Annotated in this window: 49 protein-coding genes and 1 pseudogene (1 of these 50 running past the window's edge); 36 read left to right on the top strand and 14 right to left on the bottom strand. The window is 32.5% G+C overall.

Going from position 1 to position 57,671, the window contains the following annotated elements:
• Nucleotides 1–2,653 carry the 5' portion of a UvrD-helicase domain-containing protein gene (locus BQ5367_RS02135; RefSeq protein WP_071440928.1) on the bottom strand. The gene continues 530 nt to the left of window position 1, outside the view, so 2,653 of the gene's 3,183 nt are visible here — the first part of the coding sequence; the start codon lies at nucleotides 2,651–2,653; its stop codon lies off the left edge, out of view.
• Nucleotides 2,634–5,273 carry a PD-(D/E)XK nuclease family protein gene (locus BQ5367_RS02130; protein WP_071440927.1) on the bottom strand — a complete coding sequence of 880 codons (2,640 nt, stop codon included), beginning with the start codon at nucleotides 5,271–5,273 and terminating at the stop codon, nucleotides 2,634–2,636. Before BQ5367_RS02130 ends, BQ5367_RS02135 begins: the two co-directional genes overlap by 20 nt.
• Before the next feature lie 137 nt (nucleotides 5,274–5,410).
• Here BQ5367_RS02130 and BQ5367_RS12980 point away from each other — a divergent pair, with 137 nt between their 5' ends.
• A complete protein-coding gene (locus BQ5367_RS12980; RefSeq protein ID WP_083383132.1) occupies nucleotides 5,411–5,530 on the top strand; it encodes an IS3 family transposase in 120 nt (39 codons plus the stop codon).
• A gap of 453 nt (nucleotides 5,531–5,983) precedes the next feature.
• On the opposite strand, the gene BQ5367_RS02125 is transcribed toward BQ5367_RS12980, so the two are convergent.
• Nucleotides 5,984–7,168, bottom strand: coding sequence for an IS110 family RNA-guided transposase (locus BQ5367_RS02125; RefSeq protein WP_071440703.1), 1,185 nt, complete (start codon nucleotides 7,166–7,168; stop codon nucleotides 5,984–5,986).
• A gap of 301 nt (nucleotides 7,169–7,469) precedes the next feature.
• Between BQ5367_RS02125 and BQ5367_RS02120 the strand changes: the two genes are divergently transcribed.
• The 12 genes from BQ5367_RS02120 to BQ5367_RS02065 all read left to right on the top strand — a co-directional run bounded on the left by BQ5367_RS02120 (nucleotide 7,470) and on the right by BQ5367_RS02065 (nucleotide 16,775).
• Nucleotides 7,470–8,198 carry a sugar isomerase domain-containing protein gene (locus BQ5367_RS02120; RefSeq protein WP_071440926.1) on the top strand — a complete coding sequence of 243 codons (729 nt, stop codon included), beginning with the start codon at nucleotides 7,470–7,472 and terminating at the stop codon, nucleotides 8,196–8,198.
• Between the two features lie 12 nt (nucleotides 8,199–8,210).
• On the top strand, nucleotides 8,211–9,038 hold the full coding sequence (locus BQ5367_RS02115) for an IS1096 element passenger TnpR family protein (protein WP_071440925.1): 828 nt from the start codon (nucleotides 8,211–8,213) through the stop codon (nucleotides 9,036–9,038).
• Nucleotides 9,028–10,047: a hypothetical protein gene (locus tag BQ5367_RS02110; RefSeq protein ID WP_071440924.1), complete on the top strand. Its 1,020-nt coding sequence runs from the start codon at nucleotides 9,028–9,030 to the stop codon at nucleotides 10,045–10,047. Before BQ5367_RS02115 ends, BQ5367_RS02110 begins: the two co-directional genes overlap by 11 nt.
• Entirely contained in the window at nucleotides 10,047–10,277 is a 231-nt protein-coding gene (locus tag BQ5367_RS02105; protein ID WP_071440923.1) for a hypothetical protein, read from the top strand. Before BQ5367_RS02110 ends, BQ5367_RS02105 begins: the two co-directional genes overlap by 1 nt.
• 22 nt (nucleotides 10,278–10,299) lie before the next feature.
• Nucleotides 10,300–10,947 (top strand): HAD family hydrolase, encoded by a 648-nt coding sequence (locus tag BQ5367_RS02100; RefSeq protein ID WP_071440922.1) that lies wholly within the window; start codon nucleotides 10,300–10,302, stop codon nucleotides 10,945–10,947.
• Between the two features lie 380 nt (nucleotides 10,948–11,327).
• Nucleotides 11,328–11,774, top strand: a complete 447-nt coding sequence (locus BQ5367_RS02095; protein ID WP_071440921.1) for a very short patch repair endonuclease — start codon at nucleotides 11,328–11,330, stop codon at nucleotides 11,772–11,774.
• Between the two features lie 289 nt (nucleotides 11,775–12,063).
• The gene (locus tag BQ5367_RS02090; protein WP_071440920.1) at nucleotides 12,064–12,369 is read left to right on the top strand and encodes a hypothetical protein; all 306 of its coding nucleotides are present in this window, start codon (nucleotides 12,064–12,066) and stop codon (nucleotides 12,367–12,369) included.
• A complete protein-coding gene (locus BQ5367_RS02085) occupies nucleotides 12,366–14,267 on the top strand; it encodes a BglG family transcription antiterminator (protein ID WP_071440919.1) in 1,902 nt (633 codons plus the stop codon). The genes BQ5367_RS02090 and BQ5367_RS02085 overlap by 4 nt, the downstream gene beginning before the upstream one ends.
• A gap of 13 nt (nucleotides 14,268–14,280) precedes the next feature.
• The gene (locus tag BQ5367_RS02080; protein WP_071440918.1) at nucleotides 14,281–14,745 is read left to right on the top strand and encodes a PTS sugar transporter subunit IIA; all 465 of its coding nucleotides are present in this window, start codon (nucleotides 14,281–14,283) and stop codon (nucleotides 14,743–14,745) included.
• Nucleotides 14,742–15,056: a PTS fructose transporter subunit IIB gene (locus tag BQ5367_RS02075; protein ID WP_071440917.1), complete on the top strand. Its 315-nt coding sequence runs from the start codon at nucleotides 14,742–14,744 to the stop codon at nucleotides 15,054–15,056. The genes BQ5367_RS02080 and BQ5367_RS02075 overlap by 4 nt, the downstream gene beginning before the upstream one ends.
• A gap of 1 nt (nucleotide 15,057) precedes the next feature.
• On the top strand, nucleotides 15,058–16,113 hold the full coding sequence (locus BQ5367_RS02070) for a PTS fructose transporter subunit IIC (protein ID WP_071440916.1): 1,056 nt from the start codon (nucleotides 15,058–15,060) through the stop codon (nucleotides 16,111–16,113).
• Nucleotides 16,110–16,775 (top strand): bifunctional 4-hydroxy-2-oxoglutarate aldolase/2-dehydro-3-deoxy-phosphogluconate aldolase, encoded by a 666-nt coding sequence (locus BQ5367_RS02065; protein ID WP_071440915.1) that lies wholly within the window; start codon nucleotides 16,110–16,112, stop codon nucleotides 16,773–16,775. The genes BQ5367_RS02070 and BQ5367_RS02065 overlap by 4 nt, the downstream gene beginning before the upstream one ends.
• 54 nt (nucleotides 16,776–16,829) lie before the next feature.
• Here BQ5367_RS02065 and BQ5367_RS02060 read toward each other — a convergent pair whose 3' ends face one another.
• The 3 genes from BQ5367_RS02060 to BQ5367_RS02050 form a co-directional block, all read right to left on the bottom strand.
• Nucleotides 16,830–20,102, bottom strand: coding sequence for a UvrD-helicase domain-containing protein (locus tag BQ5367_RS02060; RefSeq protein WP_071440914.1), 3,273 nt, complete (start codon nucleotides 20,100–20,102; stop codon nucleotides 16,830–16,832).
• Nucleotides 20,103–20,117: 15 nt separating this feature from the next.
• Nucleotides 20,118–21,332: an ATP-binding protein gene (locus BQ5367_RS02055; RefSeq protein WP_071440913.1), complete on the bottom strand. Its 1,215-nt coding sequence runs from the start codon at nucleotides 21,330–21,332 to the stop codon at nucleotides 20,118–20,120.
• 168 nt (nucleotides 21,333–21,500) lie between these two features.
• The gene (locus BQ5367_RS02050; RefSeq protein ID WP_071440912.1) at nucleotides 21,501–23,477 is read right to left on the bottom strand and encodes a DUF4910 domain-containing protein; all 1,977 of its coding nucleotides are present in this window, start codon (nucleotides 23,475–23,477) and stop codon (nucleotides 21,501–21,503) included.
• A 147-nt stretch (nucleotides 23,478–23,624) separates the two neighbouring features.
• On the opposite strand from BQ5367_RS02050, the gene BQ5367_RS02045 reads away from it, so the two are divergent.
• The 9 genes from BQ5367_RS02045 (at nucleotide 23,625) to BQ5367_RS02005 (ending at nucleotide 34,351) form a co-directional block, all read left to right on the top strand.
• Entirely contained in the window at nucleotides 23,625–25,226 is a 1,602-nt protein-coding gene (locus tag BQ5367_RS02045; protein WP_071440911.1) for a hypothetical protein, read from the top strand.
• A 69-nt stretch (nucleotides 25,227–25,295) separates the two neighbouring features.
• Nucleotides 25,296–28,058 (top strand): TOTE conflict system archaeo-eukaryotic primase domain-containing protein, encoded by a 2,763-nt coding sequence (locus BQ5367_RS02040; protein WP_071440910.1) that lies wholly within the window; start codon nucleotides 25,296–25,298, stop codon nucleotides 28,056–28,058.
• Nucleotides 28,048–28,767, top strand: coding sequence for a hypothetical protein (locus tag BQ5367_RS02035; RefSeq protein ID WP_071440909.1), 720 nt, complete (start codon nucleotides 28,048–28,050; stop codon nucleotides 28,765–28,767). Before BQ5367_RS02040 ends, BQ5367_RS02035 begins: the two co-directional genes overlap by 11 nt.
• A gap of 49 nt (nucleotides 28,768–28,816) precedes the next feature.
• Nucleotides 28,817–29,791 (top strand): choloylglycine hydrolase, encoded by a 975-nt coding sequence (gene bsh, locus BQ5367_RS02030; RefSeq protein WP_071440908.1) that lies wholly within the window; start codon nucleotides 28,817–28,819, stop codon nucleotides 29,789–29,791.
• 60 nt (nucleotides 29,792–29,851) lie between these two features.
• Entirely contained in the window at nucleotides 29,852–31,270 is a 1,419-nt protein-coding gene (locus BQ5367_RS02025) for a deoxyguanosinetriphosphate triphosphohydrolase (protein ID WP_235858719.1), read from the top strand.
• Between the two features lie 285 nt (nucleotides 31,271–31,555).
• Entirely contained in the window at nucleotides 31,556–31,879 is a 324-nt protein-coding gene (locus tag BQ5367_RS02020; protein WP_071440907.1) for a hypothetical protein, read from the top strand.
• A gap of 4 nt (nucleotides 31,880–31,883) precedes the next feature.
• Complete coding sequence (locus BQ5367_RS02015) at nucleotides 31,884–32,909, top strand: helix-turn-helix transcriptional regulator (RefSeq protein ID WP_071440906.1); 1,026 nt, start codon at nucleotides 31,884–31,886, stop codon at nucleotides 32,907–32,909.
• Between the two features lie 11 nt (nucleotides 32,910–32,920).
• The gene (locus tag BQ5367_RS02010; RefSeq protein WP_202615249.1) at nucleotides 32,921–33,664 is read left to right on the top strand and encodes a metallophosphoesterase family protein; all 744 of its coding nucleotides are present in this window, start codon (nucleotides 32,921–32,923) and stop codon (nucleotides 33,662–33,664) included.
• Between the two features lie 9 nt (nucleotides 33,665–33,673).
• Complete coding sequence (locus BQ5367_RS02005) at nucleotides 33,674–34,351, top strand: hypothetical protein (protein WP_071440904.1); 678 nt, start codon at nucleotides 33,674–33,676, stop codon at nucleotides 34,349–34,351.
• On the opposite strand, the gene BQ5367_RS02000 is transcribed toward BQ5367_RS02005, so the two are convergent.
• Complete coding sequence (locus tag BQ5367_RS02000; RefSeq protein ID WP_071440903.1) at nucleotides 34,341–35,306, bottom strand: helix-turn-helix transcriptional regulator; 966 nt, start codon at nucleotides 35,304–35,306, stop codon at nucleotides 34,341–34,343. The two genes, BQ5367_RS02005 and BQ5367_RS02000, sit on opposite strands and share 11 nt — an antisense overlap.
• Nucleotides 35,307–35,396: 90 nt before the next feature.
• Between BQ5367_RS02000 and BQ5367_RS01995 the strand changes: the two genes are divergently transcribed.
• From BQ5367_RS01995 to BQ5367_RS01975, 5 genes and pseudogenes are all read left to right on the top strand, one after another.
• Entirely contained in the window at nucleotides 35,397–35,693 is a 297-nt protein-coding gene (locus BQ5367_RS01995; protein WP_071440902.1) for an HIRAN domain-containing protein, read from the top strand.
• A gap of 58 nt (nucleotides 35,694–35,751) precedes the next feature.
• Nucleotides 35,752–37,245 (top strand): annotated as a pseudogene (locus BQ5367_RS01990) (TIGR02677 family protein).
• Entirely contained in the window at nucleotides 37,232–38,353 is a 1,122-nt protein-coding gene (locus BQ5367_RS01985; RefSeq protein ID WP_071440901.1) for a TIGR02678 family protein, read from the top strand. Before BQ5367_RS01990 ends, BQ5367_RS01985 begins: the two are co-directional and overlap by 14 nt.
• Nucleotides 38,350–42,336 (top strand): TIGR02680 family protein, encoded by a 3,987-nt coding sequence (locus BQ5367_RS01980; RefSeq protein WP_071440900.1) that lies wholly within the window; start codon nucleotides 38,350–38,352, stop codon nucleotides 42,334–42,336. The genes BQ5367_RS01985 and BQ5367_RS01980 overlap by 4 nt, the downstream gene beginning before the upstream one ends.
• On the top strand, nucleotides 42,333–43,658 hold the full coding sequence (locus BQ5367_RS01975; protein WP_071440899.1) for a TIGR02679 domain-containing protein: 1,326 nt from the start codon (nucleotides 42,333–42,335) through the stop codon (nucleotides 43,656–43,658). The genes BQ5367_RS01980 and BQ5367_RS01975 overlap by 4 nt, the downstream gene beginning before the upstream one ends.
• A 271-nt stretch (nucleotides 43,659–43,929) precedes the next feature.
• Here the strand turns inward: BQ5367_RS01975 and BQ5367_RS01970 are convergent, their stop codons facing one another.
• Nucleotides 43,930–44,307: a metal-dependent transcriptional regulator gene (locus tag BQ5367_RS01970; protein ID WP_071440898.1), complete on the bottom strand. Its 378-nt coding sequence runs from the start codon at nucleotides 44,305–44,307 to the stop codon at nucleotides 43,930–43,932.
• The gene (locus BQ5367_RS01965) at nucleotides 44,291–44,656 is read right to left on the bottom strand and encodes a Spx/MgsR family RNA polymerase-binding regulatory protein (protein ID WP_071440897.1); all 366 of its coding nucleotides are present in this window, start codon (nucleotides 44,654–44,656) and stop codon (nucleotides 44,291–44,293) included. Before BQ5367_RS01965 ends, BQ5367_RS01970 begins: the two co-directional genes overlap by 17 nt.
• An 84-nt stretch (nucleotides 44,657–44,740) precedes the next feature.
• Here BQ5367_RS01965 and BQ5367_RS01960 point away from each other — a divergent pair, with 84 nt between their 5' ends.
• Both BQ5367_RS01960 and BQ5367_RS01955 read left to right on the top strand, forming a co-directional pair.
• A complete protein-coding gene (locus BQ5367_RS01960) occupies nucleotides 44,741–46,144 on the top strand; it encodes a DEAD/DEAH box helicase (RefSeq protein WP_071440896.1) in 1,404 nt (467 codons plus the stop codon).
• An 84-nt stretch (nucleotides 46,145–46,228) separates the two neighbouring features.
• Entirely contained in the window at nucleotides 46,229–47,599 is a 1,371-nt protein-coding gene (locus tag BQ5367_RS01955) for an MATE family efflux transporter (RefSeq protein WP_071440895.1), read from the top strand.
• 9 nt (nucleotides 47,600–47,608) lie between these two features.
• Here BQ5367_RS01955 and BQ5367_RS01950 read toward each other — a convergent pair whose 3' ends face one another.
• From BQ5367_RS01950 to BQ5367_RS01935, 4 genes are all read right to left on the bottom strand, one after another.
• Nucleotides 47,609–48,061 carry a YbhB/YbcL family Raf kinase inhibitor-like protein gene (locus BQ5367_RS01950; RefSeq protein ID WP_071440894.1) on the bottom strand — a complete coding sequence of 151 codons (453 nt, stop codon included), beginning with the start codon at nucleotides 48,059–48,061 and terminating at the stop codon, nucleotides 47,609–47,611.
• Entirely contained in the window at nucleotides 48,058–49,224 is a 1,167-nt protein-coding gene (locus BQ5367_RS01945; protein ID WP_071440893.1) for an aminotransferase class I/II-fold pyridoxal phosphate-dependent enzyme, read from the bottom strand. The genes BQ5367_RS01950 and BQ5367_RS01945 overlap by 4 nt, the downstream gene beginning before the upstream one ends.
• Nucleotides 49,221–49,712, bottom strand: coding sequence for an Lrp/AsnC family transcriptional regulator (locus BQ5367_RS01940; protein WP_071440892.1), 492 nt, complete (start codon nucleotides 49,710–49,712; stop codon nucleotides 49,221–49,223). The genes BQ5367_RS01945 and BQ5367_RS01940 overlap by 4 nt, the downstream gene beginning before the upstream one ends.
• A 72-nt stretch (nucleotides 49,713–49,784) precedes the next feature.
• Complete coding sequence (locus BQ5367_RS01935; RefSeq protein WP_071440891.1) at nucleotides 49,785–51,269, bottom strand: DUF1846 domain-containing protein; 1,485 nt, start codon at nucleotides 51,267–51,269, stop codon at nucleotides 49,785–49,787.
• A 288-nt stretch (nucleotides 51,270–51,557) separates the two neighbouring features.
• Between BQ5367_RS01935 and BQ5367_RS01930 the strand changes: the two genes are divergently transcribed.
• The 6 genes from BQ5367_RS01930 (at nucleotide 51,558) to BQ5367_RS13610 (ending at nucleotide 55,507) form a co-directional block, all read left to right on the top strand.
• Nucleotides 51,558–52,820 (top strand): UDP-N-acetylglucosamine 1-carboxyvinyltransferase, encoded by a 1,263-nt coding sequence (locus tag BQ5367_RS01930; RefSeq protein WP_071440890.1) that lies wholly within the window; start codon nucleotides 51,558–51,560, stop codon nucleotides 52,818–52,820.
• A complete protein-coding gene (locus BQ5367_RS01925) occupies nucleotides 52,802–53,020 on the top strand; it encodes a DUF4177 domain-containing protein (RefSeq protein ID WP_202615248.1) in 219 nt (72 codons plus the stop codon). The genes BQ5367_RS01930 and BQ5367_RS01925 overlap by 19 nt, the downstream gene beginning before the upstream one ends.
• A gap of 102 nt (nucleotides 53,021–53,122) precedes the next feature.
• Nucleotides 53,123–53,740, top strand: coding sequence for an L-threonylcarbamoyladenylate synthase (locus BQ5367_RS01920; protein ID WP_071440889.1), 618 nt, complete (start codon nucleotides 53,123–53,125; stop codon nucleotides 53,738–53,740).
• The gene (gene glyA / locus BQ5367_RS01915) at nucleotides 53,737–54,963 is read left to right on the top strand and encodes a serine hydroxymethyltransferase (RefSeq protein WP_071440888.1); all 1,227 of its coding nucleotides are present in this window, start codon (nucleotides 53,737–53,739) and stop codon (nucleotides 54,961–54,963) included. The genes BQ5367_RS01920 and glyA overlap by 4 nt, the downstream gene beginning before the upstream one ends.
• A gap of 57 nt (nucleotides 54,964–55,020) precedes the next feature.
• Nucleotides 55,021–55,338 carry a nucleotidyltransferase family protein gene (locus BQ5367_RS13325; RefSeq protein ID WP_202615247.1) on the top strand — a complete coding sequence of 106 codons (318 nt, stop codon included), beginning with the start codon at nucleotides 55,021–55,023 and terminating at the stop codon, nucleotides 55,336–55,338.
• The gene (locus BQ5367_RS13610) at nucleotides 55,319–55,507 is read left to right on the top strand and encodes a hypothetical protein (protein ID WP_202615246.1); all 189 of its coding nucleotides are present in this window, start codon (nucleotides 55,319–55,321) and stop codon (nucleotides 55,505–55,507) included. The genes BQ5367_RS13325 and BQ5367_RS13610 overlap by 20 nt, the downstream gene beginning before the upstream one ends.
• A gap of 45 nt (nucleotides 55,508–55,552) precedes the next feature.
• Here BQ5367_RS13610 and BQ5367_RS01905 read toward each other — a convergent pair whose 3' ends face one another.
• A complete protein-coding gene (locus BQ5367_RS01905; RefSeq protein ID WP_071440887.1) occupies nucleotides 55,553–55,753 on the bottom strand; it encodes a cold-shock protein in 201 nt (66 codons plus the stop codon).
• A 374-nt stretch (nucleotides 55,754–56,127) separates the two neighbouring features.
• Here BQ5367_RS01905 and BQ5367_RS01900 point away from each other — a divergent pair.
• A partial coding sequence (locus BQ5367_RS01900) for an IS1634 family transposase (RefSeq protein WP_071440694.1) occupies nucleotides 56,128–57,671 on the top strand: 1,544 nt, incomplete at its 3' end.

Here is a 57,671-nt window from a genome sequence, read left to right as displayed (position 1 = left end):
GTTCATCTTTATATATAGGAAGTGTTTTTGCTTCTTTTCTTGTTTTTTCTAAAGGTTTTGTCTCCCATAGATGATCCACATAATGAATCTTAAAAAGATGATCCTGATGTAAATGATTCATAGACTGAAGTATCCAGCTGGTCGTACCTTTACGGGCATTGATTTTAGAATAAGTGATGCCATGATTGATATCTAGCTTTGGATCAAGGAAATCTACGATATGCAGCTGTTTTTTTGCACGAGTAGTCGCAACATAAAGAATACGTAATTCTTCTTCAATTTCATCACGATTTTTCTTATGCTCGATTGCAATACGCTGATAAGATTTAAAAATATTACGATAAGGAAATTGCATGATGTTGATACCGATACCTAATTCATTGTCGCAGAGTACCATATCACTTAATTCCATTTTTTTCATATTACTTGTTGCCCATAAGTAGATGATTGGAAATTCAAGTCCCTTAGAGTTATGAATGCTCATGAAACGAACGACATTATCGTTTTTTCCGATCGTGCTGGTTTGAGCTGTCTGTTGATCTTTTAATGAATCTATATAAGTCAAAAAGTTGATACATTCACAGCTAGTATTTTGTTCATAATCACAGGCTAGTTCATAGAAATAATCACAGTTAGTTTGATCTTGAAAAGAGCAGGTATCATAAAACTGATTCCATTTGAAACATTCCTGGATCATTTCGTGGATCGTAAGAGAAGAATTTCGAATACGTTCAAATTCATCTAATAACTGAGGCATTTGTTCTTTTATACATTGATAATAAGATTTATTTTTCTTTTGAGATAGTTTTGCCAGGGAATCACTATCAAATTGGAAAAAGATACTTGTGAGGATAGCTGCAAAATGAAAGTCATTCTCCGGATCACAAAGAGCAGAGAGCATGGAAAGAAGAAGCTGTATGCTTCGAGATTCATAAAACCCGCTTTTCTGATTCATATAGTAAGGAATATGATACTTTTCAAAAACCTTCTTTAAGACTTCCATTTTAGCGTTGCTACGTACGAGTACCGCAAAATCTTTAAATTCATGATCTTTGCTCTGCCTTAAAATTTCATGAGCAATATATTCAGCTTTATAAATATCTTTATTGATTCTTTCATCTTCATAAGTTTTTAAATTTGGATCAAGGGCATGGAAAATGATTGGCTGATTATTTTCTTTTTGTGAATCAAGCCCAATCTCACTTAAATCTTCACTTTTAAACGGTAAAGAATCGAATCCTTCAATATTCATAAGAATTTCGTATAGGACGTTATTAAATTCAACAATCGTTGCATCGGATCGATAATTCTTATTAAAGCGAATAACTTTATTATAGGCATCTTCTTTTTCTTTATAAGATTGCATGATCTGTGGCAGGGCATGTCGAAAGCCATAAATGGACTGTTTGACATCACCTACACGGAAAACATTATCTTTACGGCAGATCAAACGAACCAGTTCATCTTGAACATCATTGCTATCTTGAAATTCATCTACCATGATTTCTTTAAATAGTGAACGGTAATGCTCTGCAACATTTGGAAATTCTTTTAAAAGTTTAAGAGCCATATGCTCCATATCCGAAAAATCAATGACTTCTTTCTCAATTTTAATCGCTTCATAATATTTAAAATACAGACGCACACAATCAATCAGTTCAGAAATGACATCAATGACTTCACTCGTCATTTTTTTCATAACATCTGTTGGAGGAACAGCCAATACTTCATCTTCGATAGCCATGATCGTTTCACGAGCTTCTTTATAAAAGATATTCTGTGAATCTGGAGAAGTCGGTAAAGCAAGACGGGCACAGCCAAGAATCTGTGTAGAAAATTCATCAAAATCTGATATCTGATGAACATCACGGATCCGTTCATATTTTTTATAGAATGCAGCTATTTTCTTTTCTTCATCAGGATAGTGTTCTTCAAACTGCTGGCGAATTATTTCAAAGGCCTGTTTATAAGTCTGAAGAACTCCTTTCCAGTAATCTAAAAAAGCTTGCTGGACTTTGGTTTCTTTTTCAAAAGTATCTGAAGCATAGCCCTCTAATGCTTCATTGAGCCACATTTCAGGATCACTTTGAGAATCGGCCATAGAAGCTGTTTTTAAAATGATATCTTTTACAGGCTGAAGATTTTCAGGGCGTGAAGAAAGCATGGCACAGAGCCGATAAAACGAATTATTTTTTTCTTGCTGCTTGATGGCCATAACTTCTTCTAAAGCTTGATTCTGATAGATCTTTTGGGTACTTTCAACACATAGGTTTGAAATTCTTTTAGCTGAAAGACCTAATAGATAATAATAATCTTTGATAATGGAGTAACAAAACGAGTGAATCGTTGAAATATGAGCATTTGATAGTTTAGAAAGCTGAGAAAAAAGATATTTTTGATTATTTTCATCTTTTTCATTTAATACTAACTGATTGATTTCTTTGGATAATCGCTTTTTCATTTCACTTGCTGCATCTTCAGAGAAAGTCATCGCAAGTATTTCATCGATTTCAATATGATCTAAAGTGACTAATTCAACTAAACGCTGAACTAAGACACCTGTTTTACCACTACCGGCACTTGCACTGACAAGAATGTTAGAATGTCGAGTTGTGATCGCTTCTTTTTGCGCTTCATTCCACTGTTTGCCCATGATCTTCCTCCTTTCTCATACATGGTGGCAGTTCCACCAATTGTTTTTTCTCTGTATAGCTGCCATTGAATCGACAGATAGGCCGATACTTGCAGAAAAGACATGCAGCTTCATTCGGTTCTAGACGTATATCTCCACTTAAGATATTTAAAGCAATCATTTTCATCATCTCTTGGATACAGTCGCTGATTTCATCAATCTTGAATACATTTGAGGCATAGATGCCTTTGCTTTTCGTATTTTTTAGACCCGTGACATGAGTGGCATCATCATCCATGATTTCTACATTTTCATCAAAGATCCACCCTTGTAATCGATTTGAACGAATCATTTCTTTTTGTATGGCTTCTGTGGAAATCGTTTCAATGAGCTTGGAACGGCGTGCTAGCTTTTGATATGGAAGCTCAAGCTTTCCATTTTGAAAAGAATAGTAAAAACCTCCTAAAGGACGCAATTTTAATTCATCACTCATTTGCATCAAATAAGTACAAAGCTGTAGCTGCTGACCTGAAAAAACAAGATCTTTCTGAAGTTTTTTCTGAGAACTCTTATAATCTAGAACTCTAAAGGCAGTTTCAGATGTATCGATGCGATCTACATAACCAACAAGGTGAAGATCAACTGTTTCATTGATAGGCAGGATGCGCTCCCATTTATATTCACAATATTGAGGTTTCATTGAAGAATGATCTTCCATTTCTTCAAGAATAAATAGGTTCATTTTCATGTTTTCAATCAATCGTTCACGAATCAGATCAAAGTTAATATGTGGAAATACGATTTTCATATCATGCATATATAAATCAATGATTTGTGTGATTTCATCCAAAGAAGCTTTGGCATAATCTTTCTGATGACGATTCACCAGAGTTTCTAAGACAGCATGATTCAAGGTACCAATTTTCTGCACATTAAATCCTACTTCAAGAGGTTCTTTGATATGACATCCATATCTTAAAAAATAAGCATAAGGACAGCCTACATATTTTTCAAGAGAAGAAATGGAACCTTTCATTTCATGGTTTTTAACGTAAATATGTCTAGCTGTATCTTCACTTAAAGGAAGAATCGTTTCTTGAATATCATTTGCCTGATCAAGTGGATAAGGGATAGATTCCTTTTGAAGAAGGGTTTCGATATCTAAGCTTGATTCATAGTTTTTACCTAGATAATTACTTAGCGGATAGGAGATAATGATACGCTGACCATTTTGAATCCTATCCAACATTTTTTGATGATCATGCTGATAACGAGTCATCAAAGAAGGAAATTTTTCAATATTAGCTACATAGTTTTCTCCAAAAATTCCACTCATAGGAGTAAAGTCTGAAAAGTGACTTTGGGTTGCGGAAATGACAAAGGTAATAGGCAGACATTCATTGATCTGTGAATAAGGAATGACTGTGACGCTATTCATACGTTGATCATTTTCAGCAATCTTGATTTTTCGAATTTCATCAATCAATAAACGTATATCTTCTTTTTCTTTTAAATAAGGAAGGCTATCTGTGAAAAGATTTTGTATCTTTCTCATAGCTGAATGAAAAGCAGGGTCAGGTTTATGAAAATGTCTCAATATTTCATCTACACCATATAAGATATTTTGAATGTCAGAAGACATAAGTGATTGACAATAAGGTATTATTTTTTGTTTTTGAATATTGGCTTTATGAATAATTGAAATAAAATCCTTGATTTCATATTCACTGAATAAATCACTATGAAAAGTTTGATTTTGTAAATCAGGATATGGCTGATCATAGGCATAAGGATATATTTTTTGTGCTTTGATAAGATTGCTCATATCCCCAAAACAGTTCTGTGTCAGACATTCATAAAAAGTTTCAGGTGTTGGATTTAAGGCAAATTCTAATAAACTTGCAGCTTGAAAAGCATAAGAAGAAGACTTTGATAAAGATAGATGATAAGGAATCTGATATCGGTCAAATACAGAAGCTAATACAGTACTGCTTTTTGGATCACATAAAGCAATCATGACATCATTGATATCCATTTTCTCATCGATGATTTTTTGGGCAATGCTTTCAATTTCGCATCTTGGATTATTCGCATGATAGTATTCATAAGCAGGTTTATTGAGATAAGGCGATAATAAATGAGCCTGATGTTCTACTAAGAGCTGAATATATTTTTCTTCCATGAGTGTTGGATGAACGATATGAATGTAAACATGGGAAAGATCACCTATGGATGAAAGATTCTCCTTATAACAAATAGAACGTGTTTTCAAATCATAAATACTTTCTAATATGATCTTAAGTTCCTGATCACTTTCTTTGATACAAGGCAGTTCATCAGGTTTTATTTCATAGAAATGAAGCAGATCAAGAAAGTTTAGACATTCATCGATAAAAGAAGATGACAAAAGACTGTTTTTAAAATAATGAAGCTGATTTTCGATGCCTTTAAAACGTTGATAACATTCATAGCATAATGTCCATTCAACGGTATTTGTCTTATCTAAAGACTGAATAAAACGGCCAAGCGTAGTTATCTCAACCCCTTTGACCTGTTGTTTTAGAATTTCTTTCTGTGTTTGACGCAGTGCACCTTGTGCAACAATTACGATACTATCATCAACATATTTTTTTGTTTCCATAATATTACCTGCCATTGCATATATTTTACACTAAAGCGGCTATGAAAAACAGTAAATCATTCAATAAAGTTTTTGTAAAAATTATTAAATGTTGATGAAAGCAAGTTCATTCTTTTATGATATAATTTTAATAATTGATGGAGGGAATAACTATGGAAGAATACATTCATTATTACAATGAAGAAAGAATCAATACAAAAAGAAAAGGTTTATCACCCCTACAATACAGGTATCAAACCTTATCTATGACAATTTAATTTTTTAGTCCAAATTTTAGGGTTCAGGACATTCTTTAACTGTTTAATAAAGAGATTGCTCTGATTTTAAACTTGCAGTAATGACAAGTTTGAGTAAAGGGTCATCACCGATAGATGAAGAAAGGGAAATACTTATCATTTCATAAATGTAATAAAGGATAATGTCTGCTTATGTTTTCTATAATCGTAGTATTTGATGCTGAATTATAATATATTTTGAGAAGTTATTTCGTTTTGCATGTGTATGCTAGAATACAAACAAATAAAAGTTTAAGGAGCTAACTATATAAAAATCAAGAGAATTAGATGAAAAAGTTTGAAAATATAAAATTTCTAGTTTTGTATGTTAGCTGGAGCTGTTCTTTGAAAAGTGAATAGTGATTTGTACTTTTTGGGCATGATGAAAACAACCTTGATGAAGGGAATTTCTAAAATTTGTTTGAAGTTAATTATTTATCTTAACAAATCAGGATTAAATGGCTGATTCGTAGTGACTAAATGATAGATAACTCTAAGCAGCTTTCTTACACAGTGTCCTTGAGCACAGCGATGTCCCTTGCCTTGAGAGATCTTAAGCTGATAGTATTCCTTGAATACAGGATTGCATCGAATAACTGTCAGTATGATCTGATACAAGGTCTTTCGAAGATACTTTGATCCTTTCTTGGCAATAGCTGTATGCTGTGCAGCAAACTGACTTGATTCGTAATGGTAAGGGGCCACCCCTGCAGCCTTTATGATTTTTCTTGCATTAGAATAGTTGCTTATATCTCCTAATTCCGCTAAAATAGAAGTACCAGAGAAATGAGAAATTCCTGGTATGGAGAGGATAGGAGAGTTTGTCTTGAGCGAGAACTCTTCTATTTTTTTATCTATTTCAGTAATTTGCTCATGGATCAATTCTATTTGATCGACCAGATGTCTGATCTGAATAACGTCTGCTGATGAAGGAATTCCAACAGAGGATTTTGCACGATCCTTAAGCATTTCAGGGGTTAAAGAAATACGTCTTCCTCTGCCTTTGTATTCAAAGCATCGACGAATCCTTCTTATATCAGCATTAGCGATAGCTTCAGCACTGCCAAAAGTTTTAAGCACCGCCATATATACACGGCTATATTTGGAATCAAACAGACTGTTGAATTCAGGGAATACAATATCAATACACCTTTGCAGGCGGTTTGAGTAGACATTGAGCTCTTCCTTCAGATTATGATGATGTCTGGTTAACTGTTTCTGTTCATAAAGATCGAAGCTGTTAACTTTCGTGATACGATACTGCTTTTTACGTTCTGGAGTATCCAGGACATCACAAATAGTCAAAGTGTCGAGCTTATCATTTTTGGTAATACCACCTTGCATTTTACGGGAAAAATCAGTGGTTGTAGGATTGATAAGAGCAACGGAGAAGTTTCTATCCAGAAGAAATCTCAACAAAGCAAAATGATAGTGTCCGGTATCTTCCATACCAATTAAGATAGATTTTTTAGAGTAAGGTTTAAGATTTTGAATAAGCAGATCAAAGCCATGTTTATCATTAGAGAAAGAAGCAGGGTGAACGATAAGTTCTCCGGTATCTTTATCCATGATACAAAAGAAGTGTTTATTCTTTCCAATGTCGATTCCAACTAATTTCATGATATAAAATCCTTTCTTTAAAATACGTGAAAATGGTATCCACAACACTTAAACCACAAAACCTGGTTCAAAATACGAATTCAAAGACTCATCTAACTCATCATTATTTAGGAATAAGGTGTGGTAAGAACCTCCTTAAAGTAGTCAAGCCACAAGGAATAATACAAATCCACATTCACATTATTCAATTTTACAGATTAACAAAACCGTAATCAACCACGGTTTAAAGGGTTGATAGAAAGGAAAAGTATACTGTAAATGACTATTAAATGAGTCATTTATAATATACCAGGGAATCACCATGATCGATAGGGTGTTTGAGTGTGGCTTTGAAGTATTAAAGAAAATTCAAAAAACACAAGTAAAGCAAATAGATGAAGCAGCGAAAATGATTGCTGAAGCTTTTATAAATGATCATACATTTTATGTTAGTGGAAGTGGTCATTCACATACAGTTGCGGAAGAGTTTTATGCAAGGGCAGGCGGATTAGCTTTTGTTGTTCCTATTCTAACAACAGAGCTGACATTGAATGAGCATCCTACCAAAAGCTCCTATCTTGAAAGACTTAGCGGATATGCCAAGATATTGGTGGATCTGTATAAAATCAGTGAAAATGATGTCGTACTGATAGCCTCTAATTCAGGACGGAATGCTTATCCTATCGAATTGGCATTAGAAGCAAAAGATAGAGGAGCTAAAGTGATAGCCATTACAAGTGTTCAACATTCCAATGCGACAGCTTCCAGACATTCTTCTGGGAAACATTTGCTTGATATCGCAGATATCGTGATTGATAACTGTGGAGTTTTAGGGGATAGTGCAATTCATTTGGAAGGGTTAGATAGTGCAATGTGTCCAACGTCATCAATGGCAAATGCCTTCATTGTACAGGCGATTTCTACGCAGTGTGCAGCTTATATCCTCAAAAAAGGTATAACACCACCAGTTTTTGTCAGTTTGAATTGTGAAGGTAGTGAAAATCTAAATCATGAATATTTTGAGAAATATACAAGAATTTATAAAAAATAAAGGAGAAAATTTATGATAGAAAAAATAATTGATACATATTTTGAAAATATTATTAATGAAAGTGAACAGTCAGGTTCAAAAGAATTAAAGGAAATAATTAAAATGGTAAAGCAGTTACCTGATGAAATTGCAATTGATTTTACACTTAGAAATTCTGTTATTGAAATTACGAACAGTTATTTGATACATCAGGCTGATGAAAAAGAAGTAGATAAATTGTTTACAAATTATTTGTATGAAAACTATCATTCAGTTATGAGACTTAGTGAAAAATATCTTTTTAAGGTTGAATTAAAAGGTTATGAGAAGAAATTAAATCGGTTAATTTCGATACCTTCTATGGCTTCTTTATCTGATTTAGGTATTAGTATCGTATTAGCTTTTCATGGTGATTTCTATCATTTGATGCAATTTACGATAGGCAGAAAAGTTTATGGAACCTTTTCAGAGAGTATTTTTGAAAATGATGATCGGGATGCCAGAGAATGGCACTTAAATGAGCTACATTTAAGAAAAAATAGTAAGATTCTTTTTGAGTATGATTTTGGTGAAGGGTATGAATTTACAGTAAAATATTTAGGAAAAGAAGAGGATGCCTCTTTATATCCTTATCCGTATGTGAAAGATGGTGAAGGATATGGTATTTGGGAAGACAATTATGGTGAATTGCAGTTATATTATGATGATCCCAATACATTGGTAGAAAATTATGAAGGAGAGATGATTCCTGTGAAAGACATGGTTGATTTTGATCAGGAAGAGTTTGATTCTGAAGAAATTAATGCTTATATAAGAGAATATTTTACAGAATGTAAAAGAAATTGTGACAATGAAGAATAAGAGAGAAGAAAAGATATTTTTTGAAAATGTAAAGAAAATTCGTGAATTTTTAGATAATATGGATTCAAAAAAGGCTTTAGAATTATTGATAAATGCACAGGTCTTTAAGGATTGGGAAGACTGTTATCAGACATTATGTGCAACACCTAGATATATGAATATCATCAATAAGCTTGTGAAACAAGATCTGGACATTCCTTATCTGACATTAAATGATTCGATGCATAAAAGAGATATTTTAGAAACAATATTTGAAAAAGTAATGAGTAGCATGGATATTCCTTTTAAACATTTTGAAATCATTCGTGATGCTTATCATAATAGAACCTATAATTATTTAAATTTATATGTCGATTATTATTTAACTTATCATTGTTGTAAAGACTGTATCTTAGATTTAATACATACCTGTGAATGTTTTTCTATTCAAAGATTGAATGATACGGTTTTTGATTTTGAAAATATGATTCATCATTATTTTATGTATGTGAAGCTTTGTAAATTAAAAAATGATGAAGATGAGAAACTATATATAAAGTTAAAAGCAGTTTTTTCTGATGTGGAAATGCCGCTTGTTTTCAGAGAAAAATCATTAGAAACGATAGATCTGACAGGACTTAACGCAGCTTTTAATGAAGTAAGGCCATGGAGCAATATTCTTTATGATACAAAAGAAAAAGAGTTTATATTTGCTGATATTGAAGATATAGATTTAGATGATTTGGAATGTGAGGAGAATGTAATCGGAATTAGTGATCATGATATCGATCATAGAGATATTCTTGAACGATTTATAAAACATGTAAATGTTGATGAAGATACATTTGAATTGCTTTATCATGCGTTTCATCAAAAAGGATCATTTAGAAGGTGTAAAGAATTGTTTAGAAAATTTGGTATATTAGATGACTATTATCAATATCAGGATAGAATGATCAAACTATGTGAAATTGGCTGGTGTATAAAAAATGGGTTTGATTTTAATGGTATCCATATAGAGGAATTATGATGGGAAAGAAAAGGAAGAAACAGAACATAATAGAAGATGTGTATGAAGAATGTGACGATGTATTTGCCTATATTGCTGGTCATACGGAAGGCGGTTTTCCTTATGGGGTAAGCTGGGAGGAAGCTGGGATTGATCCTGATTTGCCTTTTGATGAGAAAGTTATGTTATATTATGATATGAGTAATGATCAAAATGATATAGGTATAGATGAAGATGATTTGCCGTTTTAGGTAAAGCAAAGAGGGTGGTCTTATGATAGAAGCATTGTTGTTTGATATGGATGGTTTACTTTTAGATACAGAAAGAATGCAGGATAAGATATGGGATAAGGCAAAAGAGCATTTTCATTATGATTTTAATGAATCTTTTAAAAAAGAAATGAGAGGAATCAATATCCAGGCCAGTTTAAAAATATATGAGAAATATTTTGGCAAGAATTTTGATTATCAAACGGTGTTAAAATGGCGTAGAGAATATTTTATGGAAATGGCTAAAAATGAGGGCATACCGATTAAGAAAGGGGCTCTTGAATTATTACGATATGCAAGGCAAAAAGGTATTCACTGTGCTTTGGCGACCTCAACAGAAAGAAATCGATTCATGCAGTATATTCCTTATTTAGAAGAGAACATTTTTGATTTCTTTGATGTGATCGTTGATGGTTCAATGGTGCAACATTCGAAGCCTGATCCAGAAATCTTTTTATTGGCAGCAAATCAATTAGGTGTCGATATTAAAAATTGCATAATACTTGAAGATTCAATCAATGGCGTAAAAGCGGGGATTGCTTCAGGGGCAATGACAGTTATGATTCCTGATTTGATGCAGCCAACAGATGAAATTAAAGATAAGGTATATTGTATTTTAAATGATTTAAGTAAAGTGATTGATGTAATTTAGGAGTGTACGGATGTATACTTCTTTTTATAAAGTTTTAAGTATATTTAAAAGTTTGTCTCAGATCATGAATACTTTTAAATACATTTAAAACTTCCTTATTTTTTCAAAAAGTTTTAAATATACTTAAAAGTATTGGATAACAAGGGAAAGGATGATAAAATATTTATAGCTATATTGTTGACATTTAAGAGAATCATACAGGAAAAATATACTTGGAAATTTGAGAATATATAACACACATAATATTGTAAAAGTATGTGTAAGCAAGAAATGAGAAGTAAGAGAATCTGCGACATATGATTATTTCCATTTTATTTTAGATACATAATTTGATATAAAAGAAAATATGCGTTAAAATTAATTATTATATGGTGAAGGAAATGACTGATAAATTAACAAAGCAGAAAAGATCAGAAAATATGTCTAAAATACATGGAAAAGATACATCTTTAGAAATTAAGGTTAGGAAATATCTTTATCATCATGGCTTTAGATATAGAAAAAATGTTTCCGATTTACCAGGCAGGCCAGATATTCTCATTTCAAAGTATAGAACAGTTATTTTTGTGAATGGATGTTTTTGGCATCATCATCACGGATGCAAATTAGCCACAATACCCAAAAGCAATACAAAATACTGGAAAGATAAAATTGATAAAAATGTAAAACGGGATATTAGAAACATTCAGTTATTGGAACAAATGGAATATCATGTTATTATTGTATGGGAATGTGAAATAAAAGAATGTTTTGAGCTTAGGATGGAGAATTTGATTAGTGAAATCAAAGAATATGAATTGTTTATCAAACATGATATTTTGGATTAGAAGTGACTTATTGTTCGAATAAAAACTCAGGAGAATGATTAATTCGAATTAAAGATGGATGTATAAGCACTATATAAACAGGCAGGGAATTTAGTTTGCGTAGAGGTAACAGAAAATAATAAGTATTTAGTTAATGATCAAAGTTTAAAGAATCAAATTTATCATATACCGGAATAAATAAGTGTTACACACAAACACTTATTTTCTTTTATTTAAAAATATGTCATTAATTGACAGAAATAAAAAAATACAAAAATCATTATTCAAATATAATGAAATTGGAGGAAGTATGAAAGATTATATTAAGTTATTCACAATTAAAAGTGATGAGAGAAAAAGACTCATAATATATGAAAACACATATATGAATTATTTTATTGGTCTATTTGCAATTTTATCACTTTTATTATGCGTATTTAATAAGGTAATGTTCGCATTAATCGTCTTCTTCGTGTTTCTTGTAATATCTATTCTGAAAATTCTTAAATTTCATCAGATTTTAAGAAAATATCATCGATATCAATATCGTATCGAAGGATCAAAATATTCTTTTTCAAATGCACGTCACTTCATCGTGGAGGAGCAGAGCTTATGAAACAAAGAGAAAAAGATATCCTCAATTATTTAATTACACATCGACATCTTATTTCTAAAAAAGAATTAGCAGATCATCATCAAGTGTCTGTATCAACGATTCGAGATGAAATGAAAAATTTAAATAAATTTTTAAAAATTTATGATGTAAAGATAACAAGTGTACGAGGAAGTGGGGTAAAAATAGAGGGAAGCGATGAAAATATACATGAGGTATTGGATAAGATAAATACGAATAAACAGAGTCACTTAGATAGATGTTACTATATCGCATATTATTTATTAACACATAAAGGAAGTTATATAAAAGTAAGTGAATTGGCAGAACAATTTTACTTAAGCCAGTCAGCTATTCGAAATGATTTAGATCGATTGAATAAGTTATTGAAAAATGAAAAAGTCGTTTTAGAGTTTCATAAAGGTAAAGGAGTTCAATTAGTAGGAGAAGAAAAAGAGTTAAGGAATTTCTTGTCAAAAATACTTGCAATTCAAGCAGATATCTTAGATCCCTATGGTTTTAAATCATCATATAAAACCATTCAGGAAAGAATTATTTCAATATGTCAATTAGATATTGAGCCTATCCATCGTTATTTAAGAAACACATTAAGAAGAATGGGTTTAAGTTTAAGTGATAATTCGTTTAATACATTATTACTTCATATAGCGATTTCAATTATTCGAATAAGACAGGGAAATATATTGAAAAATGATGATCAGTTAGTGATCAGCTTTGAATCGATTTATCAACAGATTATACATTTGTGTAATAAGTTAGAAAAGACTTATGGTACTCATTTTTCAAAAAGTGAAAGACATTTAATTTATCAATATTTGATTACTTCAAATGATGTATTAAGCGGACAAGAAATTTATGAAGATAAAAATATTCGTAATACATGTCAATTACTTGCGAAAGAAATTGTTCAAATTGTTGAAGATACACGAAATATTCAGATTGATGATGAAAGTATTGTGGATAATTTAGTAGTTCATTTAATTCCATTAACCAATAGAATTGCAAATTCAGTAACCTTAAAAAATCCATTATTGAATCAGATTAAACAAGAATATCCAGATGCTTATGGTATTTCATGGATGTGTAACAGCTTATTTAAAAAATATTTTGGTCAAATGCTTCAAGAAGATGAATTGGCATATCTTGCTATACATATAGAAGCTATGATCGAACAGGAAAAAACATTAATAAGAACCATTATTGTATGTTCACAAGGAGTTGGCATATCACAGCTATTAGCCTCTAAAATTCAAAAGGCGTTTAATGAGATAAAAATTATTGATGTAATTGCAGAAAATTGTATTGATAAATATAAGTCTGATAAAATCGATCTTTGTATTTCGACATTTCCTGTAGAAACCAATATAAATCGTATTATTGTAAATCCTTTGCTTTATCAGCAAGATTATAAGAAGATACAAAGTTTCATTGATCGTTATTCATTAGACAAAATCAAACTCTTTAAAAAGATTCATTTGGAAACAATTCTTCATTGTGATTTAAATAAAGCAAGTGATGTCATTCATTATGTTTCTGAAATATTATCGTCTAAAGGATATGTGGAATCCAATTATGGAGAGGATGTCATAGAGCGAGAGGAAAAATGTTCAACGGCGATTGGTTGTAAGATTGCGATACCTCATGGTTATTTGGAAAGCATAAAAAAGTCGGCTTTATGTGTTGTCACTCTTAATCAAGATATTTTATGGGGACAAGATGAAGTAGATTTATTGATTTTCTTAGCTGTTAGCAGAGAAGATGTCAAAACCGTAAATTTAAAATTGCGACAATTATACCAATTACTTTATCAACAAGAAATACATGATCAAATATTGCAGGCAAAAACAAAAAAAGAGATAGAAGAGATATTGGATATATAGGAGATTTGTAGCTATGAAAATAGAAGAAGTACTTAATGAGAATAGTATCCATTTAGATAAAGATCTAACAAGTAAAAAAGAAGTTTTTGATTATTTGTGTTCTTCCCTTTATCAAAATGGGATGATATCAGATAAAAATGCTTTTCAGGAAAAGGTATATGATCGCGAGGCTTTGTCTGTTACAGGACTCATTGATGGGGTTGCGATTCCCCATGGAGTAAGTGATGCGGTGAATCAACCAAGTGTTGCCTTTGTAAGAACAAAAAAAGAGATTGAATGGGAATCTATTGATGGAAAGAAAATTAAATATATATTTCTGTTAGCTATTCCTAATAATACAAAGGATGATGTACATATAAAAATGCTTTCTGAATTAGCGAGATCTTTGATGGATCAAAACGTGATTTCAAAATTAGAGTATGTAGAAACAGCAGATGAACTGTTGAATCTATTAAAGAAAGGAGGTAGCCAGTCATGAAGATTGTTGCTGTGACGGCTTGTACAGTAGGGGTGGCACATACATATATTGCCAAAGATCGTTTAGTACAAGCTGCTGAAAAAAGAGGGCATCAAATCAGCGTGGAAACACAAGGAACAATCGGTTGTGAAAGCATCTTGACAGAAGATGAAATCAAAGAAGCGGATATTGTCATCTTTGCTGCTGATGTTGCTGTAACAAATGAGGAAAGATTTAAAGATAAACCGATTGTTAGAGTCAAGTCAGAAGTTGCTATTAAGCAGCCTGAAAAACTTTTAGAGAAAATTGAAGCTAAATTAAAGGAGAAATAGTATGAAATTGAAAGATGTTTATAAACACATATTAACCGGTGTTGGTTATATGATTCCGGTTATCTGTCTGGGTGGTATTTTGCAATCTTTTGGTACAATGCTTGGTGGTGCAACTGTAACAAGTAATACCGAGACATTTGCTTATATGTTATATAATGGCGGATCATTGGCCATGTCAATGGTTGTTCCTACATTAGCCGCTTATACAGCTTATTCTATTTGTGACCGGCCGGGAATTGCTCCAGGATTTGTTGTAGGATTATTATCCGTGAATAAGAATATTGGCTTTATTGGTGGTATCATCGGTGGTCTTTTAGTGGGTTACTTTATTCAGTTTGTAAAGGAAAAATTACCGCTTCCTGCAAGTTTGAAATCTTTACTGCCATTATTAATACTTCCGATTTTTGGAGGATTATTCTCAGTATTGCTGATGAATTATGTGTTAGGTCCGATTCTAGGTGGATTACAACAAGTTTTAATTGATCTCTTTACTTCTATGACATCAGGATCAAAAGTATTGTTTGGTATTGTTTTAGGTGTGCTGATGGGGGTTGACTTAGGAGGCCCGGTAACAAAAGCAGGAACGACAGTAGCAAATGGACTTGTTGCTGATGGTATCATTGGTCCAGAAGGTGCTAAAGTATGTATTGGCTGTGTAGCCCCTATTGCTTTAGGAATCCATGCTTTGATCGAAAAGAAGAAATACACTGAAGAAGAAAGAGAACAAGCAGTTTCAGCCATCATCCTTGGTTCTGCTCAAGTAGGAGAAGGGGGGTTGCCATTTCTAATTCGTGATCCATTACATGTTATGCCAGCAACAATTGTGGGTAGTGCTGTAACAGGAGCTATCGCCATGTATTTTGATGTCGGATCATCGGTAATGATGGGTGGTTTCTTCGCGTTTCCAGTTATGGAAAATGTATGGCCAGGAGCATTTTTAGCTATTGGTGTAGGTGTTATCGTAACAATGGTCGTTCTTCATTTTACTAAGAAAGAAGCCAAAGAAGGAAATCCTTTTGAAGATAGTGATGATGATTTCGAGGTAAATATCGAATGACAAACATTGAAAAAGTTGAACAAGATTTACTTTTATCAAAACTGATGTGTATTTTTCGAGTGAATGAGATTGAAGTTCAAACAATCGTAGAGGCATCAAAAGCTTGCGTTGAAAATGGTGCTAAGTTTATAGAAATCACCTATAATCATCAGGAATATGAAGATAAAACCTTCGAAGTGATTCAAAGTGTGAAAGAAGCCGTAGGTCAAGATATCTATGTTGGTTGTGGTACCGTTTTAACGATTGAAGAAGCAAAAAAAGCTATATCAGCACGAAGTGATTTTATCGTTTCCCCTATTTTAAGTTTAGAGGTCTTGAAATATGCTCATGAACATGATGTGTTTTATATGCCTGGTGTCATGAGTGCAACAGAAGCTTATGAAGCCTATCGAAATCATGCACATATCGTAAAGCTATTTCCAACGGGTGAATTAGGTCTTGATTATGGTAAAGCATTGATGAAACCTCTAGGATTTATTCAATATTTTGCTGTTGGAAAAATGACTCCTGCTTTTTATGAAGAGTGCTTAAGTGCAGGATTTGTTGGTGCGGGAGTTAGCAGTAGTATTAATTCACGTGAAATCCTAGAGAGTAAAAACTATGAATTGATTGGAAATAAAATTAAAGAATATGTAAGGATAGCAAACAAATATAATAAATAGTATAGAAAAACTCTATTAAGGGACCTTTCTTAATAGAGTTTTTTTTATCGCTTCTTATCTATTTTCCAAAATCTTTAATAATCCCTGAAGCTTACGAGCAGTAAGTGTTTCATCATAATGCATTCCTTCATAGGTGGGATGTAATACAGGATAGAGTGAATGCTTTGTTTTAAGGATATAATGACGATCGATGAGCCATTCTATGATCGTGATCACATCTTCTCTTTCGATTGTCTTAAGCTTGCCATATTCATTGATTTCATTTAGCTTCGCATTTTTAACTTTCTTGCTGTTAGCACCTCGAAGTACATCCGCAAGAACATTAATGCCATAATAGTGATGAATGCTGATATTTGATAAGGCTTGTAAAATAGTATAGACAATCTCATTTAAATCATTTCCTTGATATAATACAGACTGGATATCCGCTTTTTTTATTTCTGTTACAGATTCTTTTTTCTTAGATATATTTTCTTGAGAAATGATTTTTATAGGCTCTTTCTTTTCTTCAGTAACTGACTTAGATGAGGTAGAATCTGAAGAAAAATTCATCATGCTGTAATACTGTTCTTTCCAAATAACTCGTTTACATCCGCTGCCATCGGATTTATAGTTGGTGCATCCTAAGAAATAATTGCCATCTTTTGCTGGCTTTACCACAAGATAGCCATCATGACACCAGTCACATTTTAAGATTGAAAGTTTACCGGCTTTATACTCATTGGTCATAAATCCACAAATTTCCGGTTCATTGGTACAGATATACAATCTTAGACCATAAGAATTTTTATAACGATATTGCAGAGGATAGCCACAGATAGGACATACTTTTTTAGCGGTGTTATTTGGCTGATAGTCTTCATTCCAGTTGCCACGAAGAGATACATTTTTATATTCACGTTTGATCTCAAGTAAAAATTCTGAAGGGTTTTGTTCAGGAGCTATAAAATATACTCGATTCTTAGTACGTGTCATGGCGACATAAAATAAACGTCTTTCCTCAGCATAATCAATAGAACGATCTCCTTTGATAACAAAGGATAAAACCGGATCATCTTCAATTTTTGATGGAAAGCCATAGGTTTCATTCTTTCCATTAACGACAATTACATTGTCATATCCTAGTCCCTTTGATGCATGAGCCGTTAAGAAAGTAATGTTCATTTTAGGGAATCTTACGCTTTTCAGCTGACTTTTATATTGTGTAAATTCAAATAATCCGGACTTTTCTAAACGATCGGCATCAAAACCAAAACGTCCTATGAGAAGAATGGAAGAATCTTCCTCCTTTTCTTCTTGCTCATTATAAATCTGAATCTGTTCAAGAGCTGTTTCCACAGCATGAGCAATCGCATAATTAACACCACTACGATTATCACCATGAGCTTTTTTAGGGGTAGCATCATAGGTATAAATGATAACAGGATCCGTAATATTTTTAGGTGATATCAAGGTTTTAGAAATTTGAGAAGTATTTTTCTGGATGAAGTTACCTGCAATATCAATCACTTCCTGTGAATTACGATAGGTTTTTACGATCTTCAATAATTTCGCATATCCCATTTTTTCCGCAAATTGGGTAAATAGCGTAATATCAGAACCGCTAAAAGCATAGATTGACTGCCAATCATCCCCTACAGCCATGATTTTCGCATCACAGACTTCAGATAAAGCTTTTACTAGATCAAAACGCTGTCGAGAAATATCCTGATATTCATCAACAATGATATATTTGTAATCAAGTTTCTGTTTCATTTCTTTGACCTGTCGTAAAAGTTTCGCAGAATCATTGATCATATCTTGGAAATCAACAGCATGACTTTCTTTAAGCTGCCGTTCATATTCTAAGTAACAGTCATGTGTAATATTTAAAAAGAGTCGTGTACGTACATTCAGTGTAGAATGAAACATACGATTAAAATCATCTTCATTATACCCATTTGTTTTAAAATTCGTGATAAATCTACAAATTAGAGTAAGTAATCGGCGAATATATCGATTCTCTTCAGAAGATATGAGTTTTTCCATCACTTCTTTGTTCGAACGAGGACGCAGTTCAAATCCCTGTTTTTCTAATTCATCCTGTAAGTGTTTAAGTAATGGCTGATGATCATTATATTCGGAGAATGTGTAAATTAAAGGGGTCTTATGTCTTTTATGAAGTATAATTTTATCATTGATGGCTTTTTTATAGGCTTTTAATTCATCATCACTAAAACGATTGTTTTTACCGTTTTCAGAAACACCAAAATGTTCAAGATAAGCATATTTATTACCTTGCCATATCTTAAAGTCAGGTGTATAAGGTTTTCTGGCATGTGGGATATCATATTTATAAATAGGTTCATATTCATAATCAATATGATTTAAATATAAGAAATTGGCAATTTCAACTTCCTGGTGAGAACGCAAGATTTCATTTTGAATCGTTACCATTTTCTTTGAACGAATATCCATGACCTGTTTTTTATATTCATTTAAATCACTGCGCATCGTAGAAAAATTTGATTTTGCGATCTTATTGAAAAAATTACTTAGATCATTCTCATCCATTGGTGCATCAAAATAAGATGAAAAGAACAATATGAGATGATTAACAAGTGTTTCATTAGTAAGGATAGCATCTTTAAAATAATCCTGAAGAATGAAATAAAGCTTTGAAGAATCTACGATATTTAATTTTTCAGGTGTATGTTTTCTTAAGATGGCATTTCCAGCTGAATGGAAGGTTGAAATTGGACAGTCGATAGCGAGATCTTTATTAATTTTATCTGCTAATTCCTGAACGGCTTTATTTGTAAAAGAGACAACAAGTATTTCAGAGGGATCAATACCCCTTTTCTCTACAAGATATCTTACCTTAGCAGCAACAGTTGTTGTTTTACCGGCTCCTGCTCCTGCAATTACTAGACAATAATCCTCATCTGTTAGTACGACACGTCGCTGATCTTCATCCAATACAATTTTTGGATCCGATTCGAGAAGAATACGATCAAGATATTCTTTTTCATCTTTCATTGTTTTTTGAATGAAATTCTCATTATGCTCATCAATCAGTGATTCATAGTTTTGGTATTCATCTAAAGCTGTTTCAATTTCTTTAAAATCAAGATCATTTTTCTGACAGAAAATATCTAACATATCACTATTCTTTAATACAAGAAAAAATTGAATGACCTGATCGTTGGCTTCTAATTTTTCTTTAAAACAGCTTTTTGCTATATATTGGTTTTTAGAAAGCAAATGATCCATAAAATGCTTTAAGTCTAAAAGCTGTGGTATCTCAGTAATGTTATTTTTAGTTGTCTGTCTTTCGTTTGTTTCCATAATCAAACCCTCTTGCTAATCCCATTCATCAGCCAATAAAAAATCACGAATATTTCGATGTTTAATACCGTTTTGACTCATGTCATATTCATCTAGAGAAATGACATATTTTGGATAATTATCACGAATCGAATAATAAATATCAAATTCTCTATGAATCGTTTCCTCATTAGCTAAAAGATATGCTACTTGCAAATATAGTTTTTTTCCTTGTTTTTCACAAACAAAATCAATTTCTTTATCAGCTATTTTCCCAACAGTCACTTTGTAGCCTCTACGTAATAACTCTATATAAACAATATTTTCTAATACTAATTGAATATCTTTCATATTTGATCCATATACCGCTTCTCGAATGCCATGATCAGCAATATAATATTTTTCATTTACTGTAAGAATCTTTTTTCCTTGAAGATCCTGCCTCTTTACTTGATAAAATAAAAATGCATCTGTACAAGCTTTGATATAATTAAGAATGGTTTCTGTTGAAACATTTCTTCCTTCACTTTTTAAATATTTAGAAATAGAAGTAGAAGAAAAAGTAGAACCAATATGTGATGTGATAAAAGCAATAAGTCTTTCTAACATATCTGTATCACGGATATTATTACGTTTGATGATATCTTTTAATTCAACAGAATTAAATAAATCTGTTAAGTATTGTTGACAGGCCTCCTTATTAAAACTTAGATTTGCAAGATAAGGCATTCCACCGATGATGAGATATTGATTAAAACATTTACGTGTATCCGTTTGAGGATAAACACTCCGATATAAGTCAATAAATTCTTGAAAGGAAAAAGGATAAATAATAAACTCAACATATCTTCCTGCCAAATAAGTGGCCAGTTCACCAGAAAGTAATTTAGCGTTCGAACCTGTAATATAAATATCACAATCTATTTCTACTCTTAGAGAATTAATACATTTTTCCCAATCTAAAACTTCTTGTATTTCATCAAGAAACAAATAAACTTTACCATTTATTTCAGAGGATTGATGAATAATATGATCATGAAGGGCATTGGCATTACATAGATGATGAAAACTCATATTTTCAAAATTAATAGATATAAATTGATGAGAATCTACTCCGGATGAAATAAGTTCTTCTTTGATCAAATGAAGCATAACAGATTTCCCGCTACGGCGAATACCGGTAAAAACCTTAATTAAGTCGCTGCCAATAAAAGGACGAATCCGACTCATATATGATTCTCTTTTAATCATTATCATCACACCCTTTAACTTATTATGATTTTATCACAGTTATACTTTATATTCAATCATATTAAAAATTTTTATAAGTTATAGTTTATGAAAATTATATAATAGTTTCATTTGTTTGAAAAAACTAATAAAAACTCGAAACTTGAATGGTTCCGAGCTAGTATATATCTAAACTTCTTTTGCTAAATCAAGATCGATTAACAATGACACAAAATCAAGGATATATGGATCATTACGTATTCCTGTTTGAACGTAAATCGCATCACTGGCAGTTTTCAAACTAGTTTTACCATCCATAAAATAAGGAATGAGCGATTCAAGATTGTGAGCACTCATGAAAGAAATATCTTTATGAGCCTCTTTGAAGGTTTTTAAAATAGGCTCATATTTTTTATCTTTCGCAATATAGTCCTCCAAATCACGAATTGGACCTATGAATAAACGTTGAACTTTACGATTTAACTGCTTATCATAAAGACGAGTCTTTATGGCGTCAGGATGTTCACAAACAAAACGTTCTAAGACAGGTTTTGCCAATTGAGATAAGTAAGTTTCTTCTTTCAGGGCTATCTCTTTATTTAAATTGAATCGGCAAACATCAAAAGATGATTTTTGATAGCTTTCCGCAATATAAGTAAGTTTTAAATAGGTATCGGATGCCTTTTCATGATTTACATATGCCTGATTCAATATTTTTGAAAGATCATCCATCATCATGACCTCATGACGATGAAGCGTCAAAGCAGCATCTGCTTCATTTAAAGTAGCTAATGTATAAACATAACTGGCAGCAAAACTTGTAGAAAACGCTAAAACGAGAGGATCGATACATTCTAACGTATCACTGCTTGTATGATAATATTTATCAGGCCATTGACCAACCATAACACAAGGTGCATCAATGGTTGGATCACATAAGATCGTGTGATCACTGCCACCAGAATAAGAAGCTATACGGCTATTTACGAGGCTTGTGTATTCACCCTCAGCTAAGTCAGGTACTTGCTTCTTCACTTCTTCTAAGATTAAATCAGAAAGAGCGTTGACTAAACTATGATTTGCATAGGGGGTACGTGTAATCGTAATCGGACCATAACTGCCATTTTGCCGTCCACCGATCATATCTAAATTGATACCGGCTTTGATCTTTGAATAATCATGGATGGTCGATAGATAACAATGAGTACCCGTAAATTCAGGAACCAGGATCAATCGAATTCCTCTTTTTAATGGCGATAGTTTCTTCTCATCTAATAACTTCTTCAATACGGTCATCACTTCTATACCGCCACTAACCCCAGAAGCATTATCATTCACACTGGTATTTGGATGACACAGATGAGCCGTCATTAAAATTTCATCGTTACTTTCGCCAGGTAAAAAAGCTTCTACGACTTCTACTTTGCCATCATATAAGGACGAATCGATGTAACAGGTCACCTGTGGATATAAAGGTTTAGAAGGATCAAGATGATGCTCTTCTTTCATTTTTAAACATAAAGCTCTTAACTCATCACCTAAACGTGGTGATAAGACAAAACCAAAGGTATGTGGTTCATCTTCTCGATGATTCCACCAGAAAGAAGTATAATTAAATGTATCAAAAGCTTCATAGCGGTGGCGGACACCTTCGACCTCACGCATAAAATCAGTAATGATTCCAACAGCACCATATTTCTTAATGGCACTTTCTACATAAGGAGCCGGCATCTCATGAATAAAAATGATCTTTCCTTTTAAATCTAATGAAGCCAAATATTCATCGTCATTTTTCTCAACTAATACGACATCTAATGGCTGTTGACGATAATCGCAAGGGTAGCTTTTTTGAATGATAGAACATTTTTCCTCACTAAAATCACAGAAACGTTTGATATGTTCACCTAATAAATCCAAATAAGCCTCTTTACAATCCCATTCCTGAAACATTTTTTGTTCCAGATACCATTGATCTGCTCTGGCATCAAATTCTAAAATGCGGCTTTCAATACCTCTATTTTGAAGCATTTCTAAAGCATGGTAGGCCGCTTTTCTAAAACCTGTGGAAGCCTGGATACGATGATAAGAAGAAATTTCTTTTACTCCCTGATAGAGCCTTTTCTGACTAACATTGTTTTTAATGAATGTTACATTTTCATAAAACATAAGATCACCTCACTAATGATAATATTATATCTGGAATGAAAGTAATTTACAATAAAATGAAAAAAATTACATAGAAATATCGTTTAATTAAACATAAATAATGTTATATTTTATTATAAACTATGATTGTAAATAAAGGAGATTATGATGGAAACAAAAGAATATCTAACACAAGTAGAAAATATTCTCAATCAAATGAATGAACAACAGTTAAAAGAATGGATCTATGCACAGGCAAGGATTGGTAAACTTCAAAATAGAAAAGCCTTTATTTCTAGTCTGGCAGGCAAAGAAATAAAAAGTAGTCTAAATTATGATGAAATCATGGAGTGGTGTAGAAAAATTGATGATGAAGAAATATATTTTGAAGCAGAAGAATATGAATATTATCCTGAAGGAGGATGGGAGAGTGATTATGAAGTTATCTATAAAGATCCTTTTAAAATAGGGAATATGATTGATAATATATTTGATCTTGGTTTTTCAATGATGATGTGTAAAAAATATGAGCATGCATTTCGATTGTTTGAATGCATACTGAATCATCATTTCCGTGTTTATCATGATGAATTTGGTTATGATGATGCATTAACAATAGTTGATTTAGATAAAGAAGATTTAATTAAAATAGATATGAGAATATTTAAGCTAACTTATCTTTATCTTTTAATTCAATCAAATCATGGCCAAGACCTATTTACAAAAATATATCATTGTTTCTTACAGCCGGATTTTGATGATATTAAGATAAATGATGTGATATGTTATGGGCCTGAGAAAATAGATAATGAAAATGAATTTATACAGAACTGGTATAACTTTCTTCTAAACAAGACAGAAAAAAGAGCAGCAGAATTGCTCATTGATGCCTGTATATATCTAAAAGATGAAGATTATCTTTTAGAAACAGCTCAAAAATCAAAAGATTTGTCAGGTTATCTTTATCAGGAATATTGCAATAGAAAATATTCGAATAAAGAATATCTACAATGTATAGAAGCCGCAAAAAAAGCTATCAAACAAATAGAAAAAAAGGAAAAGATACGTAGCATTATTTGTGATACTGCCTATCAGGCAGCAGCCATTCTTCACGATGATAAAGATATGAAATACTTTTCTTTAAAGGCATTTATTTCAGAGCCAACAGGGTATCGTTTAATGCAATTATATCAATCTTCCGATACTTCTATCCTTGAAACTGCCTTATCTGAAATAAAAACAAATAACAATCTTAGTAAAGATGATCAGCTTCTTTATATGTTCATGTTAAAAGAGATAGATCCTGCACTTGAAAAATGTAAAGAAGATCATTATTATCTCGGCTGGCGAAATAATCTTAAAGGGATCATACTACCGTTACTGCTTCTGCTTTTGAAAAAACACTCATCACATAAAACAAAAGCAGAGCAAACCTTAATGAATGAAATAAAAGGACGACTCAATTGTGGAAATGATCAAATGTTTGAAGAAGCATTTCCAAAGATGAAAGAACATATTCAAATCGATGATGAAAAAAGAAAAGAACTTATGATGTGGATTTTTGAAGAGATCGAGAGAAGATGTGAAAGTATTTTAACTGGAAATTACCGTAACAGTTATTATAAACCGGCTGTTTTAATAATCGTGTTATCTCATATTTTATATGAACAGGGTGATACGGCAAGTGATGATTATCTCATTCATCAATATAAAGAACAGTATTCAAGAAGAAGAGCTTTTATTAGTGAATTAAATTCTTATAAAATATAATTTTAAAAGATGATTGTAAATATCTCCAAAAAAAGATACTATGATAGTAGATATGTTTGGAGATTTTTTATGATGAATGTAAATCAACGAATTAAAGAACTAGAAAAAGAAAATGAATATCTCAAACAAGAACTGAAAAAAAGAGGGTATGTATTTATTGATAAGAGACGTACGTTAACTGCTTCAGAGAAAATAGACATTTTTATGGACTACTTTAAAGGTAGAAATGATATTTATGCGAAAAGATATTATCGCACAAAAAAACAGATATATGGCTGGTGTCCAGCGTGTACAAATGAATTTGGTAAAGGATGTGCAAAAGTTAAAGGAAAGGCCGACTGTGCTAACTGTAATGTTGCTCATTTTAAAAAATTAACAAGAGACATCGTTAAAAATCATTTTAATGGTAAAGAAAATAATATGGGTATTGGACTATATCCCTTAAATTTAGATAATTCATGCTATCTGATAGCACTTGACTTTGATGAAAATGACTGGTTTGAGGATATGCATAGTGTATACAAGATAGCTATGAAATATGGTATTCATCCTTTAATGGAACGTTCGGCTTCAGGGTTAGGAGGTCACTTATGGATCTTTTTTGAAGAAGCAATAAGTGCAATGAAAGCAAGAAATTTAATGATGCTTTTTATACAGGAGGCAATGGAAGTAAATAAACAATTAAAATTTGATTCTTTCGATCGTATGTTTCCTAATCAGGATAGAATGCCTCAAGGAAGTTTTGGAAATCTAATTGCATTACCTTTAAGATATGGTGCTTATATAAAAGGAAATAGTGCCTTTATTAATGAATATCAACAAGTGATTGAACAGCCTATTGAATATTTAATGACAATTTCTAAAGTGAATGAAACACTTGTTGATACCATATTAAGTAATCAGTCTAAAGAAGATTATTTTTTTGATAAGATGCAAATTGGCTTTAACTTTAATTTAGAAACAGCCTATACAAAACGAATTGATATGATTGAAAATACAATGTTGTGCATAGAAAAGAAAACATTGAATACATATACGCTTAATGTACTGAAACGCCTTGCTTCTATGTATAATCCTGAGTATAGATCATTACAAAATATGAAAAAACCAATATACAGAGGATCAACACCCAGAGTATTATGCTATTTTGAGGAAGATGATCAAAATTTGTATTTACCAAGAGGCATCAAACAAAAGATACATGAAGTGTTTCCTGAAGCTATTATAAATGTTGATGATCAGACCTCATGTGGTAAATCGATAGAGATTGCCTTTAAAAAAACTCTGCGTAAAAATCAAATTGAACCAGTCAATAAATTGATGAAATATGAAATGGGCGTGATGAAAGCTGTTACCGGATTTGGAAAGACAGTAATGGCTATTTACATCATGAGTCAAATCAAATTGAATACTTTGGTGATTGTTCCTACGAAAGAATTACAAAATCAATGGGTAGAACGTATTGATGAATTTCTAACATATCCTAAAACAAAATTGAAAAAAGATCGTTTCATCTGTGTATATAATGGAACAAAGAAAAGACTAAATGGAAATATAGATATTGCAACCGTTGCTTCTCTTGCTAAAATTGAAAATAGTAAAGAAATATTATCGAATTATGGTCTTGTCATTATTGATGAATGTCATCATGCAGCCAGCAATACTTTTATAAGTGTCTTGCGTAATTTAAGTGCCAAATATGTATATAGTTTTTCTGCTACTCCAGAAAGGACAGATGGTTTAGAAAAAGTTGTTTATATGTTCTGTGGCCCTTTACGTTATATTACAAATTCTTATGAGATTCAGGCAAACTATACCTTTAAACAGATACTCATACCTAGAATGACAACAATGCGTATTTTAGATCATGATTTAGAATACAACGGTATTTTAGATGAATTAATGAGGAACCAAGCTAGAAACTATTTGATTTTAAAAGATGTTGCAAAGGAATATAAAGAAAACGGCAAGATCATCCTTCTTACGGAAAGAGTTGAGCATGTATCAATTTTATATGAAATGATGCGTTATTTAGGTGAACATGTTTATGCTCTTAGTGGTGCTATAAAAGATAAAGAAAGAGCTGAAATCATAAAAAAGGTTCGTAACTTATCAAATAATGAAAATTATATTTTAATCGCAACAAGCAAATTGCTGGGAGAAGGATTCGATATGGCTTCCTTAAAAACTTTATTTCTTGTGATGCCTGTGTCCGCTGAAAATAGAATCATCCAGTATACAGGGCGTATACATCGAAATTATGAAGGAAAAGATATTGTAAAAGTATACGATTATGTCGATGTTAATATACCTATGATGGAAGCTATGTTTCAGAAAAGATTGAAACAGTACCAAAGAGAAGGTTACTATTTGCAAGAAGACGATGATGAGACAATTGAAATGTCACAAATGGTTTATGACTGTAATGATTATGAGCAATCATTTATAAGTGATATAGAAAACGCTAAAAAAGAAATCGTTATCATGAATGTGAAATATGAAGTATCAAAGATAAAAAAATATTTTCTGTTGCTTCAGGAAAAAGTACATCAAAACATTAAAATATATTTCATGGTAGATATTCAAAATCATAATGAAGAGATCATAAATCATTTGGAAGGATTAGGTGGTAAGATGATCAACTGTAAGCATCATAAACATTTTATCGTAATTGACCGAAAAATTGTATGGTACAGCAATTTCGATTTCTTTGGGAGAAATAGTTCTCAAGGTTACAGTACACGATTTATGGATGAAATGTTTGCGGAAGAAGTACTTAGTATGATAAGTGAAGAATCACAGAGAAATAAGGAGACCTATTATGGAAGATAAAGAGTTAAACAATTTGATAAAGATATATAAAGGCTTGGAACAACTTATGCTTCATCAGCACCAATATCATTTAGGTAAGTTGCCTCATATCAAACAATATAGGAATATACGTAAATTACACCAGGCATTAGGACAAAAAATGATTGATTTCTATCAGGATCATCCTGAATTACAAGAAGAGATGATTGAGAAGCTGAATAAGGAACAACGCTCACTTTTTTATAAATTAGAAAGGTTAAATCTATATGATGATTTAGATAATCGTTATTTTATTGATATGATACTCTATCCAAATGAGTTGGTTTATGATATGAGCACCTATTATCTCGATCATCATAAAGTACGCAGTGAACGAAATAAGGCCTTTGTCAAAGCAATGCAAGAAAGTTATATAAGCATCTTTAAAATTTTAGATAAAGATTGCAAAGAAGGAAAAGTCAGGGTTAAAGATTTAATAGATGGAAAAGAGTTTGAAATGATTGATGAAGGCTTAAGCTTTTCAAAATTAATTGATAAATATTATTTATGGCGGATCATTGAGTTTGAAGGAATTTACTTCCAAAGCGGTTTTACGATGATGTATGATCATGATGAATTGAAAAAGTGGTTAAGGAAGCATCGCAATCAAAAACTGAATGTTTATGATATTTATCTTCTTTATGAAAAATATAAAAAAGGGGAAAATATAAATCGTATACATCAAATATAAGAGTATAAAAAGAGCGAGAACTCATACTAATTAAGAAAGGAAGATGGTTATGTGTACAAGTATCATTTATAGAAATGGTGATAGTTATTTTGGAAGAAACTTGGATTTGGAATACTCCTATAATGAGGAAGTGGTCATCACTCCTAGAAAGATGCCTTTTCATTTTAGAATGAAAGAAGTACTTAAAAATCATTATGCTTGTATTGGAATGGCAACAGTTGTAGATGATATTCCTTTATATTATGAAGCTGCCAATGAGAAAGGACTAGCCATGGCTGGCTTGAATTTTCCAGGTAATGCAGTTTATCATATGGCGGTAGAAGATAAGGATAATATTGCTCCTTTTGAATTGATTCCTTGGATATTGGGGCAGTGTGCTAATGTACAGGAGGCAAGAAAATACTTATCAAAGATTAATCTAGTAAATATCTCATTTAGTGAAAAGATGCCATTGGCTCCGTTACATTGGATGATTAGCGATGATAAAGAAAGTATTATCGTTGAATCTATGGAAGATGGGTTATACATCTATGAAGATAAGATAGGAGTATTGACAAATAATCCGCCTTATGAATATCATCGATGGAATATAAATAATTATCAGCATTTATCACCAAAAAATTCACAGAATGAATTTAGTAAACAGCTAGATCTAAATCCTTATGCTCAAGGGATGGGAGCGATTGGATTGCCGGGTGATTTTTCAAGTGCCTCACGTTTTGTGAAAGCAGCCTTTCTTTTGAATAATGCAGTATCAGAGAAAAATGAAAATGCCAATATATCTCAGTTTTTTCATATCTTAGATGGTGTGGCCATGGTCAAAGGTAGTGTCATTACCCCTCAAGGGCATCATGATATTACTGTTTATTCATGTTGCATCAATTTGTCTAAAGGAATTTATTACTATAAGACCTATGAGAATAATCAGATAAGTGCTATTTCATTATTTCAAGAAGATTTGGAAGATACATCTATTACTCGATATCCTTTGATTCATGATCAACAGTTTTGTTATGTGCAATAGCTAATTTATATATTAAAATAAAAAATGTGATACAATAAAGAAGATCGAAGGAGATGTATCATGAGATTGAATTGGAACGATATCACAAGTGAAAAAAGAATACCGGAATCTAAAAGTAAAAAGCTGACAAATTTAAGAAGTGAAGTAGAAAGCGACTATAATCGTATCATTACGAGTGCATCTTTCAGAAGACTTCAGGATAAGACACAAGTCTTTCCTTTGGATAGCAGTGATTTTGTGCGTACTAGATTAACACATTCTCTAGAAGTTGCTTCTCTTGCGAAACTGATTGGAAAGCAGATATGCAGTGAGATTCAAGATAAAAAATTAGAGGAAGAAGAAATCAATGTCCATAATGTTGTAGAAACACTTAATTGTGCTTCTTTGCTTCATGATATTGGCAATCCTCCTTTTGGACACTTTGGAGAATCCTCGATTCGTGAATGGTTCAAAAAGAATCTTCCGGTGATAGAATATCATGGTATAAAATTAAGTGAGCTTCTTAGTGAACAACAAAAACTCGATTTCTATAATTATGAAGGTAATGCTCAGGCTTTACGTATCATTACCAAGCTTCATCGATTAAATGGTAAATATGGGATGCATTTGACAAGTGGTGTTTTAGATACGATCATTAAATACCCGGTAGATTCTTTAGAAAAAGTAAAAGAAGAAGAAAAAGAAAAGAAAGATCGCAGATTAATTGCGAAGAAAATAGGTTATTATGAGAGTGAAAAAGATATTTTCAATACCATTAAAGCTAACACAGGTACTTTTGGCTGTCGTAATCCATTGACCTTTATCTTAGAGGCCGCAGATGATCTTGCCTATACTTTTGCGGATCTAGAGGATGGCTATAAAAAGGGAATGTATACCTATGATGAATTAATGAGCGTGATTGATAGAAGTGGTGATGAAAATGGCAGGAAACAGCTAGAAATGAAGCTGGAAAGTGCTAAGAAAGAAAAGGTTTATGATGGTGTCGATCATGATCCCTACCGTCAAGCTATCTTTCAATGGCTGACAAGCAAACAATTGTATTGTGTGACTGCTGTGAAAGATGCATTTATTAACCACTATGATGAAATCATGAATGGAACATTTGATAAGGAACTTATCATGTGCAGTTCAGAAAGCAAGATCATACAGGAATTAAAAAAATTTGCTTATCGTAAAGTTTACTGTGATAAATCAATTTTACGTGTAGAAATCATGGGTAATGAAATACTGACCTTCTTTTTAGACCAGTTTACGAATGCTACTTTACATTATGATTCTGCTTATTATGAACCAAACGAAATTCAAAAGAAATATCTTGCTTTGCTTTCATTAAATTATTTAGAAAACTATCATGATGCTGTACAAAACAAAAGTGATCATGAAAAGATTTATGATAAACTTCTGTTAGCTGCGGATTATGTTGCTGGTATGACAGATGGATATGCACGATTATTATATCGAGAATTAAAAGGAATGTAGAAGGAGTGATTCGAAAAAGTCACTCCTTTTATATATTAGGAAATTTCTTTTTTTGATTAATAGAAAGACGATGAACAGGAAAATTAGAAAAATGTACATTCTTATTTCTTAAAAATGTACATTTTTAGGTTGACATTTATAAGTTTAACTAAAATATTAAAAAAATGGGAATTATTAAAATTTGATGCATATAAAATAGTAGGAGGTATCATTTACTACAGTGTTTATATTGATATATATTAACCAATATGTTAATATATATGCAGTTAAGTGATTAAGAGAAAGATGTATATTGAATATGGAAATTTGTATAAAAAGAGTGAAAAGCGCATTCAAAAACATTACAAGGAATTAAAAACATTAGACATGATAAAAAATCATATTCGACAATGTTCATCTTTTCATGAAATGAAAAAGAATCCTATTTCAAATATGTATGGTTTTGAAGCATTGAAATATGAATTGAATGGATATTATAGTTTTAATTTAAATAGAAATAGAGGCGTTATTCGTTTGATTTTGTCCATAAGAGATAAAGAAAATGTTGCTGTCTTGGAATATATTTCAATGAATCATTATGAAGATTTTAAGAAAATAAGAAAGGGGTGAGCATATGGGAAGAATACGTTTTGCAGATTATTTAAAAGAATATTTGGAAGTGAATCATATTTCAAATAAAGAATTTGCGAGCAGAATCAATATTACACCTAAACATTTGATAGATATTTTATCTAAAAAAAGTGAATTAAGTGCTCAAATCATTGATTCGATTTCTTTTGTTACAGGTATTCCTATTGACTATATCTATAGAATGGAATCCAATTTTCATATTGAAAATGAGATCGATCATTATTTAAAAAAAGAACATTTGAGTGAAAAAGAATATTTAAATAAATTTGATTATAAAACTCTTATAAAAAAAACATGGATACGTTTTACAGATATCTATGAACCCATTGAAATTATTAAAGATATACTTAAATATTTACGTGTAAGCAGTCCAGAACAACTCAATGATCTAGAATCCCATTTATTCTATAAAAGTAAAAATGATCGAAAGGAATTACTTTTACTCTGGCTTGAAAAATGTTATCGTGAAACATTGACACAGGATGTTAAGGATTACACAAAAGATAATATTTTATATCTTGTACGATATATTCATGAAAAAGCAAATCAGAATATATTCGATGAACAGGAATTAGTAAAAGTATTTAATGAAAATGGAATTGCATTGGTGATTCAGGAAGACCTTCCAGGTTCTAAAATCAGAGGTGCTTTTAAAGTACATCGTAATATGCCAGCCATTTATATTACCTATAAGCATAAAAGAATTGCAGACATTTACTTTGCATTGTTACATGAATTAGCTCATTGTAAAAGTGATTTTAATAAAGCAAGATCAATGAGCCTGATTTCATTTGAAGATGAGAGAGATATTGAAATAAAAGCGGATGAACAGGCATTTCAGTGGATGGTAGAAAATAAATACTATCATGATTTCGTAGTTAAAAAAGAATATAAGATAGATGATGAAATTAAATATCCAAAATCATTCATTGTATATAGGCTTGCTCATGACCATCTTTTAAAATATTCATCCCCTCTTTATCAGCAATATAATCGGCTTTTAAAATAAAGGAGGAAATCATGATTTATATTACAGGTGATTGCCATGGAGATTATGAAAGATTCAAGAGTGATATCTTTTTTGAATGTAACGAAATGACCAAGGATGACTATGTCATTATTTGTGGAGATTTTGGTTTATGGAATGAATCTAAGGAGCAGGATGAACGTTTAGACTGGCTGGAAAGCCGACCATATACTACTTTATGGGTAGATGGAAATCATGAAAATTATGATCTTTTGAATACTTATAAAACAGAAATGTGGCATGGCGGGAAAGTGCATTTTATTCGTCCATCCGTTATTCATTTACAAAGAGGGCAAATATTTGAGATTCAAGGAAAGACATTCTTTACTTTTGGCGGTGCCTCTTCTCATGATATTAGTGGCGGGATCTTAGAACCTCATGATCCTGATTTCTTTGAACAGTTAGAAAAAGCTCGTAGACAGCCACGTCCATTTAGAATCAATCATGTATCCTGGTGGAAAGAAGAATTACCAAGTGAAGATGAAATGGAAGAAGGCAGAAGCAATCTTAAAAAGGTAAATCATAAGGTTGATTATATCGTTACCCATTGTGCTTCCAGCAGCATTCAAGCTATTTTATCTTTTGGTATGTATCAAAGAGATATGCTGACAGATTATTTAGAAGAAATAAAGAATATGGTTGAATATCAAGTCTGGTTTTTTGGACATTACCATGATAACAAAAAAATTACAAATCAAGATATTTTATTATATGAACAGATCATTCGAATATTATAGGAGGCTATTATGAGTAAACAATTTATATGTGAACAATATGAAAACGTAGTCAGGAATCAATTAGATATGAAAGATCCTCAAAGCACATATGATACCTATCATCAATTATTGGAAAATGGATTTGAAGAAGAACAAGCGATTCAGCTGCTTACCTATGCGGTAGGTGTTCAAATAGGATCTATACTTGCTGATCAGCAGCCTTTTGATGAAACACATTGGAATGAAATGATGGGATTATTATCAAAAGAAATTCCTAAAAAAGGAGAAAGAATTTCCGATTATCAGCTTACAAAGAAACGTATTCGTGCAAAAAAAGAAGTTGGAATTTTTCAAGATGATCAAATTGATGAGTATCTGGATCAATTATATGTGATTGATATGGTCCTTTATCAATTCAATTCTATTTTTAAGCTATCTGGAAGAGAGATATTAAAAATGCTGGAAATTGAAATTGTTCGACAGTATGCTTATCTTCATCAGCAGTCATTTAATTTTGAAGATTGTGTAGATGAAATCATGATTTACTTAAGTAAATCATTAGGTCAGTCTTTTTATGATCAATATCCCGATGTTGAAATTGAAACGTATATTCAATGTTTAAATAAAGTATATAGCAGTGTTGAATTTTGGACAAAAGAATGGGGAAATGATGGATATATTGAATATATCGAAAAGTTTATCGTTTAGATTGATATTTCTCTAAAGTGTTTTGTAATATTTGGATCATTTCATTTCTTAAAGAAGCGGGTGTCATGATCTGACAGTGAGCAGCATATTGTAAAGCAAAATAAAGAATGCCTTGTCTTGAACTTTTCAGATAAACCTGAAAGTGATCATGGCCAGCTTTTTGAATCATGACATCTCTTCCAAAACGATCGATGATATCATCGAATATGACATCATCACAAAGAAGCGAAATCATTTCTTCATCCCCGCCATACATAAAAATCTTTGTTTTGGCGTATTCATAAGGATCAAAATCCTTACCAAGTTTCTTTAAAACTATATCAGTTATTTGTATATCTTGCATACGATCGATTCGATAATGCGATAAATTATCATAATGATCATTACGACAGATCAGATAAAAATTTTCATTCGCATAAATAATATGATAGGGATGAATCAAATATCTTTCTTTTCTTCTAGGTACTAGCTGTTTCTGATGATTATATTTCATATATAGAAAAGAAACAGCTTTTTTGTTTTGGATGGCTTCAAGAAGGGTTTCGACATTATAAAAGAATTGTTTATTTAAAGATTTACGCTCATTCTTTACATAGACATTATTATTAAAACTTTGTGAAACATATTTGCTTTGTGTATCCAATAATTTTTTGATTAATTTTTTTGAATCTGATTCGGGAATAAAATGTGAAGAATAGACAGCATTACATAATAGATGAATCTCTGATTTTTCAAATTCACGTGAATTTAGATAATATGCTTTTTTAATGCTATCATATTCAACTTCAATTCCATGCTCTGCTAACAGGTCAAAATGCTTTTTCAAGGTTTGACGGGTAATTTCTAGATCATAACGCTTTTCAAGAAGCTCTAATATTTTATGTCTTGAAATAGGATGCTCTTCATCTGATTCATGACACATGATTTCATAAATCGCTAATGTTATCTGTTTCATATTATCACCTGGTTTTATTCTAACATATTTTTGTGAGTGTTAAAATAAGTTAACAGGGAGTTTGTTATAATGATGGTGGGAGGGATATATATGTTTATTACCATTGTAGGTACAAGTCATTATTTTGGAACTGAGATTTTTAAGGTGGGACAGAATTTATGGTTAGAAAAAGATGTGAATAATGACTATGATGAAGAAGCCATCAAGGTCGTAACGGAGGCAGGAGCTACTGTAGGCTATGTTGCGAATAGTGTTTATTCAGTAGCTAAAGGGACTCGAAGTGCAGGACGTATTTATGATACATTTGAGGGAAGACAGAAAATTACTGTTTGCTTTATTGTGAAAAATGATGTAATTGCTCAGATTGATGATGAAATAAGTTTTTAAAAATATTTACTATCGAATCATTACATAAAATGATATACTAGCAATGAGGAAGTAAGTCATGAAAATAAATGAGAAATTATTAAAACCATTATCTGAAATCAATTATTTACGTGCTGAAAATGTTGAAAGATATCGTGTAATTATTCGATATTTTTATGAAGAGTATGAAAAAATTCATTACTGGATGCATAAAGAAGATGTTTATGAAATGATGATACAGACAGGATTATTTCCAGATTATACGCTTGAATTGTGTCAGTCGGATCTAAGTCAATTGACGGAATGGAAAAATCTTGAGGCTATGCAAGATACAACGAAGGTGCTGACGATTGAAGAATTTAAAAATCGTAAATACCGCTATCAGCTTAGCGACTATACCATTGAAATAGAACGAATGATGATTCGTCTTGAAAATTTAGAAGTAGAAGGAGCTTCATTAGAGCCTTCTTTACTTGAAAGGATTCATAAACGGATTTGTGAAATAAAAGAGATTTCTCAAAAAGATATCTCTGAAGTAAGTATTTGGTGGAACGATTTAAATAATGACTTTATTCGATTAAATCGTAATTATCAGGATTATATTCGAACATTGAGTAGTGCTCGTGCTGAAGAAATGATGAAAACCAATGAGTTTTTAATATTTAAAGATCAAATTATTTAATATCTTCGGAACTTTGTGAAAGGATTACAGGAACAGGCTCTTGTTTTAGAAGAATACATCAAAGAAGTCGATGAAACTTCTATCATGACGATATTTGATAAAGTTTGTGAATATGAAATATCAATTCCTAGAATTGAGAGAAAGATTGAAAAAGAAGAAATTTATGAAAATATAAAGGGAAGATGGCAAAGTATTCATAACTGGTTTGTTGGTGAAAATAGTGTTAGTGAAGTAGAAAGAATGAGTGATATTACAAGTGATATCATTCGCAAAATTACAAGATATGCCCAGCAAATCGGTGAATTGTATAATATAGGTGCGAATCGGAAAGAAGAATATCGTCATATCGCTCATATATTCGGCATGTGTCAAAATATCAATGAAGCGCATAAAATGAGCTCCATGGTTTTTGGAGTAGATACCTGTTTGCATTTGAAAAATCTAAATGTGAGAGAAACGGATAGTATTGATAGTGGTGTCTATGATGAAGATCCTACTTACTATGATTTGGAGCCAAGGATAAGAATCATAAAAAATAGAAGCAAACGTCTTCCAGCACAGGATTATACATTAGAAAAAGAAATACAGCGTCAGCAGCATCTCGATAGAATCAAAAATGATCAAAATATTATCATGGAACTGATGAAAGAAAATACGATTGATTTTTCAGAATTGCCGATGATTGATGGATATACCCGTAAATTGCTTTTAAATCTTTTAAGCAGAGGATTGGCTGATTTAAATCATGCAGGCAAATGTGAATGGGGAGCTGATTATTGGATTGATGACAGCCATCTGAAAATGTGCGAAGTAAAATGTGAAGATGGAGATTTTTATATGCCGTCTTTTCGTATTCACTTCAGAATGGAGGAATTTTATGAAGGCAATTGAGGAATTAATGAGTCGCAGATGGATTTTAAAAAAAGACGATTCGGCCTTATTTTACATGATCAAAGATAATCTAAAGGAAATAAAGAAATTCATGCAGGAGAAACTGGGTTATATCATCGTCATTAATCCCCAGATGATAAAACTTGAAAAGATACCAGGAAAAGCGGAAGCATGGATGGGAATTCAGGAATTTCAAAGTGTGCGTGAATATCAAATGTTGTGTTATGTACTGATGTTTTTAGAGGAAAAGGAAAAAGAAGAGCAATTTGTGTTGTCATCTTTGACAGAATATGTTCATGCGCAATTCAGTGAAGAATCTTTTGACTGGACAAATTTTACCGCAAGAAGACAAATTGTAAAGGTTATAAAATACTGTGTTTCTCAAGGAATGCTGATTCAGACAGAAGGGGACGAAGAACGTTTTACACAAGATATCTCAACAGAAGTTCTATATGAAAATACAGGAACGTCACGTTATTTTATTCGTAACTTTGTTCGTGATGTCATGGAGTATGAAAAACCAGAAGATTTCGAAAATAGTGAGTGGATCAATGTAGACGAAGATAGAGGAGTCGTTCGAAGACAAAGAATTTATAGAAAGCTTCTTTTATCACCTGGAGTCTATCGCAACGATGATGAAAATGAAGATTTTCTGTATATTCGTAATTATCGTAATCAAATCAGTCATGATTTTGAAATTTACTTTAATTCTACTTTACATGTACATAAAACAAGTGCCTATATCAGCGTTGATGAAGAGAGTTCAATGGGAAAAAGTTTTCCTGCTAATAATACCATTTCTGATTTGATATTGTTTGTAAATGAAAAGATTGTTCGCAAAGTAGCTGCTTATAAATTAAAACCTCTATCTGATGAGAAAATATATATGGAAAAAGATAGTTTTTTACGACTATGTGAAAATGCTATTCAGCCATATTTTGAAAAACTTCCTAAAAAATATCGGGAACAAGGGAAAAAACAGTTGGCAGTGAACGTAATGAAAGAAATGATCCGGTATGGTTTTATTGAAGAAAGCGATCAGGTATTAATCTATCCGATTGTTGGGAAAATAACAGGTGGTATGATGGAAAGAGAGGGCGAGATATGAAAAAAGCACAGTGGCATATGAATCGCTTAGGACTGGTTGATTTTTGGTATTATGTCAATGAGGAGTTTTACTTTAAAGATGGCCATATGCTTTTAAGGGGAAGTAATGGAAGCGGAAAATCAGTCACTATGCAAAGTTTTATTCCTTTGCTTTTAGACGGAAATAAAAGTAGTGAACGCTTGGATTCTTTTGGTACTAAATCAAGAAGAATAGAAAATTATCTTTTAGAAGAGGACAGTGATAGAGATGATCGTATAGGATATCTCTATCTGGAATTTAAAAAAGAAGATGTAGAAATGTATAAAACAATTGGTATGGGTCTACATGCAAGAAGAAATAAACAATTAGATGCATGGTATTTTGTAATTGAAGATAATCGACGTATTAATAAAGATCTGTTTTTAATGGAAAACCATTTGGCCATTACAAAAACGGCTTTGAAAAATAGAATAGGTGATCAGTATATTGATTCTCAAAGAGAATACATGGAACGTGTAAATAAGTCATTATTTGGTTTTCCAAGTCGTGATGAATATAAAGAGGCCATCAATCTTCTAATGCAGGTGCGCTCTCCTAAACTTTCTAATTCATTAAAGCCGACAATGATCCATGACATTTTAAGTAATTCCTTACAGCCATTAAGTGAGGATGATTTACGTCCGATGAGCGAAGCGATTTCAAGTATGGATGAGATAGAAGAGCAGCTGTTTTTGTTAAGACAAAGCTATGATTCTGCGAAATCTATTGTTCAGATCTATGATCAATACAATTCTCTTCAGTTAGAAAAAAAACTGAATGCTTATATGAAAGCCAAAGATGAATATGAAAAAAATGAAACAGAAATCAAAAGGGCAAATAAAGAAATCAGTGATACAGAAATAAAGCAAAAAAATGGAAAAGAAAAACTAGAACTGCTGATGAATGAAGATAGGATCTTAAAAGAAGAAAGAAATGTTTTAAATCAGAAAAATTTTGATGGTCATTTAAATAGGATTAATGATTTAAAAAGAGAAATATCTGATGATGAACACAATAAGGAAAAGAAAGAAGAACAAAAGGACCAGAAACGGGACATATGTAATCGTGCTAAAGAAAATATGGAGAAAGCCGATGGTCAAAAAAATGATCATTATCTTCAATTGGAAGAGTATTATCATGATCTTGAAAAGATCAATGATAATATACAGTTTACGGAACATATTGCTTTAAAACAAGAAGTCATGTTACATCCAGAAAAAGAATATGATTATACTTATACCAGATCCTGTATTCAACAGGAAATCAGAGATCTTGAAGAAGGAATAGAGTTATTTAAAGAGAAAAATAAGTCAAATGAATTAAAAGATGCACTGATTGATCAAAAAGAAGAACAACTACAAAATCAGGAAAAGGCTGAAAGAGAATATGAAAAACTGGTGCAGCTTTTAAATGAAAAAATTGATGATCAACAGGAAGCCTTTCATAAATGGTACGAACAAAATCAAGTACTGATCATGAGCAAAGATAAGATGATGAATATCAATGATGCCTTAAGAAGATACGATATCGAAGATTCTTATCTATATATTGAGAAGTTAATAACTGATTCTTACAATCAAGTATATAAAAATCTAATTGAAGATAAATATAAATATCAAAGTATGAATCAGCAGCTTGAAAAAGAACTAAATGAAGCTCAGTGTGAATTTGAAAAATGGAGGAATATGGAAGATCCTGTTCCAGAAATTGATGAAGCAATGAAAGAAAACAGACAATTTCTACAGGATAGAAGAATTTCATATCAGCCTTTATATACATTGTTAGAATTTGGCGATGAAATTTCAGAGAATACTAAAAATCAGATAGAAGAAGTTTTTATGCGTTCTCACCTTTTAAATGCTCTTGTAGTAGAAGAAAAATATCGTTTTGAAGTACTGACACATCGTAAGGGAATGGCGGATACATATCTTTTCACTACTAAAAACTTATCTGCTCTTAAACCTTATTGGATTCATGATGCAGATAAGGATCTTAATGAGTTTTTTTCTGCTATTGGAGTTGATATCAGTAATACTAAATTTAATCATTTCACTTATCAAAGTGGGGATATTACAGGAACAATTTCTGAATCATATTTGTCTTGTTTTATAGGAAAGAACACTCGTGAAAAATATCGGCAGGAAAAAATAAATGCTTATGAATGCCTTATCAATGATTTATTATCAAGACAGAAAGATGTTTTACATAAAATAGATGAAGCTGATATCAGTCTTGATATTTTGGAAAAAGAATATCATTCTTATCCCCCTAAAGATGAGCTAGATTCAATAAAACAAAAGATAACAAATAATGAAAAGGAAATAGAAACGATAGTAAGAAGTATTCAGAAATTTGAGGATGATATTAATAAATGTCAAAATGAAATCATTATGATTCAGCATCATATCAGTGAATTAGCGGATCATCTTGGTATAAATGCACTGCAAGATGTTTTTGAAGCGAGAAAAAAGGACTTTAAAGAATATGAAATGCTCCTTCAGGAATTTATAACACGACATCTTCATTATATTCATCAGTATGAATTATATGTTTCTTATTGCAGCCAATGTGAGTCGGCTGAGAATGATTTATTAGCGATTCAAGGCGAGATTTCTGCTCTTAAATTTTCAATTCAAAAGAATTGTCAGCTTTTAGATGTTCTTAAAAAGCAATTAAAAGACAGCGGGTTCGAAGAAACTATAAAACGTTTAGATGAAATTGAAATGAGATTAAAAGAAATAGAAGAACTTAAAGCTAATGAAAACCAGATGCTGGGGAAAATGTCAGAAAAACTGCAAAATGATAAAGAAAATTTATCAAAACTATATATCATTCGATCAGAAAAAGAAATGATTGAACAAAAAGCTTATCAAAGATATAAACAAGAAGCAAGTCTGGGTTATGTGTTAACTGATATATCGTTTGAACAGATCAGCGAAGCACATAAATATTTAAATGAAAAGAATGCTTCAATTAAGAAAAAGGATCTTTCAATTGATCTTCAGAATGTTTTTTACACGAATCGAGGCAATTTGCAGGAATACAATTTAGGAATCATTAATTTATTTGAAGAAGATGAAGAGGCAAAGCGTCTTGATATTCATGCTCGTTATCATGGAACAAAAATTTCGTTTTCTGAACTGGTAGAAAAATTGAATGATAATATTCAGATACAGAATAATTTATTAGCCGAGAGTGATCGCCATCTTATTGAAGATGTTTTGATCAATACAATTTCAAAGAAGATTAAACATCATATTCAAAAAAGCGAGGCATGGGTAAAAAATATGAATCGTTATATGAGTGAGATGAATACGAGCAGTGGGCTTAAATTGGGTCTGCAATGGAAAAGCCATAAGGCAGAAAATGAGGATGAATTGAATTCTGAAAAGCTGGTTGCTTTGTTATCAAAAGATGTTCATATACTTAAAGATAGTGATTATAAGGCTCTTTCCACACATTTTAGAAGTAAGATTTCGACAGCACGGAAATTGTCTCAGCAAGAGGATTCAAATGAATCTTTACATACAGTTATGAAAAAAGTATTAGATTATAGAAATTGGTTTGATTTTAGAATCCTTTATGAAAAAAAAGGTGAGAGAAAAAAGGAAATGACTAATAATGCCTTTTATTCTTTCTCTGGAGGAGAAAAAGCAATGTCCATGTATGTGCCTCTATTTTCAGCAGTTGCGGCCAAATTTGAAAATGCCAGAGAGGATGCTCCAGTATTGATTGCACTCGATGAAGCCTTTGCAGGGATGGATGATAAAAACATTAGTAATATGTTTGATTTAATTGCAAAGTTTAAATTTGATTATATTATGAATTCACAGGTTTTATGGGGTGATTATCCAAATGTTAAAGGACTGGCGATTCATGAATTATTTAGACCAGAAAACGCCAAATATGTCAGTGTAATTACCTATGAATGGAATGGCTATAAGAAAAGGCTGGTGAATATATGAGATCACCTGATGAAGAGTTGTGTATATATTTGAAGTCTGATCACTTTGATACATTTATGCAAGAGTGGAAGAAAAAAGTAAAAAAATATGGACATGCAGGCGGACAGATACTACTTGAGCTCAATGATGATAATCGAGAATGTATTGCCAATTTTTTAGGAATGAATTTTCATAAACAAACAATGATTAAAATACGATTCAATCAGGTTATAAAAGCCATTGAAAACTCTCGATTTGAGGGAGCGGATTTCAATATTGTGCTACAAATGTATTTTCAGGATGATTTATTATCAAATAAAAAGATCAGGCAAATAGAAGAAGAAAAAATACATCAGATATTTATAAATTTATCTGAAAAATATAAAAATACAAAAGCTGGTGAATGGCTTGAATATTGTTTGAATTCAAAAGATTCAATATACATCCAAATGGTCAAAAAGATTCATCAAGAACCAGAGAAATTTATTGCTGAATGTGAACAGGTCATGGATGCAATGAACAATTTTCCTATGTGGAGTCATCAAAATATGAAGATGTCGGTATTTGCCGCAAAAATTACAAGAGATCCTCACTCTTTTGACAATCATCGCTTTATGAATACTCTTTTGTATCATGGTGCTTGTTATTTTACTTCTGATTCGTATATGCAGAAATCTTTATTGGATAAGAACTTAACTTTTTATAAGGTAGGCCTTCTTCAGGAAAACATAAATAATTTTTGTATGATTGCTCATCTTTTAGCGTATGATAACGATAAAAAGATTCATTCGGGATGGCAAGGGTTTTATGATCGCTTTGAAATATGGAATGTAAATGCTTTAAATCTTAACAGTATTGATTCGATTGATCGTAAATGTTGCAAAAGGGTGCTTGTTATTGAAAATCCATCAGTTTTTCAAGAACTTGTACATGTTTCAAAAGTGAACATTATCGATCAATTAGGATTTGTCTGTACATATGGGAATTTAAATTACTGTGGATATCTATTATTAGATAAAATTTATGAGGCTGGAATAGAAATGCTTTATTGTGGTGATTTTGATCCTGAAGGATTACTGATCGCTGATAAATTAAAAACAAGATATTCTGATAGAATTCATTTATGGCATTATTCTTGTGAAGATTATTATTATTCACATCCATCAAAGAAGATAGATCAAAAAAGGATCTCTATTCTTGAAAACCTAACAAATTCGCAGACAAAAGATATAGGTAATTTAATAAAGAGTAAAGGATTATCTGGTTATCAGGAAAATATGTTAGATTTATATAAACAAGATATTATGCAATGGAAAAAAGAAGATGAATATTCAAAATCATAATGGTTACTATGTATATCTTCTTAAATGTGAGGATCAATCTTTATATTGCGGATAGACAATCTGATTAAAAGATTTAAAATGCACTTAAGTGATAGAGGTGTAAAGTATACTTAAGCACATAAACCTATTAAGATTTTTTATTATGAAAACTTGCTTTACAAAACCAGTGCAAGAAGAGAATTTGAGATAAAATAAAAAAGAAATTTAGATACTAAAAAGAGGAAATGATGCATTACAAGCATTTTCCTCTTTTATTACTTTTATTAATCGCTTATTGCTGAGAGTTTTTCACAATTTCTTTAATTTTATTGAATGTTTCTTCACTTAGGATATGTTCCATTTTGCAGGCATCATTTTCAGCAGTATCATGTGAAATGTTTAAGACTTCTTCTAGATAGCATGAAAGGATCGTATGTCTTTCATAAATTTTCATTGCTTTATTACGACCAGATTCTGTCAAATGTACATTGCCATACGTTTCCTGAGTCAGATAGCCTTGTTCCTTCAATACATTTACAGCTTTATTGACGCTTGGTTTAGATACATGCATTTGTTTGGCAATATCCACACAGCGTATCTTACCGACAGTTAGTTCTAATAAATACATTGTTTCAAGATACATTTCTAAGCTTTCACTGCTTTTTTCCATATTTCTCACCTATCTCATCATATTCCTTTTCATTATACCCTACAAGTACAAAATTATCACCTACTAGTAAAGGCCGTTTCACTAACATGCCATCACTGGCAAGAGCTTCCATTTTTTCATTATCACTCATTTGAGGAAGTCTTTCCTTATAATTGCCATTTCGATAAAGCTGCCCGCTTGCATTGAAAAACTTCTGAATGGGTTTGTTTGATAAAGGAATCCATATCTGTAATTCCTCTTTGGTCACACCTTCTTTAATGGGACGGTCAATAAAATCAACACCCATTCTTTCAAGATGTTTCTTTGCTTTTTGACATGTTGAACATTTGCTGTAATTGATAAAGTACATAAAATCACCTATTTCTATTATACAATATTTGCACATGTTTTCAAAATGATTTGCTAATGTGGTAAAATAGAAAGGGTGATAAATATGAAATTTAATGAATTAGGCTTAAGTGCTGAGATATTAAAGGCTTTAGATATATTAGAATATAAAGAAGTTTTACCTGTACAAGAGAAAGTAATCCCGATTCTTTTAGATAAAAAAGATGTAATTGTCCGATCAAAAACAGGAAGCGGGAAAACAGCGAGTTATGCTATTCCGGAAATTGAGAAGATCGACTGGATGTTGAATCAGCCTCAGGTATTAGTCTTGACACCAACAAGAGAGTTGGCGAAACAGGTGGCAGGTGAATTTAAAGCAATTGGTTCATATAAGAGAATCAATGCATTGCCGATATTTGGACAACAACCAATCAAAGGACAGATAACTGCATTGAAACAGAAGGTACATGTAGTTTGTGGTACGATCGGACGTATTCTTGATCATATTGAAAGAGGGACGCTTGATCTTTCAATGGTTCATACTTGTATTATTGATGAAGCGGATGAATGTTTTAAACTTGGCTTTTTAGATGACCTTGAGAAAATATTGCAGACTTTACCTTTATGTAATATGGCATTATTCAGTGCTACGATGAATGATGATGTAAAACAGATTGCCGGCAAATATCTTCATGATCCAGTTGAGATCCAAATCAAAGAGGCAAAGGAATATAATACGAATATTTCACTTTATTATGTTAAAGTGACTAAGGAAAATAAGATGGAAACACTTTTTCATCTTATGAATGAACATAAGCCTTCACAGGCAATCATTTTCTGTAATTTTAGAGAAAATGTAGAAACAGTATTTGATGCTTTTTATGATGAGGGATATTCCTGCTGTATGATTCACGGAGGTTTAGACCAGGATGAGCGGCTGTTAAATATGCAGGATTTTAAAAAAGGTATGTTTCGTTTTCTGATTGCCAGTGATGTTGCGGCAAGAGGTATCGACATTGAAAAAATCTCTCATGTCTATAACTATGATTGTCCAACAACCGCAGAGAATCTGATTCATCGGATTGGAAGAAGCGGCCGTGTGGATCGTAGAGGGGAATCCTACACGCTTGTTTTGGATACACAGATGAAATACATAGAACGAATGGAAGAAGAACTGGATACTCATTTTATTGAAACATATGCGAAGAAATCTGTAATGAGTAAGGAATTGGCAACAAGTGAGCGTGTTCATCTGAAAGATGAAAAATTAAGTGAACAGATCATGAAGCTTTATCTTAAAGGCGGTAAAAATAAAAAGATACGTCCAGGGGATATTGTAGGAGCTATTCTTGAAAATAAAAATGTGACATTTGAAGATATTGGAGTTATTGAAATATTAGAGCACCAAAGCTATGTAGATATATTAAACGGTAAGGGAGAAATGGTATTAGAAGATTTAAAAAAGCGTAAAATTAAGAATAAAATGATCATTGTTGAAAAGGCCAAATAAAATTTGGCTTTTCTTATTTTAGATGGTTGAATTCCATAGAGAAAGAGCGTAAAATAATTCACACATATGTAAAGGGGTGGTAAAATGGCAGGCGATCATTATCGCATTGATATGACAGAAGGAAAACTTTTGCCAAAGATTTTATTGTTTTCATTACCGCTAATTGCTAGCGGGGTATTGCAGCTTTTGTTTAATGCAGCGGATATTATTGTAGTGGGGAAATTTGATGGTCATGAATCTTTGGCAGCTGTTAGTTCAACAGGAGCTTTGATTAATTTGATCGTGAATATTTTTATTGGCCTTTCTATTGGAGCCAATGTTGTTGTTGCTCGGCATATTGGTGCTGATGAGCAGGAAGAAATCAGTAAGACGGTACATACAGCAATGATGCTAAGTATCATCGGTGGTATTATTCTGACGATATTTGGGATAGCAGCCGCAAGACCAATGCTGGAATGGATGGATACTCCGAGTAATGTTATTGATCTTTCGGTACTTTATTTGCGAATTTATTTTTTAGGAATAACAGCTTCATTGATTTATAATTATGGTGCAAGCATTTTACGTGCAAAGGGAGATACCAAACGCCCTTTATATTATTTGGCATTAGCAGGAGCGGTTAATGTGGTTTTAAATCTGCTGTTAGTTATAGTTTTTCATTTAGGGGTTGCTGGTGTAGGGATTGCAACAGTTGTTTCACAAATTATTTCTGCAGCGCTTATATTTATCTGTTTAACTCATGAAAAAGGTGGTATGCAGCTTCGTCCTAAAGAAATGCGGATTGATTTGAATAAGTTTTTTGATATCTTGAAAATTGGACTTCCGGCAGGTATTCAAGGATGTGTATTCTCATTATCAAATGTTGTGATTCAAGCTTCTGTAAATTCATTCGGTTCAACGATCATGGCAGGCAATGGTGCGGCACAGAATATTGAAGGTTTTGTTTATACGGGCATGAATGCTTTTTATCAGTCGTGCTTGACATTTACTAGTCAAAATATGGGAGCTAAAAGAATGGATCGTATCAAGCAAACACTTCTTTCTTGTCAGTTCTTAGTTATTGTTACAGGACTTGTGTTAGGAATTGGTGCCTGGTATTTTGGCGATATTTTATTATCTATTTATTCAGATGATCCGGCAGTTATTGCAGCAGGGATCGTTCGCCTTGGTTATGTATCTAAGACTTATTTCTTATGTGGTATGATGGATGTCATGGTAGGAACTTTAAGAGGTTTGGGATATTCAATTTTTCCAATGATCGTATCGCTTGTAGGTGCTTGCGGTCTGCGTATTTTATGGCTGGCAACAATATTTAATGTTTATCATACGATTGAAATGGTATATATTTCTTATCCTGTAAGCTGGATCATTACAGCGTTTGCTCATGTCATTACCTTTATATTTGTATTTAGAAAAGTTTCACATAAAATCAAAGAAGAAAGCCTCGCAAACTAAGCGAGGCTTTTATGATTTATAAATTCCTTTCAAAATAGCTTCTTCAAGAATATGTCCTTCCATTTTCCAATAAAGATCGTTGAAATAATGTTGTTCATCTAAATCAATCATACGATCCAATGCATAAACATGAAGTTCATAGGTATGATCTTTATCAGGAGGAGCCATACCGACATAATGTTTGTCCGTTTCTTTTGCAAGAGAATGATAGCCCGAAATAAAATCATCGGCACTTTCACTTTCTCCATCTTGTACTTCATCTCTTGTCAGATTCCATCCTACCCAATGAATAAAACTAAATCCACATACAGGAATCGCATCTTTGTCTTCAAATAGAAAGGCATAGCATTTTGTATTTTCAGGAGCGTCCTCGATTTTAAATGGGATGGAAATTTCAGCTCCTCTTTTACCATATTTATCATCAAAGATACCATTTTTTAAACCAATACTTGTTATTTTCATAAATATTGCTCCATAAAATATCCGATTTTTTCAATTGCAACTTTAATTTCCTCTATACTGTAGGCATAAGAAACACGAATAAATCCTTCACCCGCTTCACCAAAAGCGCTTCCCGGAACACAGGCGACATTCTGTTCTTCTAAAAGTTTCTCGCAAAACTCAAGAGAAGTCAGACCGGTTTTTTTAATACATGGGAAAATATAAAAAGCACCATGAGGCAAATGGGTAGGCAAGCCAATGCGATTAAAACCATTTACAATATAATTTCTTCTTAGTTTATACTGTTCTATCATTTCATCTACATATTTTTGACTGTTTTTTAGTCCTTCGATGGCACCGTATTGAGCAGCTGTAGGTGCACACATGATAATATATTGATGAATCTTTAAAATTTCACGTAAGAAAGTTTCATTTGTACATAAATAGCCAAGACGCCAGCCTGTCATTGCAAAAGCTTTTGAAAAGCCAGATATTAATATAACTAAATCTTTGATTTCTTCGAAATTTGCAGGAGAACAATGTTTTTCTTCATAACTTAATTCTGCATATATTTCATCTGAAATAACAATGATATTATGCTCTTTCAAAACAGGAATCAAAGGTTCATAGTCTTTTCTGGTCATAACCCCGCCTGTAGGATTAGATGGGAAGTTTAATATGATAGCCTTTGTTTTGGGGGTGATTGCCGCTAAAAGCTCTTCTTTTGTCAGCTTAAATTCATTTTCACTTTTCAGTTCGATAAATTTAGGAATACCGCCAGCTAATATGACTGCTGGCTCATAAGCTACATAACAAGGCTGAAGTAAAATAACTTCATCTCCTTTTTCAATGATGGCCCTTAGTGATAAGTCAATGGCTTCACTGCCTCCTACAGTAACGAGAACATTCTTATTAGGATCGTAATTAAGTTCATAACGTCTTTTTAAGTATTTGCTGATTTCTTTACGTAGTTCTAAAAGGCCGGCATTTGCCGTATAATGAGTTTTTTTTGATTTGATTGAATAAATTGCAGCTTCACAGATATTCCAAGGTGTAGCAAAATCAGGTTCTCCTACACCTAAAGAGATAACACCTTTTTTTGTATTAGCAAGATCAAAAAATTTACGGATACCACTTGGCTTTAATTCTCTTACCTGCTTGTTTAATAATTCTTCGTACATTATGGCATTACGACCATACGGTCATCTTCATCATCTTCATTATCCGAGAGAATAATGCCCGCAGTCTTATACTTTTTCAATACAAAATTAGTATTGGTACCCGTAACTCCTTCAACGACAGCAAGCTTAGCTCCAACAAAATTAGAGATTTCTTGCATTGTTTTGCCTTCTACCATAACAATGAATTCACTTTTGCCACTCATCAAATACATCGTTTCAACTTCACTGTAAGAATAAATCATGCTGGCTATACGATCATACCCATAATCTCTTTCAGGCTGACAGCTAACCTCTATCAAAGCACTGACACGGTCCACATTTGCTCGCTCCCAATTGATAACGGTATGATAACCGTTGATTACCTTTTCCTTTTCTAGCTGAGTCATCGTTTCCATGATGTTTTCTTCGCTTTCCTGAAGGATATCCGCCAAATCTCTTACTTCCCGGCGGGCATTTTTTTCAAGCAAAGATAATAGGATGCGCTCTTCCATATATAATCACCTCTTTATTTTTCTTATTTTACCAAAACCTTAAAAGAAAAGAAACCTTTTTCAGGTTTCATTTTATTTATGATAGAGTTTTTTAGTCTGATATACCGGTTCACATGTCAGATGAATACCAAGCTTTCTAAAAATGTTTAAATCAACATCGCTAAGAATAACGCTTGAATGAGCTTGAGCATCTCTTAATTTAGGAAGCTGTTTCAAAGCGGTATGACTTAATGGATTGGTCGTTGCGGAAATAGCTAGGGCAATCAGAATTTCATCAACATGTAAACGAGGATTGTTATTTCCAAGATTTTCTGTTTTTAATTTCTGTATAGGTTCAATGATGCTTGGTGAAATCAAGAAAATATCGTGATCGATTTTTCCAAGTACTTTTAAAGCATTTAAGACACAAGCACTAGCGGCTCCTAACAGCGAAGTGGTCTTACCTGTGATGATCTGTCCATCATTAAGTTCGATGCTGCAGGCAGGCTCTCCAGTCTCGTGAAAACGATCTAAACAGGCTTGCACACACTTGCGATCTTCAATAGATGTCTCGGCCTGTGACATAACCAATTCGATTTTAGAAATGGTATCTTCACCAGTCAGTCCCATCTTATGATCTACTAAAGCACTATAATAACGACGAATGATTTCCTCTTTAGAAGCTTGGATACAGGCATCATCATCGATAATGCAGTTACCAGCCATGTTGACACCCATATCAGTAGGTGATTTATAAGGAGATTCACCCATGATTTTTTCAAGAATCGTATTTAATACCGGAAAGATTTCAACATCACGGTTATAATTGACCGTTGTTTTACCATAAGCTTCTAAATGGAAGGGATCAATCATATTAATATCATTCAAATCAGCAGTGGCTGCTTCATAGGCAAGATTTACAGGATGCTTTAATGGCAGATTCCAGATCGGAAATGTTTCATATTTCGCATATCCGGCTTTAACTCCTCGCTTATTTTCATGATATAGCTGTGAAAGGCAAGTCGCCATTTTGCCGCTTCCAGGGCCTGGAGCTGTTACAACGACCAAAGGATGTGTTGTTTCCACATAGTCGTTTTTTCCAAAACCATCTTCACTAACGATAAGTTTCACATTATTTGGATATCCGCTGATTGGGTAATGCTTTGCTGTCTTAATGCCCAATTGATTTAAATAGGCAATAAAAGCATCAACGCTCGGCTGATTTTGATATTGTGAGATAATGACACATCCCACATAAAGACCTACTCCATTAAAGGCATCGATCAAACGAAGCGTTTCATCATCATAAGTGATCCCCAAGTCACTTCTTACTTTATTTTTTTCAATATCTGCAGCATTGATAACAATTAAAACCTCAACCTGATCTTTAAGTGTTAATAACATTTTTAATTTACTATCGGGCTGAAATCCCGGAAGTACTCGTGATGCATGATGATCATCGAATAGCTTGCCGCCAAATTCAAGATATAATTTATTATCAAACAATGAAATTCTTTCCTTGATATGAGCACTTTGCATCTCTAAATATTTTTGATTATCAAAACCGATTTTTTTCATAATTTCACCTCAACTTTTCTATTCTACCATAAATTTACATGAATTGGAGATAAATTTTTCATGAAGAAAAATTTATGATTTAAAGAAATTAAATTAGTCATTGATAAAAGGATATATATATTATAATAGAAATATCATATTAGAGCAAAGCAATATTATAAAAGCCAAAATTTACATTGTTTATAAAAAAATATTATAAACATAATCACTAGATATACAAAGATAAATAATATATAATGAGGATGTCAAGAAGAAGATATCTGAAGATGGGAGAATGGAGGAGGCAAAATGGAAGAAGTTATTAAAATTGAAGGCGGTAAAAAATTATCAGGAACGGTTCGTATTAGCGGCTCAAAAAATGCGACAGTAGCATTAATTCCTGCAGCAATATTATCAAGTGGTCCAGTTACAATTGTAGGTGTGCCATCTATTAGTGATGTTCAGTCACTAGCAATACTTTTAAAAGATTTAGGTGTTGATGTTGTTTTTAAAGCACATGATCATCTTATCATTGATCCTACCCGCATGCATAATAAACCAATGGTATCTGAAACAGTAGGTAAGTTAAGGGCTAGTTATTATTTTATGGGTGCACTGTTAGGTAAATATAAAAAAGCAGAAATGAAAATGCCAGGAGGATGTTATTTAGGACCTCGACCAATCGATCAGCACCTTAAGGGTTTTGAGGCTTTAGGAGCTACTGTAGAAAATCATCATGGCATCATGCGCATTGAAGCAAAAGAACTTATCGGAACAAAAATCTTTTTAGATATTTCCAGTGTTGGGGCTACGATCAATATTATGATGGCAGCTGTATATGCTAAAGGAAGAACAACGATTGAAAATGCCGCAAAGGAGCCGGAGATCATTGATGTTGCAACACTATTGAATAGAATGGGCGCTAAGATTCGTGGAATGGGTACGAATGTAATTACGATCGATGGTGTGGAGGAACTAGGAGGATGCTTCCATGAAATCATTCCTGATCGTATTGAAGCGGCTACGTATATTGTTTTGGCTGCAGCGGCAGCAAAGGAAATGACCATTGAAAATATCATTCCAACGCACTTAGAAGCTTTATTAAGCAAGCTCAAAGAAATTGGTATTGATATGGATGTCAATGTTGATTCAGTTACGATTCGTGAATCTGCCAATACTTTACAGCCAGTAGATGTAAAGACATTACCTTATCCTGGATTTGCGACAGATATCCAACAGCCTTTGACAGCCTTATTAACACAGGCAAATGGACAAAGTGTCATTACTGAAACGATTTATCCTGAACGCTTTAAACATTGTCACGAGTTAAATAAGATGGGGGCAGATATCGATGTTCGAAATCCATCATCATTTATTAATGGACCTACCCCGCTATATGGTGCACTCGTAGAAGCTACAGATTTAAGGTGTGGAGCGTGTCTGGTTATTGCCGGATTAATTGCTCAAGGAACGACAGAAATTCATAGTGTATATCATATCGATCGTGGCTATGAAAATTTAGATGGTAAATTAAAAGCATTAGGTGCTAATATATGGAGAGAAGAAGTGTGAAACAGGTGATGTTTGCAAGAATTAGTGCTGAGATGAATGGCTATGGAATGAAGGGTGGAAGATATTCATTTACACGTGCTGAAGAAATCATTCAAGAGAAGATTGAAAAAGGATGGTCATATAAAGGTTTTCTTCCCCTCAATATCAGAGGTACAGGTGAGATTGAAACGATATCACTTATATTTGAAAAGGATGAATAAGATAAAAACCAAGGTATTTTGACAGTATCTTGGTTTTTTCAAATAATAATGAAAAATAACATTAACAATGAATCTTCTTTTTATTTGTGATAAACTAGAAACATGAAAACAAAAATTATAGAAAGAAAAGAAATTGAACAGGCAATAGAATGTCTAAAGATGGGTGGCGTTGTGGCTTTTCCTACAGATACCGTTTATGGGCTGGGTGTCATTTATGATGAATTGGAGGCTTTAGAAAGATTGAAGCTCAGTAAAGGACGACCTGAAGAAAAACCAATTCCCATGATGATTGGAAGTAAAGAACAGCTGGAAACGGTGGCATTTACAAATGAGAAGGTAGAGAGGCTGATTGAAGCTTTTATGCCAGGAGGATTTACAATTATTTTAAAGAAAAAAGCTTGTGTGAGCGATCAGGTTACAAATGGCTTTGATACGATTGCCCTTAGAATGCCGGATGATGCATTTATTCTGGAGATGATCCGACGAATTGGTAAGCCGCTTTTGGTGACAAGTGCTAATTTGTCAGGACAGCCAACGGGTGTTTATTTTGATGATGTGAAGAAAGATTTTGATGGCCGGATTGATATGATTGTTAAAGGTGAGTGTAAAGGAAGTGTTTCATCAACGATTATAGATGCGACAGATGAGCAGTTGAAAATGGTTCGTCAAGGTCCTATTCATCAAGAAGATATAGTAAAAGAATGGGAGGGAAGAAAGTGAAGGACAAGCAAATTAGAGAAGCAATCATAAAAGAGGAAGAGCGACAATTGCATAATATTGAATGTATTGCTTCTGAAAACTATGTTTCAAATGATGTATTAGAGGCAGTAGGCAGTGTATTGACAAATAAGTATGCAGAAGGATATCCAAATCGACGCTATTATGGCGGGTGTCAGCATGTGGATGAAGTTGAAGAGATTGCACGTCAGCGTTTGTGTGAGTTATTTGGTGCTGAACATGCAAATGTGCAGCCACATTCAGGAAGTCAAGCCAACATGGCAGTTTATTTTACGGTATTAGAGCCTGGTGATACGGTGTTAGGGATGGATCTAACAAGTGGGGGACATCTTACCCATGGTCATCCTTTAAACTTCTCAGGTACCTTATATCGCTTTGTGAGTTATGGTGTAAATAAAGAAACAGAAATGATCGATTATGATGAAGTGCTGGAAATTGCGAAAAAAGAGAAACCAAAGTTAATTGTTGCAGGTGCGAGTGCTTATTCTAGAACGATTGATTTTAAAAGATTTAGAGAAATCGCAGATGAAGCTGGTGCATATCTAATGGTTGATATGGCACATATTGCAGGACTGGTAGCAGCAGGATTGCATCCTTCCCCTGTTCCATATTGTGATTTTGTAACAAGTACGACTCATAAAACATTAAGAGGACCACGTGGTGGAATTGTATTATGTAAAGAAAAATATGCTAAGGAATTAGATAAACATCTATTTCCTGGTATTCAAGGTGGACCATTGATGCATGTGATTGCGGGTAAGGCAGTATGTTTTGGAGAGGCCCTTCAGCCATCATTTAAGGAATATGCGAAACAGATCATCCGTAACTGTCAGGCATTGTGCGAAACATTAAAAGAGGAAGGCTTTAGAATCGTAAGTGGTGGTACAGATAATCATCTGATTTTAGTAGATGTTATGTCTTCTTTCAATGTTACAGGCAAGGAAGCTGAAAAACTATTGGATAGCGTATGCATCACTTGTAACAAGAATACGATTCCATTTGATACTCAAAAACCTTTTGTCACAAGTGGCATTCGTTTAGGAAGTGCTGCTATGACTACTCGTGGATTCAAAGAAGAAGAGTTTAAACAATTAGGACACTGGATTGGCCGTACAATTAAAAATAAGAATAATTTAGAAGAATTGAGAAAAATTAAAGAAGAAGTCCTGAAATGTACAAATCATTATCCAATTCGTTTTAATTAAAAAACCATCATATCACGAATAGAAAATATTTAAGAGTTGAAAATAAGGGAAATGGTCATGAATGATGATTGTATAAAATATAAGTTAAATGTGCTTTATAAAATAGCAGACTTATTAAATAAGGAACACATTTCATGGGCAGTGGGAGCTTCATTATTATTGTATTTAAAGGGTATTGTTCATGAATTTAATGATATTGATATTATGGTAACAGAAAGCGATGTTTTTCGTTTAAAAGAAATCCTGCTTTCTCTTGGCAGTCTTAAATCTTCAAAGATAAATTCAAAATACAAAACAAAATATTTTTTTGAATTTAACATTGATGGTGTTGAGGTTGATGTGATGGGGTGGATTTGTGATAGTAAATGGAGATAAGGAATATGATTGTTCTTTTTATGAAAATCAGGTAGTAGAAACGATACTGATTCAGGATACAAAAATTCCTTTACAATCTGTTGACTTGTGGGAAAAATATTACAAGCTGATGGAAAGAAAACATAAGGCTGAAGTGATAGATAGTTTTTTAAAAGAAAATAAGATATAAAAAAAGCCACAGCTTTATGCTGTGGTATTTCTAATGTCTATTGGATTAGAGAAGAACGACGTTTTTTGCCTGATCTCCCTGGTTTCCTTTTACGACATCAAAGGACACTTTTGCGCCTTCTTCAAGCGTTTTAAAGCCATCGCTCTGAATAGATGAATAATGTACGAATACATCTTTTGCACCCTCCATCGTAATAAAACCAAATCCTTTTTCACTATTGAACCATTTAACTGTTCCTGTACTCATTGTTAAGTACCTCCTATTTCTGTAATAAGTCTAGAGGTATAAAAAAACATATGTGAAACACGATTTTTAACCTTTTGAATAAACATACAGACTCGTATTTACATATGTGAATGGATATTTATTAGCTTGTTACATGCATACTTTACCATTAACCAGAAGCAAAGTCAACAACAATGCATTTTAAGATTTTAAAGACCATTAAATAGGAAGAAATGGACTATAACGTTAACTTAATTTAGTTTTATACATCTATAAAAAAGAAAAAATATAAATAGCTCAAATAGGTGATAAAATAAGCGTATTTGAGCTTTTCTGTTCGGAAAGAGTATGATATAATAGATGTATAAATATACATCTATAGAAAGGATGATTTTATGCATCAAAATCCTGTGGATTTACCTGAAAGAACAGTCATCATAAAAGGCAGAAGTGGCAGTTATGTGTACTTGACACAAAGGGTTAAATATTCGCCAGAATTAAAACAAACCAGACCAGTAAGAGTAGCTATTGGAAAACTTAACGAAGAAGGAAAGCTGATTCCAAACAGGAACTATTTTGAAATATTTCCATATGAACAGAATGAACCCGGAGATAAAGCAGACTTCGTTATTGCGGGACCTCATTTTGTGGCGGACAAGATAAGTGCTGGGAATGGATTAAAAGAACTGCTGGAGACGATTTTCAAAGATGATTCGGACAAGATCCTGGATATAGCGACATATATGATGATGAGCGAAAATAACGTAATGCAGTATTTTGAAGACTATGGATATAATCACACATTGTTCAGTGCAGAGAACTTCGATGATAATGCGATAGGAAGACTGTTTAAAAAAATAAAAGTAAAGGATATCGATTTGTTCATCAGATCGTGGGTACATATGCATGTTGAGAAGCAAATCTATATAGCTTATGATTCGACGAATATGAACAGTGCTGCAGGAAATCTTGAATTGGCAGAATACGGACATGCGAAGGATCGTGATGAATTACCGCAAGTGAATTTATCAATAGGATATAATCAGACGGATCAGGTGCCTTTATTCTATGAATTGTTTCCGGGAAGCATCATCGACAATACGGAATGTGAAAAGATGGTGGAGAGAGCCCGGCAGTACGGATGCAGGGAAATAGGATTCATACTGGACAGGGGATATTTTTCATTACGGAATATAAGGTATTTCGAAAAGCATAATTATGACTATATACTGATGACGAAGGGGAATGCAAAGTTCATACAGGAAGCGGCAGAAGAAGCAGGAGCAGTATTAAAGAACGGATATTCAAATTATATGCAGGGATACGAACTGTACGGGATGACAGTAGAGAAGGATTTATTCAATACAGGAAAAAAAGAATATGTGCATGTATATTATAATGGAATAGAAGCGGAAAAAGAAAAGATTACGATCAATAACAGATTCAATAAGATGGATGAGGAGTTAGAGAAGAAGAAAGAGAAAAAGATAAAGAAAGCAGAAGATGTGAAAAGCTATGAGAAATATTATCGATTGGGATTTGATGAGAATGGATACTTCATGAATTATCAAAGAAAAGATAACGAAATCATGAAGCTGATAAATAAAGCGGGATATTTTGCGATAGTGACGTCAAAAAAGATGAGTGCAGAAGAAGCGCTGGAAACATATCGGGATAGGGATGCGGTGGAAAAGATATTCAGGATGGAAAAGACATATTTAGGGAATGATGTATTCAGAGTACATTCGGAAGAGAAACTTGAAAGCAAAGTGTTCGTATCATTCATAGCATTGATTATCAGGAATGAGATTTATCAGTCATTAAAGGAATTGTATAAAACGAATAGAAAAGAGTACACAGTACCGAAAGTATTGAAAGATTATGAACGGCTGGGAGTAACTAAATTAGCGGATGAGAAATATCATATAAGATATCGACT

The organism is Traorella massiliensis (assembly GCF_900104665.1).
GTDB lineage: Bacteria > Bacillota_I > Bacilli_A > Erysipelotrichales > Erysipelotrichaceae > Traorella > Traorella massiliensis.
Note: the sequence above shows the minus strand (reverse complement) of the source record. Positions and strands in the feature narration are given on the sequence as shown.

Excerpts from the sequence above, each read along its gene's own strand:
- BQ5367_RS02130 (WP_071440927.1), bottom strand. The coding sequence starts at position 5,273 with ATGGAAACAAAAAAATATGTTGATGATAGTATCGTAATTGTTGCACAA.
- BQ5367_RS12980 (WP_083383132.1), top strand. The coding sequence starts at position 5,411 with ATGGAGGGAATAACTATGGAAGAATACATTCATTATTACAATGAAGAA.
- BQ5367_RS02125 (WP_071440703.1), bottom strand. The coding sequence starts at position 7,168 with ATGAAATTAGTTGGAATCGACATTGGAAAGAATAAACACTTCTTTTGT.
- BQ5367_RS02120 (WP_071440926.1), top strand. The coding sequence starts at position 7,470 with ATGATCGATAGGGTGTTTGAGTGTGGCTTTGAAGTATTAAAGAAAATT.
- BQ5367_RS02115 (WP_071440925.1), top strand. The coding sequence starts at position 8,211 with ATGATAGAAAAAATAATTGATACATATTTTGAAAATATTATTAATGAA.
- BQ5367_RS02110 (WP_071440924.1), top strand. The coding sequence starts at position 9,028 with ATGAAGAATAAGAGAGAAGAAAAGATATTTTTTGAAAATGTAAAGAAA.
- BQ5367_RS02105 (WP_071440923.1), top strand. The coding sequence starts at position 10,047 with ATGGGAAAGAAAAGGAAGAAACAGAACATAATAGAAGATGTGTATGAA.
- BQ5367_RS02100 (WP_071440922.1), top strand. The coding sequence starts at position 10,300 with ATGATAGAAGCATTGTTGTTTGATATGGATGGTTTACTTTTAGATACA.
- BQ5367_RS02095 (WP_071440921.1), top strand. The coding sequence starts at position 11,328 with ATGACTGATAAATTAACAAAGCAGAAAAGATCAGAAAATATGTCTAAA.
- BQ5367_RS02090 (WP_071440920.1), top strand. The coding sequence starts at position 12,064 with ATGAAAGATTATATTAAGTTATTCACAATTAAAAGTGATGAGAGAAAA.
- BQ5367_RS02085 (WP_071440919.1), top strand. The coding sequence starts at position 12,366 with ATGAAACAAAGAGAAAAAGATATCCTCAATTATTTAATTACACATCGA.
- BQ5367_RS02080 (WP_071440918.1), top strand. The coding sequence starts at position 14,281 with ATGAAAATAGAAGAAGTACTTAATGAGAATAGTATCCATTTAGATAAA.
- BQ5367_RS02075 (WP_071440917.1), top strand. The coding sequence starts at position 14,742 with ATGAAGATTGTTGCTGTGACGGCTTGTACAGTAGGGGTGGCACATACA.
- BQ5367_RS02070 (WP_071440916.1), top strand. The coding sequence starts at position 15,058 with ATGAAATTGAAAGATGTTTATAAACACATATTAACCGGTGTTGGTTAT.
- BQ5367_RS02065 (WP_071440915.1), top strand. The coding sequence starts at position 16,110 with ATGACAAACATTGAAAAAGTTGAACAAGATTTACTTTTATCAAAACTG.
- BQ5367_RS02060 (WP_071440914.1), bottom strand. The coding sequence starts at position 20,102 with ATGGAAACAAACGAAAGACAGACAACTAAAAATAACATTACTGAGATA.
- BQ5367_RS02055 (WP_071440913.1), bottom strand. The coding sequence starts at position 21,332 with ATGATTAAAAGAGAATCATATATGAGTCGGATTCGTCCTTTTATTGGC.
- BQ5367_RS02050 (WP_071440912.1), bottom strand. The coding sequence starts at position 23,477 with ATGTTTTATGAAAATGTAACATTCATTAAAAACAATGTTAGTCAGAAA.
- BQ5367_RS02045 (WP_071440911.1), top strand. The coding sequence starts at position 23,625 with ATGGAAACAAAAGAATATCTAACACAAGTAGAAAATATTCTCAATCAA.
- BQ5367_RS02040 (WP_071440910.1), top strand. The coding sequence starts at position 25,296 with ATGATGAATGTAAATCAACGAATTAAAGAACTAGAAAAAGAAAATGAA.
- BQ5367_RS02035 (WP_071440909.1), top strand. The coding sequence starts at position 28,048 with ATGGAAGATAAAGAGTTAAACAATTTGATAAAGATATATAAAGGCTTG.
- bsh (WP_071440908.1), top strand. The coding sequence starts at position 28,817 with ATGTGTACAAGTATCATTTATAGAAATGGTGATAGTTATTTTGGAAGA.
- BQ5367_RS02025 (WP_235858719.1), top strand. The coding sequence starts at position 29,852 with ATGAGATTGAATTGGAACGATATCACAAGTGAAAAAAGAATACCGGAA.
- BQ5367_RS02020 (WP_071440907.1), top strand. The coding sequence starts at position 31,556 with ATGTATATTGAATATGGAAATTTGTATAAAAAGAGTGAAAAGCGCATT.
- BQ5367_RS02015 (WP_071440906.1), top strand. The coding sequence starts at position 31,884 with ATGGGAAGAATACGTTTTGCAGATTATTTAAAAGAATATTTGGAAGTG.
- BQ5367_RS02010 (WP_202615249.1), top strand. The coding sequence starts at position 32,921 with ATGATTTATATTACAGGTGATTGCCATGGAGATTATGAAAGATTCAAG.
- BQ5367_RS02005 (WP_071440904.1), top strand. The coding sequence starts at position 33,674 with ATGAGTAAACAATTTATATGTGAACAATATGAAAACGTAGTCAGGAAT.
- BQ5367_RS02000 (WP_071440903.1), bottom strand. The coding sequence starts at position 35,306 with ATGAAACAGATAACATTAGCGATTTATGAAATCATGTGTCATGAATCA.
- BQ5367_RS01995 (WP_071440902.1), top strand. The coding sequence starts at position 35,397 with ATGTTTATTACCATTGTAGGTACAAGTCATTATTTTGGAACTGAGATT.
- BQ5367_RS01985 (WP_071440901.1), top strand. The coding sequence starts at position 37,232 with ATGAAGGCAATTGAGGAATTAATGAGTCGCAGATGGATTTTAAAAAAA.
- BQ5367_RS01980 (WP_071440900.1), top strand. The coding sequence starts at position 38,350 with ATGAAAAAAGCACAGTGGCATATGAATCGCTTAGGACTGGTTGATTTT.
- BQ5367_RS01975 (WP_071440899.1), top strand. The coding sequence starts at position 42,333 with ATGAGATCACCTGATGAAGAGTTGTGTATATATTTGAAGTCTGATCAC.
- BQ5367_RS01970 (WP_071440898.1), bottom strand. The coding sequence starts at position 44,307 with ATGGAAAAAAGCAGTGAAAGCTTAGAAATGTATCTTGAAACAATGTAT.
- BQ5367_RS01965 (WP_071440897.1), bottom strand. The coding sequence starts at position 44,656 with ATGTACTTTATCAATTACAGCAAATGTTCAACATGTCAAAAAGCAAAG.
- BQ5367_RS01960 (WP_071440896.1), top strand. The coding sequence starts at position 44,741 with ATGAAATTTAATGAATTAGGCTTAAGTGCTGAGATATTAAAGGCTTTA.
- BQ5367_RS01955 (WP_071440895.1), top strand. The coding sequence starts at position 46,229 with ATGGCAGGCGATCATTATCGCATTGATATGACAGAAGGAAAACTTTTG.
- BQ5367_RS01950 (WP_071440894.1), bottom strand. The coding sequence starts at position 48,061 with ATGAAAATAACAAGTATTGGTTTAAAAAATGGTATCTTTGATGATAAA.
- BQ5367_RS01940 (WP_071440892.1), bottom strand. The coding sequence starts at position 49,712 with ATGGAAGAGCGCATCCTATTATCTTTGCTTGAAAAAAATGCCCGCCGG.
- BQ5367_RS01935 (WP_071440891.1), bottom strand. The coding sequence starts at position 51,269 with ATGAAAAAAATCGGTTTTGATAATCAAAAATATTTAGAGATGCAAAGT.
- BQ5367_RS01930 (WP_071440890.1), top strand. The coding sequence starts at position 51,558 with ATGGAAGAAGTTATTAAAATTGAAGGCGGTAAAAAATTATCAGGAACG.
- BQ5367_RS01925 (WP_202615248.1), top strand. The coding sequence starts at position 52,802 with ATGGAGAGAAGAAGTGTGAAACAGGTGATGTTTGCAAGAATTAGTGCT.
- BQ5367_RS01920 (WP_071440889.1), top strand. The coding sequence starts at position 53,123 with ATGAAAACAAAAATTATAGAAAGAAAAGAAATTGAACAGGCAATAGAA.
- BQ5367_RS13325 (WP_202615247.1), top strand. The coding sequence starts at position 55,021 with ATGAATGATGATTGTATAAAATATAAGTTAAATGTGCTTTATAAAATA.
- BQ5367_RS01905 (WP_071440887.1), bottom strand. The coding sequence starts at position 55,753 with ATGAGTACAGGAACAGTTAAATGGTTCAATAGTGAAAAAGGATTTGGT.